A 43,448-nucleotide genomic window follows, 5' to 3' on the forward strand; every position below is an offset into this window, starting at 1 on the left:
AGTTAGCCTGGGAATTTGCAAAAATTCTTAATCAAGAGGCCAAAGAACTAGAAGCCGCCGGTGTCGATATTATTCAATTCGACGAGCCCGCATTTAATGTTTTCTTTGAAGATGTGAACGACTGGGGAATTCGCTGCTTAGAACGTGCCATTGAAGGGCTGCAATGTGAAACAGCAGTACACATTTGCTACGGATACGGCATAAAAGCCAATACTGATTGGAAAAAAACCCTAGGCTCAGAATGGAGACAATACGAAGATGTCTTTCCTAAGCTGCAAAAATCCAATATCGACATTATTTCACTAGAATGCCATAACTCTCACGTGCCTATTGAGTTACTTGAACTCATTCGAGGCAAAAAAGTTATGGTAGGCGCTATAGATGTGGCAACGAATTCTATAGAAACCCCAGAAGAAGTCGCTGCAACCTTGCGTAAAGCCCTTGAGTACGTAGATGCCGATAAACTATACCCTTGCACTAACTGCGGTATGACCCCTTTACCTCGTGAGGTGGCAAGCGCAAAATTAAAAGCCCTAAGCGCAGGTGCTGAAATTATTCGCCAAGAGTTAACGGCTGATTAGGTTTAATTGATATTGTGCTGCCCATTGGTTTGGGCAGTATTTTCTTCGGTATCAGCAAAGCTTGCAAATTAGAATTGTAATCTGAATTTCTCGGCCATTATCCCTAGTTTATACATAATATCTGTCGATTTAGATTGTTCATGTGCGTTTGGTGATAGTATTGTCATTAGTAAATAGCAGTTTTTATCCAACACGCCTTGGCAATAGACAAGATGAATATCACTGGTTTGATAAAATTGTATTTTCTTCGAAGAAAATGGCTTGTCTTCATTACCTAAATGTATATGTTGAATTCTCTCAGCTAATACGATTGGTAAATTGTTAGGGTGATCATATGGAACGTCACGACCAAAATGCTCAGGCGGATTACCTGTGAGTTTGTAACTTCTAAAATCATCAATAAGCGCATCAAGTTCTTCACTTTCCATTATTTTACAAATAACAGCACTTTTAAAAACACGTATCACTCTGAAAAATCACCCAAATCGTCATCAGAAGCAGATAATAATACATTATTTCCATTCTCAGCTATTTGTGCGAGGCGTGTATATGACGGTCTAAAACGTGATGTTTTTGACTGCGATTCTATTAGCTTTATCATTTGCTCGTACAGCTCTGCACTAACCATATAACCAGCTGTTTTATTGTTGGATAAAACAGCTACAGGCTCATCCATAAAATAGTCACACGGCTTTTTTCTCAACTCCGTCACTGAAACAGTTTTTTCAGCCAATATTGATTGAACAGCCATAAATCACCTTAATTCAATTAGCAGTATACTTAATTATGTACATAATTAAGTATACTCATGATAAAAAAAAATACAAATAACTTCTAATATTCAGTTGTATCGCTACGCTAGTCTTTATCTTTTTACTTAATAGTGAGCTTTAAATAAAACTATATGAATGCTTCGGCCGGTTAATTGGGATGAATATCGGGTTTTGACGAAAAATAACGTTCAAAATTTAATTATAAACTTGGATTAAGTATTATAGGCGGTTAATTTTGTTAACTTTAAAATGATGCCTTATTACGGGAATAAACCGAACTTTTTTAACAATGATTTCAAAGTGTTATTCGATACAATTTTTGATGAGAGAGCATTTCAAAAGAAATATATTCGGTCACAAAACCTTAATATGCGATGGATGGGCTATTACCTGCAATCCGAAACTTCAGGTTCATCACCCAAAAAGAGAACACACAAAATAGAACGACTGCAAATCATCGACCTATATTTTCGTATCAAACACCCTCAAATCTCCCGTCATTTCGATAGATAACAAAATGGAAAGAAGTTTCATGCCTCTTTCTTTCAATTCTCAGCTTTAAATTCTGCTCCAATGTACGGAGTCCTAAATTACTTCTTTCTTATAGTTATTAAATTTCATACTAATGGACTTTTCCTAGTACTCAGTTTTTGTTGAAAATACTTAACGCAAACTTAAACTTCTTTGTTTCTACTAAATATCCATTGAAGACATTTAAGAAATATATCAAATCAACAGGAAATGTCATGAGTAGTCCAATATTTACAACTACAGATCCAATCACACAAAAATTTGAGGCTGGAGAACATACTCAAATCTCACAATTAGTTTACCTAAAAACATCACAAGAAAGGATTCAAGATAGAGTAAAACCTAAACCTTCCACACTAAGCGTTTCCAATATTATTACAATAATTATTGGGTTATTTACCCTATCAATACCAATGATTTACACAACTGGGTATTATTTCAGAGCTGGATATTTAACGGAGTATAACGTTTATTCTGATCTGTTCCCCGTAACCAATTATGACATTTTAATGAACACTTATAATTGGGCACTCAGTGGAACAATCGATATATTTTCAAAAACACTAGAACACTTAAAATGGTTTAGTTTTTGGTTTGCCCTCCTGTTTTTTATTCTCGCTGTTATTGCATATATTACGAATGAAATTACGTTAAAAAAGCAGCTTAATACTGAAACTAAAAAAAAGGCAGATCATTCAGTCAAAATAAACCTAGTCAAACAATCAAAGGCACCGATTCAGAAACTGAAAGAATGTACGGTAATATCATTTCTTTTTGGATTGTTCGGAGCGACACTTCCATTCATCACTTTGTTTATTTACTTTATTCTGATTGTCTTTCCTTACAAAGGTTATGAAGCTGGAAAAGAGCAAGCTATAAAAGAAAAGAGCGAAGCTGTCGATTGCCTTCATGGACAAAGTAATCAGCAGGATTGCATGTTTATTTATAAAGAAAATGCTAATAAAGAACGTAAATTTATCCTACAGGGAAAAATCATAGCCGCCTCGACAACAAGTATTGCTGTCTTCAGTGAGAAGAAAACTATTATTTACCCGCTTGCAGGTCTTGAAATTGAGTATGTTCCTGCGAGTACAGAAAATATAAAAGAAGAAGAGCAATAACATACTTCCGAACCATTTTTTATGCCGACACCATCAAGACTCCATCGAACCGCTTTGCCTCTGTAACGGTACGATTTAACTAGAGACTTCGTTAGAGGTAAAATTCAACTAACTAGCGAGGTTAAAATGCCAAAGAAAAACTTAACAACAGAGTTTAAACGAGAATGTGCTGAGCTGGTCATTATTCATGGTTACCGACAGGATGATGCCGCTAAAGCAATGAGTGTCAGTATCTCTTCTATCCAGAGATGGGTGTCGCAATACCAAAAGGAACATAAAGGTGTCACTCCCAAAGCCAGCGCTTTAACGCAAGAACAGCTTCGAATTCAGGCGTTAGAAAAACAAGTCAAACAACTAGAGAATGACAATAGCCTGTTAAAACGTTTCAGCCTTATTCGCATTGGAAATGAGCATCGCCAACAGATTGCGGTAAGGTTAAATAAGATGGGCAATAATGTTGTGCAAATTTGTCGTTGCTTATCTATTGCGGCCAGTTCATTTTATTATCGCGCAAAGCCAAGGGTATTTGTGCGGAAAGAGTAAAACCCGATGCGGCTATGAAAAAAATTCTTTTTAATCAATTCGTGTAATCTATAAAACGAAAAATATTCGCTGAAGATATTTCAGACTATAACATCAGGGATTTTTAACTTGGAAAATAGGAACTTTCGCCACATCCCTTTAAAAATGGTGCCCGGGGCCGGACTTGAACCGGCACGTCGTTACCGACGAGGGATTTTAAATCCCTTGTGTCTACCAATTTCACCACCCGGGCATCGGGATTGCACATAATGTGCAGGTGTGGGCTGGTTGCCCTTTTATATGGAGGCGGAACCCGGAGTCGAACCGAGATCCACGGATTTGCAATCCGCTGCATAGCCATTCTGCCATTCCGCCACTTGAGTTTGGAGCGGGAAACGAGATTCGAACTCGCGACCCCAACCTTGGCAAGGTTGTGCTCTACCAGCTGAGCTATTCCCGCGTCGTTTACAACATGTTATTGCTGTACAACTCAATGTGGAATCGCATTCTACATTCACTTTAATAAGAGTCAACAATAATCCGCACTGAATGCGTAGTTTTCAATCAACTACGTACTGTTTGCTTGCTTTTTAGACTATTTTGCCCCATCTCGTATACTTGGCCACGCAGAAATTGAATACGTGATCATTGACCAAAGGGAAAGTGCTGCAGAAACGTACAACAAAATATGACCTAAGGTTACCCAATATAAAGGAACCCCCATAAATGACTGCAAACCCGACAACAAACCAATAAGTGCGAGCATTTGCACTGTGGTTTTCCACTTTCCTATTACCGACACCTTTACTTTATCTCGTTGACCTTTCGTTCCCATCCATTCTCGCAAGGCTGATACGTAAATTTCTCTGAGCATTAACACCACTGCGGGAACCGTAATCGCAACAGACGCATAAGTGTGGGTGATCATCAGTAATGCAGCCGCCACTATGAGTTTATCGGCTACAGGGTCTAGAAAGGCACCAAAGGGTGTGGTTTGTTTTAGCTTACGCGCCAAATAACCGTCAAACCAGTCCGTTACCGCGGCAAGCCAAAAAATAAAAGCGCCGATTTCATGCGCCCATCGCCAATCTAGAAAATAAACGAATACAAACACCGGAATTAACCCGATGCGAAATGAAGTAATAATATTGGGAATGGTCCACATAACTCTTCTCTTGGTGCGGCGCTATTGCCACTTATTGGGCGCTAGTTTGCCATTTAGTAACAAAGATAGCCACTAATAGCGCCTAAGCATGTAAATGTTCATAAATGATTTCAGCAAGTTGGCTACTTACACCGGGTACATTAGCAATTTCCTCAGCACTGGCTTTTTTCAGCCCTTGTAATCCCCCCATATATTTTAGTAGTGCTTGCCTGCGTTTAGCTCCTACCCCTTTAATACCTTCCAAAGTGGAGGTGCGTTTCACTTTTTGCCTACGCTGACGATGGCCTGTAATCGCAAAGCGGTGAGATTCATCGCGAATATGTTGAATTAGGTGAAGCCCTGGTGAATGGCTGTCTAAGTGAACTGTGTCGCGACTGTAGCCCGATATCAAGGTTTCAAGGCCCGCTTTACGGCTAACCCCTTTAGCAACACCTATAATTAAGGGTTTAAACTCTACAGGCCAGTCTTCGAAATGCGCTTCAGCTTGGCTTAACTGCCCTTTACCCCCATCGATGAAAAGAATATCAGGAATTTTGGTGTCTTCGTGAGGCTTTTTGTAACGCCTTGAAAGCACTTGTGCCATGGCTGCATAATCATCCCCTGGGGTTATACCTTCGATATTGAATCGTCGGTAATCTGATTTAAGTGGCCCTTCTCTATTGAACACCACGCAAGACCCCACAGTTTGTTGTCCTGACGTATGGCTGATATCGAAGCATTCCATACGTTGAATTGGCTTACCCAATTCAAGTGCTTCCTCCAACACTAAATAGCGAGCATGAACGGATTTTTGTGCGGCGTATTGGGTGTCTAAAGAATTTTGCGCATTGGTATTGGCAAGGTGCAAATAGCGGCGCTTTTCATCACGAGCACCTTTGTAAACAGTCACGCTGTGTTTTGCTTCTTGTTTAAGCACAGAAACAATCGCCGTTTCATCGTCTAACTCTCTTGGCAGCACTATGTGCTTGGGAATGGCCTTGTTTTTTGATAAATAGAACTGCAAGAAAAACGACTGAAACACTTCATCTTCTGTGGCAGTAGCCGGAACTCGAGGAAAATAGGATTTACTTCCTAGTAGTTGGTTATCGCGAATAAACATAACCTGCACGCACGCCATATTCCCTTTAAATGCAAAACCAAAAATATCCATGTTGTCTTGTGTACCAGCAACAAACTGCTGCTCTTGTACTTTACGCAGTGCATTGATTTGATCGCGATATTTGGCTGCGGCTTCAAAATTGAGGGATTGGCTTGCCTCTTCCATCTTGGTCACCAAGGTTTCAATAACGTCTTGGTTTTTACCCTTTAAGAATAATTTAACGAGTTCTACTGACTCACTGTACTCTTCATCACTAACATGCCCTTTCACGCAAGGTGCGCTGCAACGTTGCATTTGATACTGAAGACAGGGGCGGCTTCTCGCTTGATAATAACTGTCTTCACACTGCCTAACAGGAAAAATCCGTTGCATTGAACGCAGGCTTTCCCTTACTGCCCATGAGCTTGGGTAAGGGCCAAAATAATCACCGTCGTTTTTACGTGTACCTCGATGAGAGCCTAATTTGGGGTGCTTATGATTGGTTAATACAATATACGGATAGGATTTGTCGTCTTTCAACAACACATTGTATCTAGGCTTGTATTTTTTAATGAAGTTATTTTCTAGCAAAAACGCTTCAGTTTCACTTGTCACCACAGTGACGTCCATTGAAACAATGTGTTTTACTAGCGCACGGGTTTTCGCGTGCTCTACATTTTTACGAAAATAACTCGATACCCGCTTTTTTAGATTTTTAGCTTTACCAACGTAAATCACATCTTGTTGTTTATCGTACATGCGATAAACACCGGGCCGGTGAGTTAAGTCTTTTAAAAACGCGTCAGCGTCAAACGTCACAATATCAGACATTGTTCAACGTTATAGATTATCGCTGGAAATTAGTTTATGCCGAATAGCCAAGTGCGTTAACTCTACGTCCGAATCAACCGCCAGCTTATCAAACATGCGATACCGGTACGTGTTAACGGTTTTCGCACTAATATTCAATTCACCAGCAATGTCAGGCACCTTAGCCCCTTTGGTCAGCCGCATAGCAATATCCAGCTCGCGTGTTGAAAGGTCTTCAAACGGATTTTCACTATTCGTATCAAGGCTGCTCATTGCAATGCTTTGTGCTACCTCAACAGACAAATATTTTTGTCCAGATGCAACCTTATAGATAGCGTTAATAACTTCTTTAGGTGCCGCGTCTTTAGTTAAAAAGCCATAAGCGCCTAACTGCATAACCTGACTAGGAATAGGGTGATCTTTTTGCACGGATAAACAGATAACTTTGGTATCATCAGACACACGGCGAATTTGCCGTACGGCTTCTAAACCACCGATACCAGGCATATTCACATCCATTAAAACAACATCAGGGGAATGTTTTCGGCATATTGCTACTGCCTCTTCTCCTGATTTCGCTTCATTGATTATGTTAAAATCGGCAACGTCCTGTAATATTAGTTTAATCCCTGTCCGAACCAAATCGTGGTCATCAACAAGAACGACTTTTATCACTTATCTCTCTCTTAATAACTAGAATGCGTGTGCACCTGATTACTTATCATCATCAATGATAAAACCATAGCATAGCTTTATGGGTTTATCTTCCATCTGTTTGTAACATTTTATCTAAATCGCACATTTAACAAATAAACTGCTTAACAAATATTCAGCAAAGCTTAACTCATTCTGAAATCGCGCAGCTATGTCTATGAATAGTGGAGTAACTCAACTTACGTAAAGCTTTAAATTCAATGTAGTCAAATGCAAAGAAATTACGTTTAAAACTAAACAACGCTAAATTTAATGCAAAAAAAAAGCCTCGTATAAACGAGGCTTTTTCTTAAATATGGCGGAGAGCGAGGGATTCGAACCCCCGGAAGGTTTGACCCTTCGCTTGATTTCAAGTCAAGTGCATTCAACCGGACTCTGCCAGCTCTCCTGAAGTGATGCGCATATTAATGGTTTTTTGAGGCTTGTAAAGCGCTAATTTAAAAAAAGTTGTCAACCGCTCATCTATTCAACAATTTGTACTCTAATCAGTCAATTTTTATAGTGTTAAGCAAATCACACGGCATAAATTGAATTAGTTTCTAATTCTAAATTAAAAAACCTTGAAAAATTGAACCAAAACCCCTACAACTACCCTAACAATACACATAAAGTGTAATTTCGTTCTATTGGAGGAAAAGATGGAACAACGTTCAGTTTATTCAAAATCGTCAGAAGCGTCGGTATTACAAACCAACAAGGTGCTTAAAAACACCTATACGCTACTAGCTATGACACTAGCCTTTAGTGCTGTGTGTGCAGTTGCAACAATGGCTATGGGTCTTGGTCGCGGTGCAGCCTTGGTTATGTTTATAGGTGGCTTCATCTCTATGTTCATAGTCAATAAGAAAGCAAATTCTGCTTCAGGTATATACTGGGTATTCCTTTTCACTGGTCTTTTAGGCGGTTCTTTAGGGCCAATGCTAAATGCCTACGCTGCAATTCCTGGTGGCTCAGCGCTTATTGCCCAAGCACTAGGTGGAACTGCACTTATTTTCTTCGCATTATCAGCTTATGTATTAACAACGAAAAAAGACTTCTCATTTATGGGCGGTTTTTTAATGGTAGGTTTGTTAGTTGTTGTACTTGCAGCCTTAGGTAACCTGTTTTTTGCTATTCCAGCATTAAGCCTAGCAATTAGTGCAGCGGTTATCTTCATTATGTCTGGTTTCATCTTGTATGACACAAGTCGAATCATTAATGGTGGTGAAACTAACTACATACTTGCAACTGTTGGCTTATATCTAAATATTTATAATATATTCGTAAACCTATTAAGCTTGCTTGGTGTGTTAGGCGACGACTAAATACATTTTAACTTTTCTAAACACCCCTTTTTAGGGGTGTTTTTATTTATACCTTATGAACACATCGATAAATGCTCTGCTAGTCAGCCCTCAAACAAAAACACCATCAAGTAAAGCTTTGCTTAAAGTGTGTATGGATAAGCTTACTGAGCCTCATACAAAGTACGAAATTGTCTTTTTATATTTTGGTGCGGTCACTATTGCTAACGACGCTGATTACTTTGAAGATTGGCAAGCACTGAAAGAAAAGTACAAGGTTCGCCTTGTGGCTTGTTCAACTGTAGCTAAACACAGAAGTGTTAACGAAGACAATACCGGCCCTTTTGAACTTACGGGCTTAAGTGAATTTTATTCAGCGTTGCATCGCTGTAACACCTTAGTCCAAATTTAAGTACAAATATAATGGCCACAATTACCTTTGTGATATCTACCCCACCTTATGTCAATGGCACCACAAACGAAGCCCATGACTTAATAATGGCATCTACGGCCTATGGGCATGACGCCAACGTCATATTCAAAGGTGAAGGCGTACTGCAACTACTCAAAAACCAAGATCCAATGAACCACCAAAAACATGCAGGAAAACGCATAAGTGGCTTTACCTTTTTTGATATCGAGCCTCTTTATGTTTGCCAAAACAGCTTAAACTTTCATAAAATAGACAAGCACGACCTTATCTCAGGACTGAGTTACATATCAGACGAAGATGTAACTCAAGCTATTGAAAAATCAGACTTTATAATTAATCTATAAACCACGATAAAAGTTACGCGTAACTGACTTGAAGAGTATTTATGACACTTATATACAATGACAACGTCATTGCCACAGACAAAGAAGGTTACCTAACAAACCTCGATGATTGGACCGAAGATTTAGCCTTGATAATAGCCACTAATGACAATATAGAACTGACGGAAGCGCACTGGGAAGTGATAAGGTTTGTGAGAGAGTTTTACTTAGAATATGAAACCAGCCCAGCAATTAGAGCCCTTGTGAAAGCCATGGCTTTGTCACTAGGGGCAGACAAAGGAAATAGCCGCTATCTACACAGGTTATTTCCTAAAGGTCCAGCTAAGCAAGCAACTAAACTAGCGGGCTTACCTAAGCCCGCTAAATGCTTGTAATTGCTCTATAGAACAATTTAAATTGATGTTTCACCGTTCATATAAGGTACCAAGACCTCTGGAACGGTGACACTACCATCGGCTTGTTGATAATTTTCAAGTATCGCCACAAGGGTTCTACCTACGGCAAGGCCTGATCCATTCAGGGTATTCACAAGTTCAGGCTTTTCCCCTTCACTTCTGCGGAAACGGGCTTGCATTCTACGGGCTTGGAAATCGCCCATGTTAGAGCACGATGAAATTTCTCTGTAAGTATTTTGCGCCGGTAACCATACTTCTAAGTCATAAGTTTTGCAGGCACCGAAGCCCATATCACCGGTACATAACACGACTTTTCGGTAAGGCAAGCCTAGCTTTTGTAAAATAGTTTCCGCGTGACCTGTTAACGCTTCAAGAGCATCAAAACTCTCTTCAGGTTTAACAATTTGTACCAGCTCTACTTTTTCAAACTGATGCTGCCTGATTAAGCCACGGGTATCACGGCCATACGAACCGGCTTCACTTCTAAAACACGGTGTATGAGCCGTTAATTTAAGAGGCAAAGAGGCGTTATCGACAATTTCGTCTCTAACCGTATTGGTTAACGGCACTTCTGCTGTTGGAATAAGAGACAAACCTTGCCCTTCTTCAGTGGCAGGTTTAGTGTGAAAGGCATCTTCAGCAAACTTTGGGAATTGCCCAGTACCAAACATACTTGCTTCGTTAACAAGGAATGGCACATACATTTCTTCATAACCATGTTCATTTACGTGGGTATCAAGCATGAATTGCGCAAGAGCTCTATGCATGCGCGCCACTTTGCCACGCATAACCACAAATCGGCTTCCGGTTAATTTTGATGCTAACTCAAAATCAGCCCCTTTAGATAAGCCTTCTGCTACGTCTACGTGATCTTTTACATCAAAATCAAACTCGCGAGGTTGTCCCCACTTTAACACTTCAACGTTATCGTCTTCATCTTTACCCACAGGTACAGATTCGTCAGGTAAATTAGGAATACCTTGGCTAAATGCTTTTAAACTTTCGGTTACCGCGCTAAATTCTTGCTTAGCAGCGTCCAGCTTTGCACCTAAATCTCCCACTTCAGCAAGTAAAGGCGCGATATCTTCACCTTGGGCTTTTGCTTTACCTATAGATTTACTGCGCATATTACGCTGGTTTTGCAGTTCTTCTGTTTGCTGTTGCAACGCTTTGCGCTGCTCTTCAAGTGCAGAATAGGCTTCAACATCTAGTTTGAATCCACGCGCGGCCAAGCGCTCTGCCGTTTTTTCTATCTCATTTCGTAAATATTTAGGGTCCAACATAAACCGCTTTCTATCCTTTCATTATTTGAATGCCAACAAAAGTGGCAAACAAGCATATCAATACATTTAACATCACATTCGCCACTGCTTTTAACCAGAGGCCATTATTTATTAAGGCTAACGTTTCAAATGAAAACGTTGAAAACGTGGTTAATGCGCCTAATAAGCCGACTCCGATTAAAAATCGGTAGGGAGAATCGGCTAAGCCACCCCGCTCTATCAAGCCATAAACGATGGCAATAGAAAATGCGCCAATGACATTTACCACAAGTGTACCAAATGGAAACTGCTTACCAAACAGGGATACCGATAATTGTGTTAAATAAAATCGCATTGGTGCGCCAATTGCGCCTCCAAGTGCTACCCAAAGGTAAACTGATAGCCCTGCGTTCATTGTTTGCCCTCTTGTTGATCTAACGCGTTTAAGTAATCTAACTTAGCCATTAACTTCTTTTCAAAACCTCGTTCATTAGGTGTATATAAATTGGTGTGCTCTGTTGGTATAGACTCGGGGAAGTAATTTTCTCCCGCAGCATAGGCATTGGGTTCATTATGCGCGTAGCGATAATCTTTTCCGTAATCCAAAGACGCCATCAATTTTGTCGGTGCATTTCTTAAGTGGTTTGGCACCGCACTGCTACCAGTTTCCTTCGCTAACGCCATCGCTTGTTTAAACGCCATATAAACAGCATTTGACTTCGGTGCTAACGCACAATAAATCGCGGCCTGCGCTATTGCTCTTTCGCCCTCAGCAGGCCCAACACGATGATATATATCCCATGCGTTTAAAGCAATTTGCATTGCCTTTGGGTCCGCATTGCCAATATCTTCACTCACAATCGCTAATAATCGTCTTGCCACATAAAGAGGGTCTCCGCCTCCAACTAAAATCCGTGCATACCAATACAAGGCGGCATTGGCATCAGAGCCCCTAACTGATTTATGAAACGCAGAAATCAAATCATAAAAGTCATCGCCTTTATTGTCGTACGCAGCCATTTTTTCACCACTGGCTTGTACAACATGGTTTAACTCTATGATTGTGGTATCCGTAAAGTCAGCAGACAACTCTAAAGTATGTAAGGCTTTTCGACCATCACCATCTGCAACCCGAATAAGAGTTTGCAAGGCCTCTTCGGTTAGCTCTATGCCTCTTTCACTTAACACTTCGTCTTTCGACAAGGCATTGTTGATTAACTGCGTGAGTTCTTGTTCAGAAAAGGGCTTTAATAAATAGGTTCGAGCTCTCGACAATAGAGCATTATTCAATGCAAACGAGGGGTTTTCAGTGGTCGCCCCAATAAATGCCACTGTGCCGTCTTCTACATAGGGTAAAAATGCATCTTGTTGGCTTTTGTTGAACCTGTGCACCTCGTCAACAAACAATAAGGTTTTATGCCCGTATTGTTTGTTTTGCTGTGCTTTATCGATGGCGATGCGAATGTCTTTTACACCGGAAGTCACTGCCGATAGTGTGATGACTTCTGCATTAGCATGAAGTGCAATTAAGCTAGCTAAAGTGGTTTTCCCTGTGCCAGGAGGCCCCCAGAAAATCATGCTATGGCACTGACCCGTTTCTAACATTTTACGCAGTGGTTTCCCTTCCGACATAAGATGAGACTGGCCGAAATAGTTGCTAATACTGGTTGGCCGCATACGCGCAGCCAACGGAATATGGCTATCTTTCATCGTCTATGGTGTAACTGTCGGGAATTGTCACGTCGAATAAATCATTTTTTAGCGGGCTCTTCGTATCTAGGTTAGATAACGCCAGTACACTTATTTGCGCCTGTGCATCAAGGGTACTAATAGCAAAAATAGTGTCGTCTCTAAGATAAAGAGACAAGGTACGAATTTGAGCGTCTTGGTTTAATGACTCAATGGTATAGACGTTATCAGCACCAGTAACCAAACTTTCGTCACTTACATTGGTTTGTTGAATGGAAAATTGCTGCCAAACCTCATCGTCTTGAGAGGTTAACAACACAATTGGATTGGTGTTAACCGCTTGCGCTTGATCAAACACAGTAACTTGTTCTACAAAGCTATCGATATTCCATATTGCTTCACCATCGGCAATCAGCAAGGCTTCATCAGGGAATTCAGTTTCCCAGCGTACTTTCCCCGGACGAGAAAGATATAAATGCCCTTGGGCTTCATAAACCACTTCATTTTGGTCGTACACTGTTTGTGCAAAATCAGCCGACAACACGCTAATGGTCGATAACAAATGCTTCAGCTCTCCTTGGCTAAGGTCATTGTTGTCCTGTGCAAAGCTTGCATTATTAAGACCTATTAGGCCGATAACGGCGAATACTGTTCTTTTTAACATAGTTGCTAGTCCTTCGGCGGAGGAGGCGCTAATACCTCTCGGTTGCCGTTATGAGCAGGTGCACTTACGACGCCACTGGATTCCATTTGTTCCACTAATCTTGCTGCTCTGTTGTAACCAATTCTAAATTTACGTTGAACACTGGATACTGACGCTCTGCGGCTTTCAGTAACAAAAGAAACAGCTTCATCGTAAAACACATCAAATTCTTGGTCGGCGTTTTCATTTTGTTCACCGGGAAGCAATACTTCTGCACTGGCTTCACCGTCGAGTATTTCATCAATATACTCTGGCTCTCCACGTAGTTTCCAATCTGCAACTACGGCATGAACTTCATGATCATCCACAAATGCGCCGTGCACTCGAGTAGGTACAGGATTACCCGGTGGTAAATACAGCATATCCCCCATACCTAACAAGGCTTCTGCGCCTTGCTGGTCGAGAATAGTACGGGAATCTATTTTACTCGACACTTGGAACGCAATACGGGTGGGTATATTGGCTTTGATAAGGCCTGTAATCACATCGACAGAAGGTCGTTGAGTTGCAAGTACAAGATGAATACCCGCCGCCCGGGCTTTTTGTGCGATACGGGCAATAAGCTCTTCTACTTTTTTACCTACTATCATCATCATGTCGGCAAATTCGTCAACCACCACAACAATAGCGGGTAGTTTGTCTAGCTCAGGCGCAGTTTCATCCATGCTCTCTTCTGATTTCCAAAGAGGATCGAGTATAGGCTCTCCCGCTTCTTTCGCAGCTAGTACTTTTGCGTTATAGCCTTTTAAATTTCTCACCCCAAGCGCAGACATCAACTTATAGCGGCGTTCCATTTCACCTACACACCAACGCAGCGCGTTTGCTGCCTCTTTCATGTCGGTAACAACTTCAGCCAATAAATGTGGAATGCCTTCGTATACCGACAATTCCAACATTTTAGGATCTATCATGATCATGCGTACATCTTCAGGTTTTGATTTGTACAGTAAGCTTAATATCATGACATTAACGCCAACTGACTTACCTGATCCTGTGGTACCTGCAACCAACACATGTGGCATCTTTGCAAGATCAACCACCACAGGTTTCCCGCTTATATCGGCACCCAACACCATAGTCAGTGCAGAGTCGCTATCGGTGAACTGCTTGCAGGTTAATACTTCACTCAAACGCACCATTTCTCGGTGTTTGTTCGGTAGTTCTAAACCAATAACTGATTTTCCTGGGATAACTTCAACCACACGAACAGAAATCGCTGACATAGCTCGCGCTAAATCCTTTGATAAACCGGTGATTTTAGACACTTTTATACCCGGGGCTAAATCTAATTCAAAGCGCGTAATAACAGGGCCTGGATAAATTCCCACCACATTGGCTTCGATATTAAAATCAGCCAATTTAGATTCAACTAGTCGCGATACAGCGTCCAGTTCTTCTTGGGATATGGGGTTTTCTTGTTTGTTTGCTTTATCCAGTAAATCAAATGAAGGCATGATCCCTTCTGGCTCTGGAGGCGCCTCTGATTGCACTTTATCTCTAATATCGCTAATGGTTCTAATAGCTTCTTGCTTTTTATTGCCCGGCGCTGGAGAAGCCATAGAAGAAGCTGCAGGAGAAGGCGCTATATCATCAATAGTAATATCCTGTTGAAGTTCGTTTTCTTTCGCTGCATCTGATGGCAAAACAAACACTGGCTCTATGCGTTCAATCGGTTGTTCTTCTTCTAAATCAGCAATGAACGGAGATTCAACTTGTAGCTGTGTATTTTCTTCTATTTCAATTTCGTCAACCGCCCTACTCTCTTCCGCTTCATCAACAATTTCAGTTCCAACAGTGTGGTCTTTAGCCTGAGTAGGATCAGTATCTTTTGATTTAAATGGCAATGTCCACTGATTAACCGTATGACTACTTCTTAGCAACTTCGTGAAAAACCAAATAACGCTAGCACCAAGTTTGTCTATAATAGACATCCAAGAAATACCCGTAGTTAGAGTAAAGCCCGTACATAAAAAACACAGAAGCAACAAAATAGTGCCTGCGGTGTTAAAATACGGAATAAGCGCACTGCTTATTACATCGCCAACGAGACCTCCGGCGCTAAATGAATAGAAGTCATCAAAATTAATACTCGCTGTGCCCGTTGCCCCTACAATAATAAGCAATACACCCAGTATTCTAAGTGCGATGGTAAGGTAATCTAGATCTGTCAGTTTTCGAATAAACTGAAATAGGAACCATGCAAAAATAGCCGTAGCCAAGGGAACGAAAAACGCTAAGTAGCCCAGTGTGAAGTACAGCAAATCCGCACACCATGCGCCTGTTTTCCCTACCCAGTTCTGAATATTGACATGAAGCCCAGCCTGACTCCAACCGGGATCACTTGGATGAAAAGAAGAGAGTGCCAAAAGCAAGAAAAAAGCAAAAGCACACATTAAGATCATGCCTACTTCTTTCAACCTTTGCCAACCAGATAATTGCGCCGTCATTCCTAAACCTAAGTAAAATTGAATCTATTTGTTTTTATGATAATAGGTTATCACAAAACTCGAATATGCTGCGTGCTTTTAACTTCTTCCATTACCACATAAGTTCGCGACGCACTTACACTAGGCAACTTCAGCAAGGTATCACCTAATAACTTTCGGTAGCTCGACATATCCGCTACGCGTGTTTTCAGTAAAAAATCGAAATTACCGGACACTAGGTGGCACTCTTGAATTGCTGAGTGCTTTTGTACGGCAGCAGAAAATTCCGAAAAAACATCTGATGACGTACGATCTAAAGTAATTTCTACAAACACCAACATTGCTGCCCCGAGTTTTTCAGGATTCAAATTGGCTTCATAACCAAGTATATACCCTTGCTCCTCCAATCGTTTAACTCTTTCCAAACAAGGACTTGGACTCAAACCAACTTGTTTCGACAAGGTTACATTAGATATCCTCGCATCTATTTGCAGCGCCTTTAATATATTTTTGTCTATTCTATCAAGGTCTTTAGAGGCTGAAACCTTCAAAATATTATCCTGCAATTTAAGCTCATTACGACACAATATACTGAATCAACCTGATTTTCGATAGCTAATTTTCTAAAACCTCTAATATACTTTTAAACAATATTGGATAATTAAATAGTGAGTCTAAAATGTTAGTAGGTGTTCCAAAAGAAATAAAAAATCATGAATATCGCGTTGGCCTTACTCCAAGCGCAGTAAAAGAGTTTGTTGCAAACGGACATCAAGTTGTTGTTGAAAATGCCGCAGGCGCAGGTATTGGTTTCTCAAATGAAATGTATGAACAAGCAGGTGCAACAATAGCACCTTCTGCACAAACTATTTTTGAAACTGCGGAAATGATTGTAAAAGTAAAAGAGCCCCAGCCTAACGAATGCAAAATGTTACGTGAAGGACAAACCCTTTATACCTACTTACATTTAGCACCTGATCCACTTCAAACAGAGCTATTAGTTAAGTCTGGCGCAACCTGTATTGCCTATGAAACAGTAACGGACAACTTTGGCGCCTTACCTCTGTTAGCGCCTATGAGCGAAGTTGCAGGAAGAATGGCGATTCAAGCTGGCGCACATTACCTACAAAAAGCCCATAGCGGCAGTGGTACACTTTTGGGCGGCGTTCCTGGTGTTGAGCCTGGAAAAGTACTCATCATTGGTGGTGGTGTAGTAGGTACAAACGCAGCTAAAATGGCAATAGGTCTAGGTGCTGAAGTAACCATTTTGGACCGCTCTTTACCTCGTTTACGTCAGTTAGATGATATTTTCGGTGGCAGAATTAAAACGGTTTATTCAACTGTTGATGCATTAGAAAATTATTCTTCTCAAGCTGATCTTGTCGTAGGTGCAGTACTTATTCCTGGCGCAGCTGCACCAAAATTGCTGAACCGTAAGCAAATTGCTGCAATGAAACCTGGCTCAGTACTTGTTGATGTTGCAATTGACCAAGGTGGTTGTTTCGAAACATCAAAAGCCACTACCCATCAAGATCCAGTTTATATTATTGATGATGTAGTTCACTACTGTGTTGCAAATATGCCAGGCGGCGTCGCTCGTACTTCTACCTTAGCATTGAATAATGCCACCCTACCATTTGGATTAGCGTTAGCAAACAAAGGGCCAGTTCAAGCTATGCTTGATGACCCACATCTACTCAATGGATTGAATGTACACAAAGGAAAAGTAACCTATAAAGCAGTTACTGATGCCCTTGGTAGTGAGCTTAACCTTGAATATATGGACGCAAGCGACGCACTTACGTCGTTGTAATGGTCTAAATGATTAGATAGCGATTGATTGATTAATCGCTATCAAACTTTCTTTAGGGCTATCAGCCTGAGTAATAGGTCTGCCAATTACCAGATAATCTACCCCAAAGGCGATGGCGTCTGCTGGGGTAACAACCCGCTTTTGATCACCTACATCAGCACCTGCAGGGCGAATACCTGGCGTCACTAGTTTAAATGACGATGGTAATTCTGCACGAAGCATTTGCGCTTCTTGAGCAGAACATACTACACCATCAAGGCCTGCCTTATTGGCCAATGTAGCCAGCTTTAATACTTGTTCTTTGGGCTCTACATTTGGCACCACATCAGCTAGCTGAGCTTGATCCATACTGGTTAACACAGTTACCCCAGTTAACAAGGTTGACGGATGAGAAGACGTACGAATTCCTTCTTTCGCCGCTTCCATCATTGCACAGCCTCCAGAGGCATGAACATTGACCATCCAAACCCCTAAATCTGCCGCAGCAGCACACGCTTTAGCAACGGTATTTGGAATATCGTGAAATTTAAGGTCGAGAAATACGTCGTACCCTGCATCCACTAAAAAAGTAACAAAACTAGGCCCAAAACGAGTAAACATTTCTTTGCCTACTTTAAGCTTACATAAATCAGGTGATAAATTAGCAATAAGTTGCTTTGCTTTGTCTTCATTATCGAAATCTAATGCAATGATGACTTTTGAATCGTTTATATCAGAGGTGTGCATGAAACCGTTATTCTCCGTCGAGACCTTTTATGGGAGTGACTACACCCCACTTCTTACAAGATGGGCAAAGCCAGTAAAGTTTGCGCCCAGAAAATCCACAGCTCTGGCAGCGATATTTAGGGCGCATAGCAATTTGCTTTTCAACCAAAGATTTTAACAGCGACAAGCTTTCCGTAGATATATTTTCACCTTCTAGGTTAATGTATAAATCCATTAAGGCTTTAAATCCTTTCATGGTAGGGTGCTTGCGAAGTTGTTCTACTAGATAGTCCGTAGCTTCAGTCTTACTTTGTTCACTAGACAACAAACGAGTGTTAGCCAAGATTGATGAACCACAAGGCTGCCAATAGGTTTCCAAGAAGCGGGCCATAGACGCCCAGTCATTGGTTTCTTCAGCAATATCGAGCATCTTATTTACCGCTTCAGAAATAAAGGTTTTATCTCGTTTAGCAACTTCTTCTAAATATTGATTGGCTTCGTCATATTCGTTGTGCTCAACGGCATTTTGCGCCAACAACAACCAAGGACGTACGGCTTGGTCATCTACTTTCACGGCCTTTTGCAAACGTTGTAGCGCGTCACTTTCTTTTCCGCTTTCAATTTCTTTTTGTGCTAATTCACAATAAAAATGAGCAAGACGAGGTTTGATGATATCCACATCGGAAAAAGACGCTACAGCACCCTCTGCCAATTCAATGGCTTTGTCCCACTCTTTGGTTGTTTGGTAAATAGAAAAAAGTTGAGATTGAGCGGCACTTCTGTGTTTATCACTACTCAGTAGTTTTAAAAATGCATTTTCAGCACGCTCAAGAAAACCGGCCTGATAGTAGTCGAGACCTAATTCTTTTAACGCTGTTTCTCGCTGTGTTGCAGAAAGTTCATCCCGACTAACTAAGTTTTGGTGAACCCGTATTGCTCTGTCAATTTCTCCGCGGTGACGAAAAAAATTTCCCATTGCAATATGAGTTTCGACTGTGTCGGTATTAACATTTATCATTTTTATCAGTGTATCAACCGCTTTATCGGGCTGATCTGATAAAAGAAAATTGAGTCCTTTGTAATAGTGCTTCGACAAAATACTCGATTGCTTGCGCTGAGCTTGACGCACACTATTACGTCCCATAACCCAGCCATATCCAGCCGCTACGGGAAGTAATAAGAAAAGTAATTCTAACATTATTGCTGTTTTTGCTTAATAAACGCCAATTTCATTCGCGCATGTAAAAAGGCCGGAGTAACTAACAGTACTCCCACTAAAATACCACAGCCTAATGTAATAGCGATAAAGGTAGATACTTTTATCTGTGCTTGAGCAAGCAGATAATTTACAGTAATTTCGCCGCTATTTTGAGAACCTACAGCAATTGCCACCAACAATATAAATACAACTAAAATAATGGACAACAGGCCTTTCACTGAGGAACCTCTTAAATTTACTGAATACTGTCGTTAACGCGATCGCGTAACTCTTTACCCGGCTTAAAATGGGGTACATATTTACCGTCTAACTCCACGGTTTCACCAGTTTTTGGGTTCCTACCAGTACGTGGGCCACGATAATGCAGAGAAAAACTACCGAAACCTCTAATTTCGATACGTTCGCCATGCTGTAATGTTTGCACCATTTGTTCTAATAACTCTTTTACTGCGATTTCGATATCACGAGCTTGAACATGATCCATCATTTCGGCTAAAGATTCAATTAGTTCAGATTTAGTCATTCATATACTCCGTCGTAGAAGTGGTCACAAGGTTAAGTGTTCGACAGAGAGAAGGTAAAACAAGTGAGCCAATAACAGCCCACTTGTTTTGTGCATTTAATTAGCTTTTAGCTGCTTTAAATGCTTCAGCCATTGCGTTTGTAAAGCCACCATCGTCTTGCTGGTTAACTTTATCAAGGGCTTCTTGCTCGTCCGCATGGTCTTTCGCTTTAACTGAAAGGTTAACGATACGGTTCTTACGATCGACGCCAGTAAATTTAGCTTCGAGTGAATCACCAACATTAACAACTTCAGAAGCGTCTTCAATACGATCGCGAGCTAAGTCACCTACGCGTACATAGCCGTCTACTTCTTCTGCCAAGTTAACAGTTACGCCTTTAGCGTCAACTGCAGTTACTGTACCAGTAACAATAGCACCTTTCTTGGTATCCGCTAGGTACTTATTGAAAGGATCTTCTTCAATTTGCTTAACGCCTAGTGAAATACGCTCGCGTTCTGGGTCAACTTGAAGGACAACAGCAGAGATTTCGTCGCCTTTCTTATAGTCGCGAACCGCGTCTTCACCCGTCTTATTCCAAGAGATATCAGACAAGTGAACAAGACCGTCAATACCGCCGTCAAGACCAATGAAAATACCGAAGTCAGTGATTGACTTGATCTTTCCAGAAACCTTGTCGCCTTTCTCGTAAGACTTAGCGAAAGTTTCCCAAGGGTTGTCAATACACTGTTTAAGGCCAAGAGAAATACGACGACGTTCTTCGTCAATTTCAAGTACCATAACATCAACAGTATCGCCAAGGTTAACAACTTTAGATGGGTGGATGTTTTTATTAGTCCAATCCATTTCAGATACGTGAACAAGACCTTCAACGCCATCTTCAATTTCTACGAAACAACCGTAATCAGTAAGGTTTGTAACCTGACCGTTGATCTTAGTTCCTTCAGGATAACGTTGAGAAATTTCCTGCCAAGGATCACTACCCATTTGCTTCATACCAAGAGAAACACGTTGCTTCTCTTTGTCGAACTTCAATACTTTAACGTTAATTTCGTCACCAACGTTTACGATTTCACTTGGGTGCTTAACGCGCTTCCAAGCCATATCGGTAATGTGAAGAAGACCGTCAACACCGCCTAAATCAACAAACGCACCGTAGTCTGTAAGGTTCTTAACGATACCTTTAACTTCATGACCTTCTTCAAGGTTAGCAAGAAGTGACTCACGCTCTGCACTGCTTTCTGCTTCGATAACAGCACGACGAGAAACAACAACGTTGTTGCGTTTTGCGTCTAGCTTGATAACTTTAAACTCAAGCTCTTTGCCTTCTAAGTGAGTCGTATCTCTCACAGGGCGTACGTCTACCAATGAACCAGGTAAGAATGCGCGAACAGTATTTACTTCTACAGTAAAACCGCCTTTCACTTTACCATTGATAATACCCATGATAGTGGCTTTTTCGTCATAAGCTTTCTCAAGCTCTACCCATGCTTCGTGACGCTTCGCTTTTTCACGAGAAAGGATAGTTTCACCGAAACCGTCTTCAACAGCATCTAGTGCAACGTCAACCGCATCACCTACAGCAATTTCTAACTCGCCTTCGGCATTTTTGAATTGATCCACAGGGATCGCACTTTCTGACTTAAGCCCAGCATCTACTAGAACAATGTCTTTGTCGATAGATACAACAGTACCTTTAACAATGGAACCCGGACGTGTTTCTAATTCCTGGAGGCTTTCTTCAAAAAGTTGTGCAAAATTTTCAGTCATATTTAGTATTTAATATTCATTTGAGTAGACCACGTTGTCATCCATAATACGCGGGGTTGTTAAAATAAGTAAAAACACCCTTGTTTTTACTTTAATTAGCAAGTTGAACTATTCAACTTTGCTTTAATAAAATCTATAGCCTTTTCAAACACTTGCTCTATATTCAACTCGGTTGAATCGAGCAACAATGCGTCGTCAGCAGCCACTAATGGCGCAACACTTCGAGAGCTATCTCTTTCGTCTCTCGCTTGTATATCGCTTAAAAGGCGCGCAATACTAACATCCAAACCCTTTGCTTTCAACTGGTCAAATCGACGTTGTGCACGGGCTTCAGCGCTAGCGGTTAAAAATATTTTGGCTTCTGCGTCAGGAAACACTACCGTTCCCATATCTCTGCCATCAGCAACCAGACCAGGTTCGTCTCTAAATGCCCGCTGTCTTCGTAGTAAAGCTTCCCTAATCCTGGGTAAAGCCGCAACTTTCGACGCTACCGAACCGACCTCTTCAGTACGGATATCATCAGATACGTCCTCACCTTCCAAAATAACTCTATTCATTCCGTTTTCGCATACAAAACTCACATCGAGTCCTGTTGCAAGTGGAACAAGTGCTTCTTCGTCATCGGTTTGAATACCGTGGTGAATCGATGCGACAGCTAAAACTCGATAAATTGCGCCACTATCGAGGAAATGCCACTTTAACTCATCGGCTATAAGCGCACTTAATGTACCTTTCCCAGCTCCGCTTGGGCCGTCTACCGTAACGACAGGCATTGGTTGCATGAAATCTCCGCATACTGCTATTTATTGCATAAAAAACGCGCATAATTATACGCGCATCGAAAATGTTAGCAATGTATATTAATTGTTAATTTGAATAAAGCGTCGAAAAGCGCTCAAAGTAATCGGGGAATGTTTTTGCAGTACATCCAGGATCATTGATTGTGACGGCTGTGTCGCTTAATGCAACTAAAGAAAAGCACATTGCGATCCTGTGATCGTTATAGGTGTCTATTTCTGCATGACGTAAATCAGACGGCGGAGTCACAGACAAATAATCTTCGCCCTCTATAACTTCAGCACCTACTTTTCTTAATTCAGTAGCCATTGCTGCTAATCGATCGGTTTCTTTTACCCGCCAATTATAAACATTGCGTATATGAGTTGTACCTTCTGAATATAAAGCAGCAATTGCGATAGTCATCGCTGCATCAGGAATGGCATTGAAATCTTGGTCTATGGCTTTTAAAGGTGCCCCTGTCACTTCAATGGCATCAGGGTACCAAGTGACTTTAGCGCCCATATTTTCAAGCGCATCAGCAAAATGTATATCGCCTTGTACACTGTTTGAACCACAACCGTGTACTTTAACGGTGCCGCCTTTTATCGCTGCAGCTGCTAAAAAGTAAGACGCTGAAGACGCATCACCTTCAACCATATAGACACCGGGTGACGTATATTTTTGTCCATTTTTAACAACAAAAGAGTGATAATCGTTATTGTCTACATCAACACCAAAGCGCGCCATAACGTTCAAGGTAATGTCGATGTAAGGTTTAGACACCAACTCGCCTTTAATTGTAATAGTTACGTCGCCATCAAATAAGGGCGCAGACATCAATAATGCAGTAAGGAATTGGCTAGATACACTGCCATCAACAGAAAGCTCAGTACCTTGTAAGGCTTTACCTTCAATGCGAAGTGGTGGAAACCCACTGTTTTTCAGATAGGTAATTTCTGCGCCCACATCATTTAACGCATCGGCTAAATCACCAATAGGTCGCTCTTCCATTCTGGGCTCACCGGTTAATTCAACAGACACATCAGACAGCGCAAGAGCCGCACATAAAGGTCGCATTGCTGTTCCAGCATTACCTAAATAAAGTGTTTCGTGGGAATCTGTTTTGAACTTACCACCTTGTCCAGTGATAACACACTCTGTTTTATCTTCACTAAGAGTGTAATTCACCCCCAGTGTTTTAAGTGCTGTAAGCATATGACGAATGTCATCGCTGTCGAGCAAATTAGTTAATCGTGTTTCACCTTCTGCTAACGCAGCTAAAAGCAATGCACGATTAGATAAACTTTTAGAACCGGGTACGGTTACTTCACCACTCACTTTCGAGATTGGATTGAGAGTTAACTGCTCACTCATCCATATTTCCTTTCAAATTCTTGCATAAATGCGACTAACGCCTGAACACCTTCAATGGGCATTGCGTTATAGATACTTGCGCGCATACCACCCACCATACGGTGGCCTTTAAGCGCTTGTAACCCACTGTCTAAGGCTTCAGATAAAAACACACTGTCTAATTCAGAATCAGCCAAAGTAAACGGTACGTTCATTTTAGAACGGTTCGCTACAGCAACAGGGTTTGCGTAAAAGTCTGAGTTATCTATGGCGTTGTAAAGTAGCTCACTTTTCGCTTTATTCACTTTCGCCATATGTTCAAGGCCACCTTGGTCTTTAAGCCATTCAAAGACTAATCCAGCCAAATACCAAGAATAGGTGGGTGGCGTGTTATACATAGAGTCGTGTTTGGCTTGCAACGTGTAGTCAAGAAACGAAGGAGTAATGCTTTGCGCTTTACCCAACAAGTCTTCCCGTACTATTACAACCGATAACCCAGATGGACCTATATTTTTCTGTGCTCCGGCATAAATAACGCCGAATTTAGAGACATCTAAAGGCTGAGACAAAATAGTCGATGACATATCTGCCACTAAAGGCACACTGCCAACGTCCGGCAACCAATCAAATGCAACGCCATCTACCGTTTCATTTGGGCAAAAATGACAATAGGCATCGTTAGCATCAGCTTCATAAGTAACGGGGTTAAATACACTTAACCCATCGACTTTTTCTGCGCTGGCAATAATTTGAGCATCATTGTATTTTGCAGATTCAGCCACAGCGCCTTTTGACCAAGACCCCGAGACTAAATGCAAAGCCCGTTGTCCCTGTTCAGAAAAGTTAAGAGGAACGCCAGCAAACTGCCCTCGTCCACCGCCTTGAACAAAAAGCACCTTGTAATTATTAGGCACCGCTAGTAATGAACGAAGGTTTTGTTCTGCCGCTTCAGCGACTGCCATAAACGCACTGCTGCGGTGGCTTATTTCCATCACTGAACTGTGCTGCCCTTGCCAGTCAGTAAATTCACTTTGTGCTTTTGCCATAACAGCGTCAGGCAATTTTGCTGGCCCAGCGCTGAAGTTAAATGTACTCATTATTTATTGCTCGTTTTCCACGTTTGAATCATCATTTGAATCGTTGTCGGGTTCGTTTACGCTCTCTGCGCTCTCTACACCTTCCACATTTTCAACGTCTTCGTCAGATTCCACATCTTCTGCACCAACGATTTCTTCAATGCGTTGTAATGCCACTAATTTTTCATCATCTGCGGTACGAATTAATCGAACACCTTGGGTGTTTCTACCGACAACAGACACTTCAGATACACGGGTTCTAACAAGGGTACCTTGGTCACTGATCAGCATGATTTCGTCGTTTTCTTCAACTTGAACCGCACCAACAACTTTACCATTTCGCTCTGAAACTTTAATTGATACAACACCTTGTGTTGCACGGCTTTTCGCTGGGTAATCTTCAAGCGGGGTACGCTTACCGTAACCATTTTCAGTGGTAGTTAATATTTCACCTTCGCCTTTAGGTACAATTAACGACACAACGCGCTGGCCTTCTTGAAGTTTAATACCTCTAACACCGGTCGCTGTTCTTCCCATGGCTCTTAGCGCTTGTAGCGGCTCGCCAGTTTCAGGGTCCGTTTTCACTGCGCCTGTTTCAGAGTCGCGCTGCATTTCGTTGAAACGCACTACTTTACCTTCATCAGAGAACAACATTATGTCGTCGTTGCCTTCGGTAATAGCTACGCCAATAAGCTCATCACCTTCGTTCAAGTTAACCGCAATGATACCGTTTGAACGAGGACGGCTATAAGACGTTAAGCTGGTCTTTTTAACAGTTCCGTTGGCCGTTGCCATAATAACGAACTTACTTTCTTCAAACTCTTGAATAGGCAGTATCGCTGTAATTCTTTCGTCTTCTTCCAGTGGAAGAATATTGACCACAGGACGACCACGGGCATTTCGACTAGCAAGAGGTAATTGATATACTTTTAGCCAGTACAAACGGCCTCGTGTTGAGAAACAAAGAATGTGATCATGGGTATTCGCTACCAATAATCGTTCAATAAAGTCCTCGTCTTTCATCCGCGTGGCAGATTTACCTTTACCACCTCGTCGCTGCGCTTCGTAATCAGATAACTTCTGGTACTTAACATAACCTTCGCGAGATAAGGTCACTACTACGTCTTCTCTTTCGATAAGATCTTCAATATCAATATCGTGACTTGCTGCGGTGATTTCAGTGCGACGTTCATCACCAAACTCAGCTTGTACTTTTTCTAATTCTTCGCGGATCACTTCCATTAGACGAACAGAAGAACCTAAGATATGCAGTAATTCAGCAATTTCTTCTAGTAACGCTTTGTATTCTTCAAGAATTTTTTCGTGCTCTAGACCAGTTAATTTATGCAGTCTTAAATCTAGTATGGCTTGAGCTTGCTGTTCAGTAAGGAAATACTGAGAGTCGCGAATACCAAACTCAGGCTCTAACCAATCTGGACGAGCCGCATCATTACCTGCACGGGCAAGCATTTCCGCAACATCGCCTAAATCCCAGCCTTGAGCCACAAGAGATTTCTTCGCTTCAGCTGGGCTTTGTGACGCTTTTATAAGCTCGATAATTGGGTCGATATTAACTAGCGCGATTGCTAGGCCTTCTAATACGTGGGCGCGTTCTCTAGCTTTGCTTAATTCAAATACAGTACGACGAGTTACCACTTCACGGCGGTGAAGAATAAAGGCTTCTAGTGTTTGTTTTAGGTTAAATACTTTAGGTTGGCCATTGTCCAGCGCAACCATGTTAATACCGAAAACAGTTTGAAGTTGAGTATTTGCGTAAAGTTGGTTAAGTAATACTTCACCAGACTCGTTACGCTTAACTTCAATAACAATACGCATACCGTCTTTATCAGACTCATCTCGTAGTGCTGAAATACCTTCAATTTTCTTGTCTTTTACCAGCTCTGCCATTTTTTCAATTAGGCGTGCTTTGTTTACTTGATACGGTAACTCGTGAACGATAATAGTTTCTTTACCATTATCTTCGGTTTCTACTTCTGCACGAGCACGTAAGTATATTTTCCCTCGACCCGTGCGATAAGCATCGTCAATGCCTTTACGTCCACTAATAAGCGCCGCTGTTGGGAAATCAGGGCCAGGAATGTACGTCATCAACTCTTCTACGCCTAAGCTAGGCTCGTCAATTAACGCAATACAACCGTTAATCACTTCAGTTAAGTTGTGAGGAGGTATATTAGTTGCCATACCAACCGCAATACCCGATGAACCGTTAATCAACAGGTTGGGTACTTTAGTGGGTAAAACGTCTGGAATATGTTCGTTGCCGTCGTAGTTTTCAACGAAATCGACGGTTTCTTTATCTAGGTCGGTCAATAATTCGTGGGCAATTTTTGACATTCTAACTTCGGTATAACGCATTGCCGCTGCAGAATCGCCATCAACTGAACCAAAGTTACCTTGACCATCAACCAACATGTAGCGCAATGAGAAAGGCTGCGCCATACGAACTATGGTGTCATAAACCGCAGAATCACCATGAGGGTGATATTTACCAATGACGTCACCAACAACACGGGCCGATTTTTTATAAGGTTTGTTGAAGTCATTTTTCAATTCATTCATAGCGTAAAGTACGCGACGGTGAACGGGTTTCAATCCATCTCTGACATCGGGTAATGCTCTGCCAACAATTACACTCATGGCGTAATCGAGATAGGAATTTTTAAGTTCTTCTTCAATATTTATCGGCAGGATTTCTTTCGCGTTGTCTGACATATACTGCGGTGTCCCTATTTGTTATTTTTTTCTGCGTTTACTGATTTTTAAACGTTTGTCATCTTAATATCTAAAAAGACGTTATAAAATCTTTTTATTTAGCTGTTTAGTCTACCATCTGTTAAATATTTTATGTAGCCTTTAATACATGTAATATTCAATGCCTGATCAGGTATTTATCGAAGGATGTTTTGTGTCCAATGTAGATCAACAAGAAATAGACAAATTTTCTGAAATTGCATCCCGCTGGTGGGATGAAGAAGGTGAATTTAAGCCTCTACATTTAATTAATCCGTTACGCTTATCTTTTATTCAAGAACACATGAATGGCGTCAATGGTTTATCAATACTCGATGTAGGTTGTGGTGGCGGTCTCGTAGCAGAAGGTTTGGCGAGAGCTGGCGCAAATGTCACCGGTATTGATATGGCACCTGCAAGTCTAGAAGTGGCGCGTTTACACGGCTTAGAAACCGGTATAAAAGTTGATTATCAATGTATTGCCGCTGAATCCCTTGCGGATGCACAACCAGAGTCATTCGATGTCGTCACCTGCTTAGAAATGCTTGAACACGTTCCCGACCCTGAAGCCATAGTTCGCGCATGTGCAAAACTGGTTAAGCCAGGGGGTACGGTTTTCTTTTCTACGTTAAACCGAAACCCAAAATCATACTTATTTAGCATTCTAGGCGCGGAATATATACTGGGCTGGGTACCCAAAGGCACCCATGATTATGAAAAATACATAAAACCCAGTGAATTAATTGGCATGTGTGACAGAAGCGAGCTGACAACAAAAGACGCAACTGGTCTTCATTATCACCCGTTAAAACAAGCCTTTTATTTATCAAACGACAATATCGACGTTAATTACATGATTGTTTGCCAGAAATAACATCGAAGCTGGGACTGTCCCCAGCTTCGTTTTTTCTTATGGTCTATAGATAACCTCAATACGGTTACCACTTGGCTCTCTGAATATCATATGCTTAGCAGGGCCGCCGTAAAATAGCTCTGGTGCGAACTCTATTGCCACACTAGGCATGGATTTCATTTTTTCATATAGGGCATCCAAAGCTTCAAAACTCGTTGCCTTGATTGCAAGGTGATGTAAACCCACGTTATTTTTTCTATCGAATTTCACTGCATCATCAGCGGTTTGCCAAAGAGTAAGTGTCATTGACCCGTTATTCAAAAAAGCCGCTGGGTATTTTTTATCTCTGCCTCGAATTTCAAAATCAAGAACGTCCACAAAAAACGTTGCTGACGCATCTAAATCAGACACAGCCAAACCAACATGATCAAATCCTGCGGTGCTTTTTTCGTCGGCATGAGCCGCTAAGGTTAAAGTACCAAGTAAAAATAGTAGACAAGTAATAATTTGAGTAGAGAGCTTTTTCATAGAATATCGTTATTCGCTAAATTTAATATACAAATGCTAATGCTAGACCTAAGCGACTTTTAATCCAACAAATATCCGTTAAAACGTCGAACATATAAGCGGAAATGAGGGTGATTTGACTACAGAAAAAACAACCTCCGCTTAGGAAGCTTATTTTGTCAAAAATGCAAGTCAGAAACGGTAAAAAATACAACAAAATTTTTTTTATTTACGAGAAATTAGCCTTGTAAAAAAAACAAAAAAGTGTGCGATTGTGTTTAACGGTTAGCTATCACTAACTCAAATTCTCGTGTATATGCAGATGACAACTAAACACCAGATATAGGGTTGCATATCACCTTAAACCTCATTATCTTGTGTTTAGCTTCACAACAAAACCACTCGCACATAGCAGTAAAGAACAACTGTTATCGAGTTTGAAACTATATAATTTATAACTACAGGGTGTGCACACGCACCTATCTTGCGCTAATTGATAATAATGGATAACTCAATGAATGAGACGCTTTACGTCACCAAGCGAAATGGTGAAAAAGAACATATCGATTTGGAAAAAATTCACCGCGTCATCGAATGGGCGGCGGAAGGATTAAATAAGGTTTCAGTTTCCCAAGTAGAAATTAAAGCGCATTTACAGTTTTACGAAAATATAAAAACAGAAGAAATTCACGAAACCATTATCAAGTCAGCCGCAGATTTAATCTCGACTGACACTCCAGATTATCAATATTTATCCGCTCGTTTAGCAATATTCCATTTGCGTAAAAAAGCCTACGGTCAGTTTGAACCGCCCAAATTATACGATCACGTAACAAAAATGGTCGAAATGGGTAAATACGACGCACACTTACTAAGCGATTATAGCCAAGAAGAGTTCGACGTTATGGACGATTTCTTAGATCATTGGCGTGATATGAACTTCAGCTATGCGGCGGTTAAGCAGCTTGAAGGAAAATACTTAGTACAAAACCGAGTGACGGGTGAAATATACGAAAGTGCGCAGTTCCTTTACGTATTGGTCGCGGCGTGTTTATTTGCTAACTACCCAAAAGATACGAGACTCGACTATATTCGCCGTTTTTATGATGCAGCATCTACGTTTAAATTGTCTTTGCCAACGCCTATTATGGCAGGTGTACGTACCCCAACCCGTCAATTTAGTTCATGTGTACTTATTGAAGCAGGCGACAGTTTAGACTCCATCAACGCATCAGCAAGCGCCATTGTAAAATATGTCAGCCAAAGAGCAGGTATCGGTGTAAATGCGGGCCGTATCCGCGCAGTTGGCAGTGCAATACGTGGTGGAGAAGCATTCCACACGGGCTGTATACCATTTTATAAGCATTTCCAAACGGCCGTAAAAAGCTGCTCTCAAGGTGGTGTACGAGGTGGTGCAGCTACCCTATTCTATCCACTTTGGCATATGGAAGTAGAATCTTTATTGGTGCTTAAAAACAACCGTGGTGTTGAAGAAAACCGCGTACGTCATTTAGATTACGGTGTGCAGTTTAACAAGCTAATGTACCAACGCATGATGAAAGACGACAATATCACCTTGTTTAGTCCTTCTGATGTCCCAGGACTTTACGATGCCTTCTTTGCTGATCAGGAGAAATTTGAAGCCTTGTATCTCCAGTACGAAGCCGATGACAGTATTCGCAAGAAAAGTATCCGCGCAATGGAGCTGTTTAGTTTATTCATGCAAGAACGCGCCAGTACTGGCCGTATCTATTTGCAGAATGTCGATCACTGCAATACGCATAGCCCATTTAACCCGGAAGTAGCGCCGGTTAGACAAAGTAATTTATGTTTAGAAATAGCGCTTCCTACTAAGCCTCTTGAACATATCAACGATGAAAACGGTGAAATTGCACTGTGTACCTTGTCTGCCTTTAACTTAGGCGCAATAGAATCTCTTGATGAATTTGAAGAATTGGCAGATTTATCGGTACGTGCCCTTGATAGCCTACTCGATTACCAAGACTACCCTGTTCCCGCGGCTCACAATGCCAGTATAGGACGCAGAACTTTAGGTATAGGTGTAATTAACTTTGCTTATTATCTAGCCAAAAACGGCGTAAAATATTCAGATTTCAGTGCCAACGGTTTAGTGCACAGAACCTTTGAAGCCTTGCAATACCATTTACTGAAGGCATCGAATAATTTGGCAAAAGAAAAAGGCGCATGCCCTAAGTTTAACGAAACCACCTATTCACAGGGTATTTTGCCTATCGATTCCTATAAAAAGGATCTGGATAAAATCTGTGATGAGCCTCTTCAGTTAGATTGGGAAGCTTTACGTTCCAGCATTGTAGAGCATGGCCTTAGAAATTCGACCTTGTCTGCCTTGATGCCATCTGAAACTTCATCGCAAATATCCAATGCAACCAACGGCATTGAACCACCTCGAGGGCATATCAGTATTAAGTCCAGTAAAGACGGCGTACTAAAACAAGTTGTACCTGATTACGAAAACCTAAAAGATGCCTACGAACTGTTGTGGGACATTCCTTCAAATGAAGGTTACTTACAGCTTGTGGGTATAATGCAAAAGTTTGTTGATCAGACTATATCAGCCAACACCAATTACGACCCAAGCAAATTCCCTAACGGCAAAGTGCCAATGAAATTGCTATTAAAAGATTTACTTACCACTTATAAGCTAGGTGTGAAAACCCTGTATTACCACAACACCCGTGATGGTGCGTCTGACGCGTCAAGCGATGTTGCAAACGAAGTAAAATCGAATCCTTTAGCTCAACAGCATGTTGTAGCGGAAGAAGAAGACGATTGTGCAGGCGGTGCGTGTAAGATTTAAAGGTTAAGTTATAATACATTTATTTAACTTATAACTAAAAAAAAGGCGCTTACGCGCCTTTTTCACTCCCACCATGTATTTATTTACGTTTTAATTACATAGTTCGTCGTTTTTTAGCCACTTTACGCTACTTTAGTTTCCTTAACCAAGTTCCATTATTAGCTAATATTTAGGCTTTTACTCTCCGCCTCTAACCCCAGTAAAATCACCACTAGTTGAATAGAAATGTGATGTGGTTTATCCTTCCTACGCCCGAATTTATGAAAATAACAATGTTTCTATAAAAGTCTCATTTTCCATAAGTTATTTATATTGCAGATAAGTTAAAAACTGACTCTGCTTTAATACGCTGGGTCACTAGTTCGTTTTTTTGGGATAAAAGTACGATTTGGTTTGAATAGCATGTAACATTTTTTTAACTGTTTACAGAGCTCTATTTCAATTAACAAGACTTCTTCGGAGTGAATAATAACAATGAAAATTCAAGGTTTACGTTGGTGGGTTATCGCATTGATTGCGCTTGCCACTGTTATTAACTATATAGACAGGCAAGCACTCAGTGTTTTATGGCCTTATATGGGTAGCGAAATTTACCCAGATAAAAATGCCGATGAACTTAAGCAAGTTTTAGGCACGGTCAGCGTTGTGTTTTTATTCTCTTATGCAATTGGTCAAGCGGTATTTGGAAAAATATTCGACTGGATTGGCACTCGTATCGGTTTTGTTTTATCAATCGGTGTTTGGTCTATCGCCACTGCACTACACGCATTTGCTCAAGGCGTTCTAACCTTTAGTATTTTCCGTTCTCTTCTGGGTATTTCTGAGGCTGGTAACTGGCCAGGTGCCGCAAAAGCCAATGCTGAATGGTTCCCTAGTAAAGAACGAGCGCTAGCACAAGGTATCTTTAATTCTGGCGCAGCAATTGGCGGTATTATTTCTGTTCCACTTATCGCTTACTTAGCCACTTTCCTAAGCTGGAAAATTATATTTGTACTGGTTGGTTTGGCTGGTCTTTTATGGTTAGTACCTTGGTGGATCCTAGTAAAAGCACCGCCTATTAAGCACCCTTGGATTACTGACGAAGAAAGAGAATATATCTTATCTGGTCAAAAAGCCGTTTCTGTTGATGAAGAAGAATCGGCTGAAGACGAGTACGTACCGAGTTATGGCGAAATGTTAGGCCGTAAAGAAAGCTGGGGCGTAATTATTGCAACAGCAGCAATTGACCCAATTTGGTGGTTGTTCATTGTTTGGATCCCGACTTACTTAGTAGAAGTTTACAATATGGACGTTAAAGGCCTAGCCATCATTGGTTGGGTTCCGTATGTAGGCGCAATGTTAGGTGCTTGGTTTGGTGGTTTGTTATCTCAAAATCGTATTAAAGCGGGCTGGAGTGTTAACAAAACCCGTAAAACCGTTATCGTGCTTGGTTGTCTAATCATGTTACCTGCCCTATTGCTGCTAGCTAACCCAGGTAGCGCCAATACAGCGGTTATTATTATGGCTGCGATTTTATTTGGCTTCCAAACCTCTATTGGTAGCATTCAAACACTTCCTAGCGATATGTTAGGTAAAGGCAGTGTTGGTTCACTTGCTGGTTTTGCAGGTATGGCTGCGAAGTTCTCTGCAGCTGCGTTAACGGCGATGGTTCCTATACTTACAGCAGGCGCACAATACCAAAACGTATTTATTCTTGGCGCAACATTGGCCTTTATTGTTATGGCAAGTATCTTGTTCCTTTGCCCTAAAATAGAGCCTTTAAAGCCTAAAACGTAAACGATTTATAGTGAATGGTTAGTGAATTAACCATTAACTATTTTGAATAAAAAAGAGTGCCTATTGGCACTCTTTTTTTATGGGTTAAGCTGCTTTTTTACTTCACTTCTTTAGTCCCATCGAACATCAGATAAATATTGGAATTTAGCCTTAATCCATTTCTCTAACCAATAGCAATCAATTGTTAATAAGCAAATTAGCAATCTCTGTCCCAATCTCTGCTTTTTCGCTGTATGCCATACCTGTATTGTTTAGAATGACGATTGAAACCCGCTCTTTAGGAAGCTTGATTAGCAGTGAGCTGTAGCCTTCAAGTAGACCATCAGCAAGAATTAGCCTGCGTGTTGTATTGTCTCTGAATAACGCAACTACTACATCCCAGCAAGCTTGAGTGTCAGGATCTAATAAAAACCTTCTACTTGTTTCATTTAACACTAGGTCTCCATCCAGTGCTTGCAACCAAATTGATAAATCCTCTGCCGTAGAGTACATAGAGGCACTCCCTTTAAAGAGTTCTAAGTTGATATTGCTCCCAGTACAAAATTCTCCATCTACAGGTGGGCAGAACGAATATTCACCTTTGACTTTCTTATACGGCATGGCGAGCGATTCAACTATCTGGCCACTGCGGTATAACTTGGTATTGTCCATGTTCAAAGGTTTTAAAATTTTCTTATATAAAAGAGTGCTAAACGACTCCCCTGTGATTTCCTCAATAATCGCGCCTAAAATATAGTAATTAGCACTAGAGTAATAACGAGCTGAATCAACTTCGAACTTAAGCGGCAACGCCGCTATCATCGACAAAAATTCATTTTTAGTTAAAGAAGAAAGTGATTTGCTAGCCGTCCAATCTGGAATGGTAAATTGTCTGGGAATCCCTGTTCTGTGCCTGAGTAAGTGCCTTACAGTAATTCGAGATGCATACTCAGCTGGATAAGCAGGCAAATACTTATTAATGGGTTCATCTAAACTTAATTTCCCTTCCTCAACCAGCATCATTATTAATGTAGCTGTGAATGTTTTAGACAAAGATGCAACATAATATTTAGTTTGAGGTGTATTTGGGAGATGCCACTCCATAACAGCCATGCCATAGCCTTTGTGATGAACGAGTTCCCCATTTCTAATGATCAGCGCAGTCCCTTGAAAATTCTCACGCATTAGTATTTGATCAATGGCTTCGTGGATAACGATTTTATTTGTTTCCAGTGCTATTGAGGGGGAAATTAAACTTCCTATTAAGAGAATAAGTATTAGATTTTTTAGCTTCACATGAGCCTCCTTTTTACTTGAACGTAAATGTTAAGAGGCAAACGCCATTAAATCGTCCACAAACGCGTTTGAGGCCTTATTTTATTCAAAATAATTATTGCAATAAAATCAATAGCCATTGAATATTCCTACGATTAGTTTAAATCTATTTATTGCGAACCAACGAATCATATAATTTGTTATGAGCCAGTTACTTCCGAATTTAAATACTGTTGTTTCTGTACTGTGTCTACTTATGGCATTGCACCTGTTTTGTCAGCGAGCTTTTTACCAAGTGCCTGTCAGGTTACTGGCAACATGTTTTTTAGCACTAGGGCTGCAATCTTTTTTCTTAGGAATAAACTTATCTAACGGTTTAAACCTGTTTACTGCTGCACTTCAGCCAGCTATGGCTGTTTTATTTGGGCCATTGTCATATTTTATGTTTCAAAGCGCATTTAATGAACAACTTCGATTTAAACGAATCCATTTACTTCATCTAACACCAGCAACTCTAGTGTTTGTGTTTATGCTCAATCACCAGAGCAAGTTTTACGTCGATTACCTCGTTCTATTATCACAGCTGGGATATGCCCTACTACTGACCAAGGTGCTTTGGCTGAATAAACACTATTTACAGCTAATGCCAAAAAACACTAATAAAGTTCACAATCGGATCAAGAAAATACTCTATCTTTGGCTTTTAATTTTTACTGTGTATTCATGGCTCAGTTGGGTAAGCGACTTTTTAATCTATTTCGAGATAGCTGCAGGCAAATCGTCAATTCAATCTACCGCACTATTAATCACAGTCATGTTTAAACTCTTAGTCACTAGTTTTACGGTGTTTTTCACACTGCAAAAATCGGCTTTTTTTGATTGGTTGTATATTGCCATTGACGAAAAAGAACCGAGCTCTAAAAGAAATCAAGAATTTGAAAACATTATAAGTTCCCTCGAATTTTTACTTAAAGAGCATCATGTCTACACAAAGGAGGTTTTGTCATTAAAAGCTATGGCAAACAGGTTAAATGTGCCAGCAAGAGCGCTATCGAACGCAGTTAATCATCATTACGGTGAAAGCTACACGAAGCACATGAATCGTTTACGCATTAAGTTCGCAGAAAATTTACTATTAAAGCAACCAAAGCTTTCTATCACGGCGGTAATGTATGAGTGTGGATTTCACACTAAATCTAATTTCAACAAAGAATTCAAAGCATTAAATGGTTTATCGCCCTCGGGTTACAGGCAATCACGAAGCAATGCTAGTTGATTAGGTATATACATAAATTGTACTCTTTTAGAAGTAATACTCATTCACATACAACGAATGATATTGTAAACTATTCGTATTAAGATGGATATTTTATCACTATTAAGGGTTTCAACAGTATTATGCCTACATTTAGACTTACCCCTCTCGCCTTAGTTATTACCAGTAGTTTAGCGTTAAGTACTCACGCAGAAGAAGTTAACTCTGAAAACGTTCAAGAACGAGAAGTTGAACGCATTATCATTCAAGGTACAAAACAAGAACTAACACTACAAGAAGTCGATGCTTCTATTGAGTTATTCACTGAAGCGCGTTTAGATGCTGAACGTATTGTGGATATTAACGATGCATTACTTCGTATTCCTAATGTGGCTAGTACTGGTGCTTCAGATAGTATAACTATTCGGGGTATTGGTAGAACAGGATCAACTAATTCAGGTCAAGGTGTTACATCGAATGTGTATGTTGATGGTTCACCACTATCCGGTACAGCATTAGGAAGAGGTGTAACATCGTTATGGGATACCCAACAAGTTGAAGTATTACGTGGTTCTCAATCAAGTATTCAAGGGCGTAACGCACTGGCTGGCGCTATTGTTGTATCAACCGCTGATCCAACCTACGAAGCTGACGGTAAATTTAGATTAACTGCCGCTGAAGACAGCACATACCAAATTGCGGGTGCATACGGTAATGCCATCATTGATGATCAGCTAGCATTTAGAGTAGCTGCTGACTACCAAAAAACAGATGGCTATATAGATTCTATTTTTTTTGATAAAAATACAGATTTTGAAAATAGATTATTACTACGCGCTAAATTATTATTTGAGCCAGAAGCCATAGATGATTTAAGTATTAAATTAACGGTTGACCATAATAATATTTCCGTTGGTAATGGTGTTGCTAGTGTCAATACGACTGTCTCCCCAACAGATGAGTCATTTGAATCTTTTAACGTATTTGATTTTATTGATTCTGGTACTTTTCCTAGAAACCGTACCGAAACCACTCGCGTTATTTTAGAAAGCTACTACGACATCTCAAAAAACTGGTCAATAAAAACAATTATTACCAATGAAGATACTGATGTGGAACGCAATTTTGGGTCTGATGATCCCGAAATATTCAGTCAAGTTGAATTATTCACAGATGATCGCTTGAATGAAGAAATCAATACCGCTGAACTACGCTTTACCTTTGATTATGGCAATATATCAGGTGTGATTGGTGGTTACTACTTTGATGCTGATAATAAAGAATCTACCTTTGACCAAGCGTTATTAGCCCCTCAAATTACCGTAGGTACTCGTGGTTTGGCAACAACATCTCCTGCTGATAGTGCTGCAATTGTTTTAACCAATGATAATATTACAAGTACAATTAACCGTGCCTTCTTTGCTCAAGTACGTATTGATTTAAACAAAGCGTTAACGTTAGATTTAGGCGTACGTTATGATGATGAAAGGTTTACGAACAGTGGGGCAATCAATCAAACTAGAACAATTACCCCTGATGAATGTGCAGTAACAGGGCCTGGGGCAATATTTGGTGTTCCTGTAGATTCATTAATTTCTGTACCTTGTTCTATTGTAATCGATAGCTCCTTAGGTGCGATACCTGAAGATGATTTAACCCAAGAAGTATCATTTAATGCCTGGTTACCTAAAGCGACATTAACCTATAAATTTAATGAAGAGCACTCAATATTTGCTTCAGCTCAACGCGGTTACCGTGCCGGTGGTACTGATTTAACTATCATTGATAACCCAAATGGTACAGGTACTATTCAGTCTATTTTTTCTTACGATCCTGAATTTTTAAATACCGTAGAAATAGGTAGCCGCTCAGTATTTGCTAATGGCGATATTATTTTAAATAACAATGTGTTCTTTAGTACATACAAAGATCAACAAATCAATACACCTGGTGTAGACTTAAATAACAATAATGACGATTTAATTATTAATGCGGCTGAATCAACTATTTATGGTTTAGAAACATCTTTCCAATACTTTATCACTCAAGAGTGGGAAGTATTTGCAAGCCTAGGTTTACTTAATGCGGAATTTGATGATTTTCCTTTTGCCTTAGAGGGAGAATTTAGTAACCTTGCGGGTAATAAATTACCTAACTCTCCTGAAGTAACTGGCTCTATTGGTGTTAACTGGGTTGGTCAAAGCGGTTTGTTTGCCAATGTTTCTGCTTTTTATACAGGTTCACGCTTTAGCTTTTTTGACAATATTGATAACGATGATTTATTTCCATTAGCTGTAGAAGCTGGTGTTTCAGAAGAAACAGCAAGCACATTAACCGAAAAAGTTGATTCATATGTGAATGTAAATGCACGTTTTGGTTATGAGTATGATAATTTTACAGTTTATACTTATGTCACAAACCTATTTGATGAAGAAGTGGTAACACGTAATGATGTTAGTGCAATTGACCAAGTGTCGGGTGAATTGTCTTTAGATGCAAATGGTACATTTTTTAATGTTTTACCATCGCGTACCTTTGGTATTGGTATTGATTATTCGTTCTAACCAATAATTAAAAAACAAATAACAATTGATAAGAGGCTGAATTTCAGCCTCTTTTTTATGTGAAAAAATATGATTTATTGACAACCTAGTTTATTCCCATTCAAACTACGTTAGTCGCTCTTTACATAACAACTTTATTTCTACTAAATAGATACTATGCTCAACAATTCATGTCTGGTTATTCCTAAACCACAACCTAATGCACAACTTAAGCTAATTTGCTTTCCTTATGCAGGTGGCAGTATTTCAACCTACACATCATGGGCACAATATTTACCTGAAAACGTTGAATTATGTATTGTACAGCTACCTGGTCGTGGTCAGCGTATGTTTGAAAAGCCTCATACCAATATGCAGGCTGTTATTAACGAGTTAATATCTGTGCTCCCACAATATATAAAGTCTCCTTACATTGTATTTGGCCACAGTTTAGGTAGTAGAATCGCCTTTGAGTTAATGTTAACACTACATAATTTAAACTTACCTTTACCTGAGTATTTTATCGCTTCAGGTAGTAGAAGCCCTGATAGTTCGTTAAATAAAAAAAATATCTTTCACTTACCTAATGATGAATTTATTCATGAATTAGAAAAACTAAATGGTACGCCTAAAGCCGTTTTAGAAAACAAAGAATTAATGGACTTATTCATGCCATTATTACGTGCTGATTTTGAATTAGTCGACACCTATTGTTACTTAGGTACTGCGAAACTAAATTGCCAAATCACTATTTTAGGAGGCATTGATGATACAGATATTTCTAAGGAACAATTAGCGAATTGGCAACAATTTTTCATACCCACGGTAAATATTCATATGATACCCGGTAATCACTTTTTTATTGATAATCAAAAAGAACACTGCTTGGAAAAAGTAAATGACATTATTCATCATGTCATTAAACCACGTGTATAATAAATACATAACCAAATATTATTCAACAATAATGATAGCTCCCTCTTTTAATCGTTTTATACACAAAAAAGCGATATCACTGCCCTTTCCTTCTAAAAACATATCGATGGAATGTACGGAATTTAATATCACACACTATCAAGCTGATTTTTTCTCGCACCATAATATATCAATACCCAAAACAATTAGTCAGTCAGTTAATAAAAGACAAGCAGAGTTTTTTGCTGGTAGGTATACAGCACAGTTAGCGTTAAAAAAGCTAAATATTACTTGCGATGATATACCCATAGGTGAAAACAGAGCGCCTGTATTTCCGAATACAGTCAATGCATCAATAACACACACCAATACAACCGCTCTTTGTGCAGCAGCATTACCACATAATTATCAGTTTTTAGGCGTTGATATTGAAGACGTGATATTAATGAGCACCATACATGACATTAAAAACACCGTTATTTTTAATGATGAAATAACGCTACTTGAACAAAGTATATTAAGTATTGAACAAGCATTTACCTTGGCATTTTCAGCGAAAGAAAGCCTATTTAAAGCGCTTTACCCTCACGTTGGCCATTACTTTGATTTTTCTGCTGCTAAGTTAATTGAAATATCGCCAGATAATCACCGTTTCACTTTAGTATTAACAGAAGATTTAACGACGAAGTTATGTTCAGGAAAGGTCTTTAATGGGTACTTTAGCTTTATCGATAAAAATCACGTATTAACATTAGTGGCACAATAGCCTTTAAGTTTAATTGCTGTATATGATGATACATAACAGGTAAAAAAGTCATTTACTTCAGCCTGCTATGTATCAACCTATACTTATTTAACTCATAAAAGCAGGTACTGGTATTTCGCTTAAATATCCATTATCCATTTTCAATAATCTATCGGCTAAATGAAAGTACTTATCATCATGAGAAATCACAAATACGGTTTTACCTCGAGATGTTAATTCAGGTAGTAACTCTTTATAAAATACATCTTTGAAAGTTGGATCTTGATCAGCAGCCCACTCATCGAATAAATAAAATGGTCTATCTTCAAGGTAAGATACCACTAAGGCTAAACGCTTACGTTGCCCTTGCGATAATGTCTTAGTAGTAAAAGCCCCATTTTCAATTTTAACCTTATGATGTAAATTAAGCTTTCTAATTAACGCATTGCCTTTTTTTTCAAACTCAGGCGTACTATTACCAAGTAATGTATCGAACAAATGAAAATCTGAAAAAATTGAAGTAAATAATTGGCGATAGTTATCTCTATCTGCCGAGGTAACAACCTTTCCATCAAGCCTTACCTCTCCCTGCTCAGGGTTATAGAGCCCGGAGACTAATTTAGCAAATGTGGTTTTACCACTGCCATTTCCACCCACTAAGTAAATCAATTCAGCTTTTTTAAATGTGACATTAATCGCCGGTAAACTAAATATTTCATCACTTTGTTCATGATAATATGAATGACTCACGTTAGAAAACGTTAGCTCATTAAAAGAAAGGGGTATAGGTAAGCTTGCTATCTCTTCATGCTCTTCAAGCTTATTTGTAACTTCATCAATATGCCCTGCTGATATTTTAGCTAAGTTCGCTTTAGGAAGATTTAATAATAGTGACTCTAAAGGAGTAATCATATAAACAAACAGTAAAGTAAAACCTGTCATTAATTCAACACGATTATCAACATCGCCAACTAAGGCAAATAAAACAACACCAATAAAGCCATAAACAAGAAAGTTACTCCAGCTAACAGAAATAACAAACATCGACATACCTTTTGTTCTTGCTTTTCTAACAGTATTAATTGATCTTCCTAATACTTCTTCCTTAAACCAATGTCGCTTTTCTTTATGTAACCTAAGCTCTTTAGCACCATAGATAAGTGAATCAAAACAATTAAATAAGTTGTCTTGCTCAACTGATGCAACTTTTAAATGCTTAATTGCTTGCAGATGAACAAAGTGATAACAAAAAGCGCCTAAGCCTATTACAACAACTGCAACTAAAAGTACTTCAATAGATAAAATGGCTAAATAAAGTAAACAACCCGCAACAATAGCACCATTCATAATCAACCTTGGTAAACTAATAAAAAAATCAGATACATTTTGACTATGATCCGTTAATGCAGACTGGACTTTAGCGCCACCTAAACGTTCAATTTTACTATAGTCTGCTGCTATAACTTGTGACGTTATAAATTGCCTAATATTCGCATGAACATGTTCTTTCAGTCGGTGAAACAAAACTAACGATAACATACGAGTTAACATACCAATGGTCACATAAAAAATAAAAGGCCAAAGCATATTCATCGCATCATCCATTGTAGGCGAAGAGATAGTTGAATTTATAACCGTTAACAAAAGTACACCACATGCTCCAGATATTACCCCTGCTATAGTTGCGGTAATAAATAGCCATTGCGATTGTTTAATTAAATACGAAAGCACATTGTCTCCTAAAAAATGTTTTACACTTATTGTTTAAATTAACGAATGAGTATTTCTTAAATGTAAAATAATTACGCTGTTTTATATTGTGTTTTAATTATTTTTCATACTTACAAGTGGCTTTTTAAGTGTCGGTATCACATTCTGTAATTCGGTGGTTAACTCTAATAAAAACTGTTTATGTTGAATAATACCGTAGTGATTCGAAGCAATCGTACTATTAAAGCGAGGTAAGCTTCCTAGTTGTTTAATCAAGGATAGTTTCTGTTTTTCCGTTTTATCTTCAGCCCACCAACATGAGGGGTTAATTGATGTGAAAGGTAAATCAATTGGTTTATTAGAGAGTAAACGTAGATTGTATGTGGCCATAAAAATGGCAACATAGTCTTCATGGTTAAAAACGTCTCTGACTTTATTTGAGTTTTCTACAATATTACATTCAATTAATATTTTTTTTATTAGAGCAACTGACAATACATTTTTATCTGCTAGATAATTAAATATCTGTCCTTGATTTACATTAAAACCAAAACTAACTAAATCATGAATAAATGATCGCTTCCAACTGCTTTCCTCTCGATTTTTTTTATTCGGCTCGAAAGAATCAACCAAACCTAAAAAAGATACACGATGACTTTTTGCCTCAAGTAATCCACTCACCATTACAGCTAAAGGAGCGCCTAACGACCAACCTAAAATATGATACGGGCCTTTAGGCTGAACTTCTTGAATCATATGGCAATAATCCATTGCCATTTGTTCAAGTGATGTATCTATGTGCGATAGGTCATTAATGGTTCTACACGCAATTCCATACACTGGCATAATACCATTCAATTGGTTCGCAATATCTTGATAAACAAGTGATGTTCCCATACCACCATGAATACAAAATAATGGCGATGTTTGAGTTACTATTGTATTCATCAATACAATAGATTTGTTTCTAGCTGAATGATTTACAACACTCGCAATAGTAGGGTTTAACATTAATTCTTTTAGAGAAAAGTATTCATGTGTTTGAGCTATCAATTTAAACTTAGATACCACTTGTAAGCTTAATAATGAATTGCCCCCTAGCATAAAGAAGTTATCATGCCGCCCTACTTGCTCAACTCCCAATACCTCTTGCCAAATACCCGCAAGGGCAATTTCTGTGTCACCCTCAGGTGCTTCATACGTATTGATGTTGGCTAATTCAGGCGCAGGTAA

At 39.9% G+C, this 43,448-nt stretch carries 39 protein-coding genes and 4 tRNA genes (1 of these 43 cut by a window edge); 15 read left to right on the plus strand and 28 right to left on the minus strand.

The features are described from left to right. Positions 1 to 581 carry the 3' portion of a methionine synthase gene (locus J3L16_RS05125; protein ID WP_207611820.1) on the plus strand. Its footprint begins 451 nt before the window's first position, so only the last 581 of its 1,032 coding nucleotides appear in the window; its start codon lies beyond the left edge, outside the window; it ends in the stop codon at positions 579 to 581. A gap of 68 nt (positions 582 to 649) precedes the next feature. On the opposite strand, the gene J3L16_RS05130 is transcribed toward J3L16_RS05125, so the two are convergent. After that, a complete protein-coding gene (locus J3L16_RS05130) occupies positions 650 to 1,048 on the minus strand; it encodes a type II toxin-antitoxin system YafO family toxin (protein WP_207611821.1) in 399 nt (132 codons plus the stop codon). Further along, positions 1,045 to 1,332 (minus strand): type I toxin-antitoxin system antitoxin YafN, encoded by a 288-nt coding sequence (yafN, locus tag J3L16_RS05135; RefSeq protein ID WP_207611822.1) that lies wholly within the window; start codon positions 1,330 to 1,332, stop codon positions 1,045 to 1,047. The genes J3L16_RS05130 and yafN overlap by 4 nt, the downstream gene beginning before the upstream one ends. A 768-nt stretch (positions 1,333 to 2,100) precedes the next feature. Between yafN and J3L16_RS05140 the strand changes: the two genes are divergently transcribed. Together J3L16_RS05140 and J3L16_RS05145 are read left to right on the plus strand one after the other, a co-directional pair. Beyond that, complete coding sequence (locus tag J3L16_RS05140) at positions 2,101 to 3,006, plus strand: hypothetical protein (protein ID WP_207611823.1); 906 nt, start codon at positions 2,101 to 2,103, stop codon at positions 3,004 to 3,006. 126 nt (positions 3,007 to 3,132) lie between these two features. Then, positions 3,133 to 3,549, plus strand: a complete 417-nt coding sequence (locus J3L16_RS05145; RefSeq protein ID WP_207611824.1) for a transposase — start codon at positions 3,133 to 3,135, stop codon at positions 3,547 to 3,549. Between the two features lie 145 nt (positions 3,550 to 3,694). On the opposite strand, the gene J3L16_RS05150 is transcribed toward J3L16_RS05145, so the two are convergent. The 7 genes from J3L16_RS05150 to J3L16_RS05180 all read right to left on the minus strand — a co-directional run bounded on the left by J3L16_RS05150 (position 3,695) and on the right by J3L16_RS05180 (position 7,683). Then, positions 3,695 to 3,781, minus strand: a tRNA-Leu gene (locus J3L16_RS05150). 48 nt (positions 3,782 to 3,829) lie between these two features. Next, positions 3,830 to 3,903 (minus strand) — tRNA-Cys (locus J3L16_RS05155). 9 nt (positions 3,904 to 3,912) lie between these two features. After that, positions 3,913 to 3,988 (minus strand) — tRNA-Gly (locus J3L16_RS05160). Positions 3,989 to 4,123: 135 nt separating this feature from the next. Then, entirely contained in the window at positions 4,124 to 4,693 is a 570-nt protein-coding gene (pgsA, locus tag J3L16_RS05165) for a CDP-diacylglycerol--glycerol-3-phosphate 3-phosphatidyltransferase (RefSeq protein ID WP_207611825.1), read from the minus strand. A gap of 82 nt (positions 4,694 to 4,775) precedes the next feature. Continuing rightward, positions 4,776 to 6,602, minus strand: a complete 1,827-nt coding sequence (gene uvrC / locus J3L16_RS05170; protein ID WP_207611826.1) for an excinuclease ABC subunit UvrC — start codon at positions 6,600 to 6,602, stop codon at positions 4,776 to 4,778. A gap of 9 nt (positions 6,603 to 6,611) precedes the next feature. Continuing rightward, positions 6,612 to 7,256 carry a UvrY/SirA/GacA family response regulator transcription factor gene (uvrY, locus tag J3L16_RS05175; RefSeq protein WP_207611827.1) on the minus strand — a complete coding sequence of 215 codons (645 nt, stop codon included), beginning with the start codon at positions 7,254 to 7,256 and terminating at the stop codon, positions 6,612 to 6,614. Positions 7,257 to 7,591: 335 nt separating this feature from the next. Continuing rightward, positions 7,592 to 7,683 (minus strand) — tRNA-Ser (locus J3L16_RS05180). Positions 7,684 to 7,933: 250 nt separating this feature from the next. On the opposite strand from J3L16_RS05180, the gene J3L16_RS05185 reads away from it, so the two are divergent. Genes J3L16_RS05185 through J3L16_RS05200 form a run of 4 tightly spaced genes read left to right on the plus strand, consistent with a single transcriptional unit; the run spans position 7,934 to position 9,729 of the window. Beyond that, complete coding sequence (locus J3L16_RS05185; RefSeq protein WP_207611828.1) at positions 7,934 to 8,599, plus strand: Bax inhibitor-1/YccA family protein; 666 nt, start codon at positions 7,934 to 7,936, stop codon at positions 8,597 to 8,599. Between the two features lie 55 nt (positions 8,600 to 8,654). Next, positions 8,655 to 8,990, plus strand: a complete 336-nt coding sequence (locus tag J3L16_RS05190) for a DsrE family protein (RefSeq protein WP_207611829.1) — start codon at positions 8,655 to 8,657, stop codon at positions 8,988 to 8,990. Positions 8,991 to 9,001: 11 nt separating this feature from the next. After that, a complete protein-coding gene (locus J3L16_RS05195) occupies positions 9,002 to 9,355 on the plus strand; it encodes a DsrE family protein (protein ID WP_207611830.1) in 354 nt (117 codons plus the stop codon). A gap of 41 nt (positions 9,356 to 9,396) precedes the next feature. Then, a complete protein-coding gene (locus J3L16_RS05200) occupies positions 9,397 to 9,729 on the plus strand; it encodes a TusE/DsrC/DsvC family sulfur relay protein (protein WP_207611831.1) in 333 nt (110 codons plus the stop codon). A gap of 17 nt (positions 9,730 to 9,746) precedes the next feature. Here J3L16_RS05200 and serS read toward each other — a convergent pair whose 3' ends face one another. Genes serS through lrp form a run of 6 tightly spaced genes read right to left on the minus strand, consistent with a single transcriptional unit; the run spans position 9,747 to position 16,381 of the window. Continuing rightward, entirely contained in the window at positions 9,747 to 11,033 is a 1,287-nt protein-coding gene (gene serS / locus J3L16_RS05205) for a serine--tRNA ligase (RefSeq protein ID WP_207611832.1), read from the minus strand. Positions 11,034 to 11,043: 10 nt separating this feature from the next. Continuing rightward, entirely contained in the window at positions 11,044 to 11,427 is a 384-nt protein-coding gene (gene crcB, locus J3L16_RS05210) for a fluoride efflux transporter CrcB (protein WP_207611833.1), read from the minus strand. Continuing rightward, positions 11,424 to 12,722 carry a replication-associated recombination protein A gene (locus tag J3L16_RS05215; RefSeq protein ID WP_207611834.1) on the minus strand — a complete coding sequence of 433 codons (1,299 nt, stop codon included), beginning with the start codon at positions 12,720 to 12,722 and terminating at the stop codon, positions 11,424 to 11,426. Before J3L16_RS05215 ends, crcB begins: the two co-directional genes overlap by 4 nt. Further along, the gene (lolA, locus tag J3L16_RS05220; protein ID WP_207611835.1) at positions 12,712 to 13,365 is read right to left on the minus strand and encodes an outer membrane lipoprotein chaperone LolA; all 654 of its coding nucleotides are present in this window, start codon (positions 13,363 to 13,365) and stop codon (positions 12,712 to 12,714) included. The genes J3L16_RS05215 and lolA overlap by 11 nt, the downstream gene beginning before the upstream one ends. A gap of 5 nt (positions 13,366 to 13,370) precedes the next feature. Then, positions 13,371 to 15,851: a DNA translocase FtsK gene (locus J3L16_RS16405; protein ID WP_207611836.1), complete on the minus strand. Its 2,481-nt coding sequence runs from the start codon at positions 15,849 to 15,851 to the stop codon at positions 13,371 to 13,373. Positions 15,852 to 15,901: 50 nt separating this feature from the next. Next, positions 15,902 to 16,381: a leucine-responsive transcriptional regulator Lrp gene (lrp, locus tag J3L16_RS05230; protein ID WP_207611837.1), complete on the minus strand. Its 480-nt coding sequence runs from the start codon at positions 16,379 to 16,381 to the stop codon at positions 15,902 to 15,904. A gap of 128 nt (positions 16,382 to 16,509) precedes the next feature. Here lrp and ald point away from each other — a divergent pair, with 128 nt between their 5' ends. Beyond that, entirely contained in the window at positions 16,510 to 17,643 is a 1,134-nt protein-coding gene (ald, locus tag J3L16_RS05235; RefSeq protein ID WP_207611838.1) for an alanine dehydrogenase, read from the plus strand. Positions 17,644 to 17,655: 12 nt separating this feature from the next. Here ald and pyrF read toward each other — a convergent pair whose 3' ends face one another. The 9 genes from pyrF to gyrA form a co-directional block, all read right to left on the minus strand. Beyond that, on the minus strand, positions 17,656 to 18,369 hold the full coding sequence (pyrF, locus tag J3L16_RS05240) for an orotidine-5'-phosphate decarboxylase (RefSeq protein ID WP_207611839.1): 714 nt from the start codon (positions 18,367 to 18,369) through the stop codon (positions 17,656 to 17,658). Positions 18,370 to 18,376: 7 nt separating this feature from the next. After that, on the minus strand, positions 18,377 to 19,546 hold the full coding sequence (lapB, locus tag J3L16_RS05245) for a lipopolysaccharide assembly protein LapB (RefSeq protein ID WP_207611840.1): 1,170 nt from the start codon (positions 19,544 to 19,546) through the stop codon (positions 18,377 to 18,379). After that, complete coding sequence (locus tag J3L16_RS05250) at positions 19,546 to 19,785, minus strand: lipopolysaccharide assembly protein LapA domain-containing protein (protein ID WP_347564642.1); 240 nt, start codon at positions 19,783 to 19,785, stop codon at positions 19,546 to 19,548. Before J3L16_RS05250 ends, lapB begins: the two co-directional genes overlap by 1 nt. 17 nt (positions 19,786 to 19,802) lie before the next feature. Further along, positions 19,803 to 20,090: an integration host factor subunit beta gene (gene ihfB / locus J3L16_RS05255; protein ID WP_207611841.1), complete on the minus strand. Its 288-nt coding sequence runs from the start codon at positions 20,088 to 20,090 to the stop codon at positions 19,803 to 19,805. A gap of 100 nt (positions 20,091 to 20,190) precedes the next feature. Next, positions 20,191 to 21,858, minus strand: a complete 1,668-nt coding sequence (gene rpsA, locus J3L16_RS05260; protein WP_207611842.1) for a 30S ribosomal protein S1 — start codon at positions 21,856 to 21,858, stop codon at positions 20,191 to 20,193. A gap of 95 nt (positions 21,859 to 21,953) precedes the next feature. Next, entirely contained in the window at positions 21,954 to 22,640 is a 687-nt protein-coding gene (gene cmk / locus J3L16_RS05265; RefSeq protein WP_207611843.1) for a (d)CMP kinase, read from the minus strand. Positions 22,641 to 22,725: 85 nt separating this feature from the next. Continuing rightward, the gene (gene aroA, locus J3L16_RS05270) at positions 22,726 to 24,012 is read right to left on the minus strand and encodes a 3-phosphoshikimate 1-carboxyvinyltransferase (RefSeq protein ID WP_207611844.1); all 1,287 of its coding nucleotides are present in this window, start codon (positions 24,010 to 24,012) and stop codon (positions 22,726 to 22,728) included. Continuing rightward, complete coding sequence (gene serC, locus J3L16_RS05275) at positions 24,009 to 25,091, minus strand: 3-phosphoserine/phosphohydroxythreonine transaminase (RefSeq protein WP_207611867.1); 1,083 nt, start codon at positions 25,089 to 25,091, stop codon at positions 24,009 to 24,011. The genes aroA and serC overlap by 4 nt, the downstream gene beginning before the upstream one ends. After that, on the minus strand, positions 25,092 to 27,800 hold the full coding sequence (gyrA, locus tag J3L16_RS05280; RefSeq protein ID WP_207611845.1) for a DNA topoisomerase (ATP-hydrolyzing) subunit A: 2,709 nt from the start codon (positions 27,798 to 27,800) through the stop codon (positions 25,092 to 25,094). A 160-nt stretch (positions 27,801 to 27,960) separates the two neighbouring features. Here gyrA and ubiG point away from each other — a divergent pair, with 160 nt between their 5' ends. Beyond that, positions 27,961 to 28,692 carry a bifunctional 2-polyprenyl-6-hydroxyphenol methylase/3-demethylubiquinol 3-O-methyltransferase UbiG gene (gene ubiG, locus J3L16_RS05285; RefSeq protein ID WP_207611846.1) on the plus strand — a complete coding sequence of 244 codons (732 nt, stop codon included), beginning with the start codon at positions 27,961 to 27,963 and terminating at the stop codon, positions 28,690 to 28,692. Positions 28,693 to 28,728: 36 nt separating this feature from the next. Here the strand turns inward: ubiG and J3L16_RS05290 are convergent, their stop codons facing one another. After that, complete coding sequence (locus tag J3L16_RS05290; RefSeq protein WP_207611847.1) at positions 28,729 to 29,199, minus strand: VOC family protein; 471 nt, start codon at positions 29,197 to 29,199, stop codon at positions 28,729 to 28,731. A gap of 493 nt (positions 29,200 to 29,692) precedes the next feature. Here J3L16_RS05290 and nrdA point away from each other — a divergent pair, with 493 nt between their 5' ends. Further along, entirely contained in the window at positions 29,693 to 32,017 is a 2,325-nt protein-coding gene (gene nrdA, locus J3L16_RS05295; RefSeq protein WP_207611848.1) for a class 1a ribonucleoside-diphosphate reductase subunit alpha, read from the plus strand. A 474-nt stretch (positions 32,018 to 32,491) separates the two neighbouring features. Then, a complete protein-coding gene (locus tag J3L16_RS05300) occupies positions 32,492 to 33,793 on the plus strand; it encodes an MFS transporter (protein WP_207611849.1) in 1,302 nt (433 codons plus the stop codon). Between the two features lie 177 nt (positions 33,794 to 33,970). Here J3L16_RS05300 and J3L16_RS05305 read toward each other — a convergent pair whose 3' ends face one another. After that, a complete protein-coding gene (locus tag J3L16_RS05305) occupies positions 33,971 to 35,068 on the minus strand; it encodes a serine hydrolase domain-containing protein (protein WP_207611850.1) in 1,098 nt (365 codons plus the stop codon). 181 nt (positions 35,069 to 35,249) lie between these two features. Here J3L16_RS05305 and J3L16_RS05310 point away from each other — a divergent pair, with 181 nt between their 5' ends. From J3L16_RS05310 to J3L16_RS05325, 4 genes are all read left to right on the plus strand, one after another. Next, a complete protein-coding gene (locus J3L16_RS05310) occupies positions 35,250 to 36,323 on the plus strand; it encodes a helix-turn-helix domain-containing protein (RefSeq protein ID WP_207611851.1) in 1,074 nt (357 codons plus the stop codon). Positions 36,324 to 36,445: 122 nt separating this feature from the next. After that, positions 36,446 to 38,866, plus strand: a complete 2,421-nt coding sequence (locus J3L16_RS05315; protein WP_207611852.1) for a TonB-dependent receptor — start codon at positions 36,446 to 36,448, stop codon at positions 38,864 to 38,866. A gap of 156 nt (positions 38,867 to 39,022) precedes the next feature. Further along, positions 39,023 to 39,781 (plus strand): thioesterase, encoded by a 759-nt coding sequence (locus J3L16_RS05320; protein ID WP_207611853.1) that lies wholly within the window; start codon positions 39,023 to 39,025, stop codon positions 39,779 to 39,781. A gap of 31 nt (positions 39,782 to 39,812) precedes the next feature. Further along, the gene (locus J3L16_RS05325; RefSeq protein ID WP_207611854.1) at positions 39,813 to 40,526 is read left to right on the plus strand and encodes a 4'-phosphopantetheinyl transferase superfamily protein; all 714 of its coding nucleotides are present in this window, start codon (positions 39,813 to 39,815) and stop codon (positions 40,524 to 40,526) included. A gap of 87 nt (positions 40,527 to 40,613) precedes the next feature. Here J3L16_RS05325 and J3L16_RS05330 read toward each other — a convergent pair whose 3' ends face one another. Together J3L16_RS05330 and J3L16_RS05335 are read right to left on the minus strand one after the other, a co-directional pair. After that, complete coding sequence (locus J3L16_RS05330; RefSeq protein WP_207611855.1) at positions 40,614 to 42,236, minus strand: cyclic peptide export ABC transporter; 1,623 nt, start codon at positions 42,234 to 42,236, stop codon at positions 40,614 to 40,616. A gap of 93 nt (positions 42,237 to 42,329) precedes the next feature. Then, the coding region (locus tag J3L16_RS05335) for a thioesterase domain-containing protein (RefSeq protein ID WP_242698667.1) at positions 42,330 to 43,448 on the minus strand (1,119 nt) is incomplete at its 5' end.

This window comes from Alteromonas sp. 5E99-2 (assembly GCF_017368475.1).
Lineage (GTDB): Bacteria > Pseudomonadota > Gammaproteobacteria > Enterobacterales > Alteromonadaceae > Alteromonas_F.

Coding starts and splice junctions, on each gene's coding strand:
- yafN (WP_207611822.1), bottom strand. CDS start 1,332: ATGGCTGTTCAATCAATATTGGCTGAAAAAACTGTTTCAGTGACGGAG.
- J3L16_RS05140 (WP_207611823.1), top strand. CDS start 2,101: ATGAGTAGTCCAATATTTACAACTACAGATCCAATCACACAAAAATTT.
- J3L16_RS05145 (WP_207611824.1), top strand. CDS start 3,133: ATGCCAAAGAAAAACTTAACAACAGAGTTTAAACGAGAATGTGCTGAG.
- pgsA (WP_207611825.1), bottom strand. CDS start 4,693: ATGTGGACCATTCCCAATATTATTACTTCATTTCGCATCGGGTTAATT.
- uvrC (WP_207611826.1), bottom strand. CDS start 6,602: ATGTCTGATATTGTGACGTTTGACGCTGACGCGTTTTTAAAAGACTTA.
- J3L16_RS05185 (WP_207611828.1), top strand. CDS start 7,934: ATGGAACAACGTTCAGTTTATTCAAAATCGTCAGAAGCGTCGGTATTA.
- J3L16_RS05190 (WP_207611829.1), top strand. CDS start 8,655: ATGAACACATCGATAAATGCTCTGCTAGTCAGCCCTCAAACAAAAACA.
- J3L16_RS05195 (WP_207611830.1), top strand. CDS start 9,002: ATGGCCACAATTACCTTTGTGATATCTACCCCACCTTATGTCAATGGC.
- J3L16_RS05200 (WP_207611831.1), top strand. CDS start 9,397: ATGACACTTATATACAATGACAACGTCATTGCCACAGACAAAGAAGGT.
- serS (WP_207611832.1), bottom strand. CDS start 11,033: ATGTTGGACCCTAAATATTTACGAAATGAGATAGAAAAAACGGCAGAG.
- crcB (WP_207611833.1), bottom strand. CDS start 11,427: ATGAACGCAGGGCTATCAGTTTACCTTTGGGTAGCACTTGGAGGCGCA.
- J3L16_RS05215 (WP_207611834.1), bottom strand. CDS start 12,722: ATGAAAGATAGCCATATTCCGTTGGCTGCGCGTATGCGGCCAACCAGT.
- lolA (WP_207611835.1), bottom strand. CDS start 13,365: ATGTTAAAAAGAACAGTATTCGCCGTTATCGGCCTAATAGGTCTTAAT.
- J3L16_RS16405 (WP_207611836.1), bottom strand. CDS start 15,851: ATGACGGCGCAATTATCTGGTTGGCAAAGGTTGAAAGAAGTAGGCATG.
- ald (WP_207611838.1), top strand. CDS start 16,510: ATGTTAGTAGGTGTTCCAAAAGAAATAAAAAATCATGAATATCGCGTT.
- pyrF (WP_207611839.1), bottom strand. CDS start 18,369: ATGCACACCTCTGATATAAACGATTCAAAAGTCATCATTGCATTAGAT.
- lapB (WP_207611840.1), bottom strand. CDS start 19,546: ATGTTAGAATTACTTTTCTTATTACTTCCCGTAGCGGCTGGATATGGC.
- ihfB (WP_207611841.1), bottom strand. CDS start 20,090: ATGACTAAATCTGAACTAATTGAATCTTTAGCCGAAATGATGGATCAT.
- rpsA (WP_207611842.1), bottom strand. CDS start 21,858: ATGACTGAAAATTTTGCACAACTTTTTGAAGAAAGCCTCCAGGAATTA.
- cmk (WP_207611843.1), bottom strand. CDS start 22,640: ATGCAACCAATGCCTGTCGTTACGGTAGACGGCCCAAGCGGAGCTGGG.
- aroA (WP_207611844.1), bottom strand. CDS start 24,012: ATGAGTGAGCAGTTAACTCTCAATCCAATCTCGAAAGTGAGTGGTGAA.
- gyrA (WP_207611845.1), bottom strand. CDS start 27,800: ATGTCAGACAACGCGAAAGAAATCCTGCCGATAAATATTGAAGAAGAA.
- ubiG (WP_207611846.1), top strand. CDS start 27,961: ATGCCTGATCAGGTATTTATCGAAGGATGTTTTGTGTCCAATGTAGAT.
- J3L16_RS05290 (WP_207611847.1), bottom strand. CDS start 29,199: ATGAAAAAGCTCTCTACTCAAATTATTACTTGTCTACTATTTTTACTT.
- nrdA (WP_207611848.1), top strand. CDS start 29,693: ATGAATGAGACGCTTTACGTCACCAAGCGAAATGGTGAAAAAGAACAT.
- J3L16_RS05300 (WP_207611849.1), top strand. CDS start 32,492: ATGAAAATTCAAGGTTTACGTTGGTGGGTTATCGCATTGATTGCGCTT.
- J3L16_RS05310 (WP_207611851.1), top strand. CDS start 35,250: ATGAGCCAGTTACTTCCGAATTTAAATACTGTTGTTTCTGTACTGTGT.
- J3L16_RS05315 (WP_207611852.1), top strand. CDS start 36,446: ATGCCTACATTTAGACTTACCCCTCTCGCCTTAGTTATTACCAGTAGT.
- J3L16_RS05320 (WP_207611853.1), top strand. CDS start 39,023: ATGCTCAACAATTCATGTCTGGTTATTCCTAAACCACAACCTAATGCA.
- J3L16_RS05325 (WP_207611854.1), top strand. CDS start 39,813: ATGATAGCTCCCTCTTTTAATCGTTTTATACACAAAAAAGCGATATCA.